The following is a 57,147-nucleotide window of genomic DNA, read 5'->3' as shown; positions in this document are numbered from 1 at the left end:
GAGAAGAACCTTTATCGTGATCTTTAACCTCTGAATCAGGTATGAAGTGGAATAGAACACTCATCATCCTTCTGCTCGCCGCACTGGTACTGTTTGCCGGATGTGTCGGTGACGAGCCCGAGGTGGTGCCGCCGGAGACGCCACACACCCCTGGAACGCTCGTCATCTTTGATCAGTCAAATGACGGAGAGACGTACACCGTCCCTGTCGGAGCCGAGATACGGCTTCGCCTCCCAGAGAACCCGACGACCGGATACCTCTGGACACTTGCTACCCCTGATGGGATCACTGTGACCGGGGATGACTTCACGGCCCCGGAGACGGATCTTGTTGGCGCTGCCGGCATCCGCACCTGGGAGATGATCGCAGGAATCCCCGGCACCTTCACCATTGAAGGAGCGTATATGCGACCATGGGAGACGGATGCCGAGCCCGCCGAGACCTTCTCGCTGACGCTCGTCGTCGAGTGAACCGGGTTCAGATTCCTTTTACTCTTTTTTAAAGGGGAGGCATCTGCCGTCCCGCATCGTGATGCCATCGAGGATCCGCTCTTCCCCGTCACCCTCACGGACGATGGCAATGACATCAACATACTCCTTCAGGGGCCCGATAGCCACCTTTCTCCCGAGGACCTCCTGTACCTGAAAGATCCCGGCCGAGTTTGACATTATGATACGTATCTCCACAGGCCGTTCGCATCCCGGGCGGATCTCAACCGCCTCTATCGAGAGCGCCGAGACGGTATGGATGGTGATGTTCCCCGCATCAAAGGCCATCCTCCCCCTCCCCTTCGTCATATCCGAGGAGTCTCCGATGCAGACGATAGCGGCCTCCCTGGTCAGCGCAGGGGGTTCTGCATGATGAGTATAGATCGCTGAGAGGATGAAGGAGAGGATCTCCGCCCTTCTGCCCGCATCCGGATAGATCTCAGGGAGGAGACGGTTGAGGACCGGCAGCGCAACCGGGACGGAGATCTCCTGGTGTGCCTCACGATGGACCGCATTGCCAAAATCATGGCAGAGCATTGCAGAGAGGACGACGACAGCCGCATCATCGGGATCTCCCGCTCCCGACTCGACGACATCGGGCTGAACCCCTGCATCGATGAGGAGGCTGAGGATCGTGAGCGCCGATGCGGTCGCAATCTTAGCATGGACCTCCCCATGATCATTCATCCCGAGCCGCCGGACGGTGAAGAAGTTCGCCATCCTCCAGTAGGCGGCGACCTCCTCATCGCTGGTGAGGAGATCCCAGATCCTTCCCGCCTTCGGATAGGGCGCAAGGATCATCTCCACCGTCCGGACGGCATCGGCCTCCATATCGGCATATGATGCCGGCATCTCCATCCGGAGGCTTCTGATCGCCTCCGGAGTCTCCGGATTCTTCTCACTATCCATGGTAGGAGATAATGGCTTTCCAGAGTATACCATTTTTCCGGGTATGGAAAGGTACATCAACCTTAGGCATCCATCAATCAGACTATGAGTCAGCAGGAACGCCTGACCAGATCAGCGACAAACAAACTCCTTGGCGGGGTCTGTGGCGGCATTGCAGAGTATTTCGGATGGGATCCATCCCTTGTCCGGCTGGGATGGGTAATAGGAACCCTCTTCACCAGCGGGGGAGGGCTCATCGTCTATATCCTCGCGTTATTCATCATGCCCTCCGGGGATGACCCGAAAGAGACAGGGGTCTATTCCGGGGAGTAGGGATGATAAGGTCGAGGGGAGCAGGAATACACCCCTCACTGCTCCATCATCTCTTTTGCCCGCCGGATCTCCTCCCGCAGTTCTATTGCATGCTCAAAGTCGAGTGATTCGGCGGCGGCACGCATCTCTGCTTCAAGCTGGATGATGACGTTTGGAAGCTCAGCCTTCGGTAGGTGAGCCAGATCATCGAGATCGACCTCCTTCTCCCGGATCGGCTTTCGGATCGTCGCAGGGATGATCCCATGCTCATCATTGAAAGCGATCTGGATCCTTCGTCTCCTCTCGGTCTCGGCGACGGCCCGCCGGATTGAGTCGGTCATCCGGTCGGCATAGAGGACGACATGTGAGTTGACGTTCCGTGCCGCTCGCCCAATCGTCTGGATAAGGCTCTTTTCATTCCTGAGGAACCCTTCCTTATCGGCATCAAGTATCCCGACGAACCCGACCTCAGGAATATCAAGCCCTTCACGAAGCAGATTGATCCCCACAAGGACATCAAAAGTCCCGAGCCGGAGCTGCCGGATGATCTCGGTCCGTTCGAGCGTCTGTATCTCGGAGTGGAGGTACCGGGTTTTGATCCCCTGTTCTACAAAATAGTCGGTCAGCTCTTCGGCGAGCCGCTTGGTGAGGGTGGTGACGAGGCACCGGTCACCCTGATCAATGGTTTTTCGAATCTCGGCAAGGAGATCCTGTGTCTGCCCTTCAATCGGCCGGATCTCCACAACCGGATCGACGAGGCCCGTCGGCCGGATGATCTGCTCGACAACCTGATCGGCATGCTCCCCCTCATACCCGCCGGGGGTCGCCGAGACGAAGATGACCTTCTTCATATATGCCTCGAACTCATGGAACTTCAGGGGCCGGTTGTCAAAGGCGCTTGGCAACCGGAATCCGTACTCCACGAGACTCTTCTTCCGTGAGTAGTCGCCATTATACATCCCCCTGACCTGGGGGAGGGTCTGGTGGCTCTCATCGATGATCATCAGGAAGTCATCCCCGAAGTAATCAAGGAGACAGTACGGCTGTTCACCCGCATTTCGCCCATCAAAGTGGCGGGAGTAGTTCTCGATCCCTTTGCAGCTCCCGGTCTCCTCGATCATCTCGATATCAAAGAGGGTACGCTGCCGCAGCCGGTGCGCCTCGATCATCCCAAGGGTCGGGAGGACCTCTTCAAGCTCCGCCCTGATCGATGTGATTGCCCGTTTCTTCTCCTCTTCAGGGATGACGAAGTGACGGGCGGGATAGACATGGAAGTACTCCATCGTCTTGAGCCTTCTGCCTCCGGTCTTCTCAATCTCCGATATCCGGTCTATCTCATCCCCGAAGAGCTCGATCCTGATGATATCATTGTAGTACCCCGGGATGATCTCGATGGTGTCGCCCCGGACACGGAATCTCCCGGGTGCAAGTTCTGTATCATTGCGTTCAAACTGGATCTCAACAAGCCGGCCGATGAGATCACTCCTCGCGATCCGCTCCCCGCACCGGAGCTCAAAGCCGAGGTTTCCGAAATGCTCGGGATTTCCAAGACCATAGATGCAGGAGACGGACGAGACAATGATGGTATCAGGCCGGGAGAGGAGTGAGGCGGTTGCCGAGAGGCGCATCTGCTCGATCTTTGCATTGATATCCGCATCTTTTTCAATATACTGATCCTTCTGCGGCAGATAGCTCTCAGGCTGATAATAATCATAATACGAGACGAAGTACTCCACCCGGTTCTCAGGGAAGAAATCCTGAAACTCATTGTATAACTGGGCAGCGAGGGTTTTGTTATGGGCAAGGACGAGGGTCGGCTTCTGGATACGGTTGATCACATTAGCGATGGTGAAGGTCTTTCCGGAGCCGGTGACCCCAAGGAGGGTCTGCTTCGTCATCCCTGATTCAAAGCCTTCCGTCAGCCCACGGATCGCAGCGGGTTGGGAGCCGCGTGGGGAGAAGTCTGCCCGGAGTGTGAACCTCATGGTATAATCTTCTTCTTTCGCTTCAGCCTGTTATAGGTGATGGCGAAACGGTGTGCCTCATCCCGGATCTCCTGAAGGAGGAGGGATGCGGGATCATCGTGCGGTACCGGGATCGGATAGGGAATATTTGGAAGATAGATCTCCTCCTCCCGCTTGGCAAGGGCCGCTACCGGGATGGTAAGGTCAAGCTTGCGCAATGCTGCATATGCCGCCGCAAGCTGTGCCTTCCCCCCATCAACGAGGATGAGATCGGGAAGATCACGCTCCTCATCAATGAGCCGCCTGTACCGCCGGGAGACGATCTCCCGGATCGCAGCGGGGTCATCGATCCCCATAACCGTCTTGATCGAGTACCGCCGGTACTGCCTCTTATCAGGCCGGCCGTTCGTAAACCGCACCATCGACCCGACGGTGGCGGTTCCTGCAAGATGGGAGATGTCGAAACATTCGATGATGGCGGGGGGTTTCGGTAGTTTCAGGGCTTTTTTAAGGGCATGTACCCGCTCTTCCCCGGCAAACCAGGTGAGATCGACATTTTTTGCAGCTATCTCAAGGAGATCCCGTTTCTGCCCCTGCTTCGGAACCGTCACAGCGACGCTCTTTCCTCGGAGGCGTGCCAGGTACCCGCTGATGGCGTCATCGACGGCAGCCGGGATGATCACCTCCTCCGGAACCTCATGGTCACTGTAGTACTGGACGATGAATTCGGAGAGGAAATCGGGGGATTCCGGGAACCGGAACTCCTCCTTATCTACAAGAGTCCCGTTTCTCTGGTGGAAGAGGAGGAGGAAGACCTCACCCCCGCTTATCCGGTAGTTGATGAGATCCCCTTCATGCTCCCGTTTCGGTCTCATCATCCGGCGCCCTGAGAGATGGGTCAGTGCAGTGATCGTCTCCCGGAGCCTGATTGCACCCTCAAAGTCACAGGCAACGGATCGCTCCTTCATCTCCTCCTCAAGCCGGGTGATCAGCCCCTTCACCCTCCCCTTCAGGACCTCGACCGCCTGGTCAACCCTCTCTCCATATGCCTCTTCGGTGATCGCGCCGATGCATGGTGCCGGGCATGTCCCGATATGGTACCGGAGACAGGCACGCTTCGGGAGACGCCGGCAGGATCTGAGCCCGAAGATCTTCTTTGCCGCGGCAAGGAGGCGATCCCGTTCCCTTCCGGAGACGAAAGGGCCGAAGTAGGTCCCTTTCGCCCCGGTCTTTCGTGCGATCCCGATCCTCGGGAAGGGATCATCGGAGAGGTGGATGAAGGCGTAGCTCTTTGCATCCTTGAGATCGATGTTGTACTTCGGCTGGTGCTGCTTGATGAGGGTATTTTCGAGGATGAGCGCCTCGGTCTCATCCCTGGTTGCGATGAAATCGACCGAGGCGATAGATTCGACGAGGACGGCGGTCTTGGGATCGAGGTCCCGCTTCTGGAAATAACTCTGCACCCTCTTCCTGAGGTTCTTCGCCTTGCCGATATAGATGACCGAACCCCCGTCATCTGAGAAGAGGTAGGATCCGGGCTCTTCCGGGATATGCGAGTAGTCGATCATCGTCCAAGGAGTGGCCGGAGGAACCGGCCTGTGTGGCTTTCGGGTACGTTCACAATCTCTTCCGGCCTTCCTTCAGCGATGATCTCACCGCCTGCATCCCCGCCTTCAGGACCGAGATCGATGATATAATCCGCAGATTTGATGACATCGAGGTTATGCTCGATGACGACGACGGTGTTCCCTTTTCCGACGAGATCATCGAGGACCGCGATCAGCTTGCGGACATCATGGAAATGTAGGCCGGTTGTGGGCTCATCAAGGAGATAGAGGGTCCGGCCCGTCGACCGCTTCGCCAGTTCGCGGGTGATCTTGATCCGTTGCGCCTCACCTCCGGAGAGCGTGGTTGCACTCTGCCCAAGCGTAATGTATCCAAGTCCCACCCGGCAGAGGGTCTCAAGTTTCTGCCGGATTGAAGGGACATTCTCAAAGAGCTCCCGCGCCTCCTCGACACTCATAGCAAGGACATCGGCGATCGTCTTCCCACGATACCGGACCTCAAGGGTCTCCCGGTTGTACCGGGCACCTTTGCACTCCTCACACTCAACAAAGACATCGGGGAGGAAGTGCATCTCGATCTTGATGGTCCCGTCACCCTGGCATGCCTCGCACCTGCCGCCCCTGACGTTAAAGGAGAACCTGCCGGGTGCGTACCCCCGCACCTTCGCCTCCTTCGTCTCAGCGAAGATCTTTCTGATCTCATCAAAGACCTTCGTATAGGTCGCCGGGTTTGACCGGGGCGTCCGCCCGATGGGGCTCTGGTCGATGACGATCACCTTGTCGATATCCCGATCCGTGGTGAGAGTATCGTATGCTCCGGTACTCTGCCGCTGCCGATAGACCCGGTTCATCAATGCAGGGTAGAGGGTCTCATAGATGAGAGTGGATTTGCCTGAGCCGGAGACCCCGGTGACGACGGTGAAGAGGCCAAACGGGATCCTGACATCGATGCCCTTCAGATTATGTTCACGGCACCCGGTGATGGTGATGCATGCCTCCTGCTTCCTCCTCTCCTTGGGAACCGGGATATGCAGGGTGCCGGAGAGGTACTGGCCGGTGAGCGAATCGGGATCGGCTGCGATCTCAGCAGGTGTTCCGGTAGCTACGATCCCGCCCCCATGGATCCCTGCCCCCGGCCCCATATCAACGACATAATCCGCCTGACGGATGGTATCCTCATCGTGTTCGACGACGATGAGAGTGTTTCCGAGATCGCGGAGGTGCTGCAGGGTCTCGATGAGCCGGTGATTATCCCGCTGATGGAGGCCGATGGATGGCTCGTCAAGGACATAGAGGACACCCATCAGGTTTGATCCGATCTGTGTGGCGAGCCTGATCCGCTGGGCCTCCCCACCGGAGAGGCTGCCGGCATTTCGTGAGAGGGTGAGATATCCAAGGCCGACACGATGGAGGAAGAGGAGGCGGGATCGGATCTCCTTGACGACCTGCCGCGCGATATCCTCCTCCCTACTGGTCAGGGAGAGTGTTTCAAAGAAGGAAAGGGCATCGGCTACCGAGAGATCGGTGAGATCCGCGATGGAGTGATCACCGATTGTGACGGCAAGAACCTCCCTCTTCAGCCGTGCTCCATTACAGGCAGAACAGGGGGTGGTACGCATAAACTTCTCAAGCTCCTCTCTCCGGAACTCGGATTTTGTATCCCGGTACAGCCGTTCCGCCTGGGGGATGAGCCCCTCCCAGACCCCTTTATGCGACCACTCCGCATCCCCTTTCTTCATCTTCATCGAGAATTTGATCTCGCTGTCGGATCCGTACATCAGGGTATGGAACTGCTTTTCGGTCAGGTTCTCTATCGGGGTGAAGATGTCATATCCCCCGTCTTTGGCAACCGAGGCCAGATACTGCATCCGGTACCCGTCAAGAAAGTTCCTGTAGAGTGCAACAGCACCGTCAGCGATGCTCTTCGTCCGATCAGGGATGATCAGATCGGGATCGAACCGCATCCGGACACCAAGACCGCTGCAGGTTTCACAAGCACCAAACGGGCTGTTGAAGGAGAAGAACCTGGGCTGAAGCTCCTCGAAAGAGAAGCCACAGACCGGGCATGCAAGCTCGGAGGAGAAGGTCTCCTCATGGCCGTCCTCGAAGATGACGATGACGAGGCCGCCGGATCGCTTCACAGCCACCTCGCACGCCTCGGCAAGGCGGGAGCGCTCAGCAGGGTCGAGCCGGTCGATGACGATCTCGATATCATGCTTCACATACCGTTCAAGCGGTATCTCCTCATCGGTCCGGTGGATGGTGCCATCAACCCGGACACGTGAGAAGCCTTCTGCATCGAGATCCTTAAAGAGCTGGCCATACGTCCCTTTCTTCTGCCTGATGACCGGGGCGAGGATGGTCACCATCCCTGAGGCTTTCCCGATCTCATCGGCTATCTGCTGAGGGGATCGCGACTCGATCCTGACACCGTGATCCGGGCAGAAAGGAACGCCGATCCGGGCATAGAGAAGGCGGAGATAGTCATAAATTTCGGTGACGGTTCCGACGGTACTGCGTGGATTCTTCGATGTCGTCTTCTGCTCAATCGATATGGCCGGGGAGAGGCCTTCGATGGCATCGACATCCGGCTTGTTCATCAGGCCAAGGAACTGCCGGGCGTACGCTGAGAGCGACTCGACATACCGCCGCTGGCCTTCCGCATAGATTGTATCAAACGCAAGCGTGGACTTCCCTGATCCCGAGACGCCGGTGAGGACAATGAGGCGATCCCGGGGGAGGGTGAGGTCGATATTCTTCAGGTTATGTTCACGTGCACCCCGGATGATCAGATCTTTCATCAATGGAATACAGGTGGATCATAGGGGGTATTAGGTATAGAGATCGTGTCAATCGTCAGATACGTATGTAGTGTAAGGGGAGGGGGGTACCCTCTTCTTACCTGATTGGCGATAGTCAGAAGGAGCAGAGGGATAGCCCTCTGTGGGATTGACAAAAATGAAAAAGAGGTCCTAAAAAAGTCACTTCAGCGGGTTGGAACGAAGGCTTCTGTGCCCACTTTTGCATAGACCCCACAGACAGGGCAGACATACTCCTTTGGTAGATCTTCAAACGCTGTGCCAGCTTTTATCCCGTTCTTCGGCTCACCCCGGGCGGGATCATAGAGATATCCACAGGCGACGCAGCGATAGAGATCTGATTCCATCGCGACAAAGGCACTCTTGCCGATTTTTGCATACACCGCACAGACGGGACAGACATAATCATCAGTCAGATCTTCAAAAGCCGTACCAGGCTGGATTCCGTTCTTGGGTTCACCCCTGGATGGGTAGTAAATATATCCGCATTCAACACACCGGTAGTTCTTCATCTTTGTCATATGTTCACCTTGGATCACTTCGTTGGAGCAAGGGCGGTGCACCTGCCCAACCATAGTTTCATAATTGGTGGTCAGTTATTTATATATAATGTTAATAATAATATTTGATTAATTGAATTGGAAGAACGCAAAAAGTATTATCATCTTATCTCTACCGGTAATGGCGCCGGATAAACTCCCGCACCTTCTCCGACTCGATCCACCCATGATCAAGCTGATCAAGATACCCCCGGATCAGAGCCGCCTGTTCATGGATCTTTCCAAGATACGTCTGATCACAGAATTCTGCATAGCCGATGAGTGCCCCAAGGGGATTTCGGATATGATCTCCAAGGATGGCAAACTGCTCGATATTCTCTTCAATCTGCAGAAGTGCCCTCTTCTGTATATCTTCGCTCCTTCTCCTCTCCGAAATATCCCGTGCAATAGAGAGGATGGCAACCTGATCACCCAGTACTATCCGATGGGCATTGATCTCGACAGGGAACCGCGACCCATTCGATCTGACATGCTCGGTCTCAAACCTGAGATGATCCCTGATGAGGAGCTGTTTCACAATGCCAAGCACCTCACCGACCCTCTCCGGGGGGACGATATCAGCAGGCGAACGTCGAAGGAGTTCCTCACGGCTATATCCAAGGCGCCCATAAGCGATCTCATTCGCCTCGATGAACTCCTCAGGATAGCCCTCCGGGGTCAGCCGGTAGACGACTACAGCATCATTACCGCCATGAAAGAGGAGCCGGTACCTTTCTTCACGCTCCCTGAGCACCCCTTCAGCCCGTTTCCATCGGGTGATCCTCCGGAAGATCCAGATCAGGTGTTCATCTGTGGTCCTCTTCATCGAGAGCTCGACCCATTCCTCCCCGCCATCCGGACGGACGAGATGGATCTCCAGGTTCCTGACTGGACTCCCATTCTGAATCGCCAGGATGATCTTGTCTTTCAGATCATCTCTTTCTGTGGCCAATGGGATGGGCAGAGAGGGGATGAAGGAGGCAAGATCACCGGGTAACTCCCAATCCCCCCGTATGAGTCTCCTGAACGCAGGGTTCGCCGATAGGATCGTGCCGTCCCGTGTTGTGATCAGGATACCATCATCGAGCTGATGAAGATACTGATGTCCGGTCATAATATGGAAGTACATTTCTTTCTGACAATTTATAAATTAAATCCTCAATCGGAAGATTCAAAGGGAGGAGAGATAAGGAGTATCTATGAAAATTCTTGCGATCAACGGAAGCCCGCGTGGAGAGGAGAGTGCAACCCGACGTCTTCTTCAGGGCGCCTGTGAGGGAGTGCTGGCTGAAGGGGCAGAAAAGGTTACGTTTGATATCTGTGACCTTGATATCGGGTACTGCACGGGCTGCGGAAGCTGTTACCGGACAGGCCACTGTTTTCAGAGTGACGACTTTGAGGTACTCTACCACCATCTCCTTACATCAGACGGGGTTATCCTCTCCTCTCCGGTGTATATCAACTCGGTGACCGCCCAGTTGAAGACCTTCTTTGATCGGCTCGCCGATGCGATTCATACCCAGCGGCTCAGCGGAACGTATGGATGTAGTATCTCAACAGCAGGTGGAGCCAATGCCGAGGGAGTTGCAGAGTACCAAAACAGCGTCATCAGAGTGCTTGGCGGGACGACAACCGGCTCGCTCGGGGTGAATATTTGTGGAGATCCGATGGCAGTGGAGCGTGCGATCCCGGATGCAAAGGAGCTCGGATCCGATCTTGTCAGGGCCATCCGAGAGAAGAGGCAGTATCCCGATCAGGAGGAGGAGCACCGGGTGATGCGGGAGAGGATGATCGAACTCGTCTCCTTCAATAAAGATCTCTGGATCTCCGAGTATGAGTACTGGCGGGATCAGGGTGATCTCCCGCGCTCATAAAGCCCGCGTATCCGCCTGATGATGCTCTCCGTATGAGATCCGTTCCAGTAGAGCCGGGAGCACCCCGGGCACCAGAGGAAGGTAAATAGATCAGAGGGTTTTGGGGCATAGGATGCCCCCGCTATCTCATCAGCCGCCGCCTCCCGCAGAAGCGTGTTACAGACCGAGCACCGGATCAGACGGACATCGAGGCTGATGAGCCCTTTCTCATGCAGGAGCCGGATCTGATCAGGGAGATCAATATCCGCAATATAGATCCCCCGCTCGCCGGCACGAGATGCAAGGTCACGATCACGGGTGAGGAGGAGCCGCCCCTCTTCCTCTGCCTTCTTGAGCAGGTGATTGTCCTCCCCCGGATCACCTTCGGGGAGGAGGGCTGCACTCTCGCTGTCATATCCGAGGAACCGGAGGTACCGGGTGAGGGGACCGAGCATCCGGTCAACGAGGAACATCGGTTCATCAGTCATGATCGTATCATCGGTATCTTCCGGTTGCAGGTTGTGCACCGGTCACCTTCAAGGCCGGTAATCTCTATTCTGTATCCCATCCTCCTGATGAGGATATCAGAGCATGACGGACACCGGGTATCCTCATAGGGGGATCCCGGAATGTTACCGAGATACGGATACTCCAGTCCAAGCTCCCGTGCACGATGATATATCTCTTCAAGCCGCTTCACCGGGGTTGCGGCGGGAACACTCATCCGGTACGCCGGGCGATACCGGGTGAAGTGCATCGGCGTCTCGGGCCCAAGGTTCTCGATCACCCACCGGATCATTGCGTCGATCTCCCTGGGATCGTCGTTCTGGCCGGGGATGATCAGTGTCACCGTCTCGATATGCATTCCGAGTTCGTGTGCGCGGGCTGTGGCATCCAGAACCGGCTGGAGATGACCACCGCAGACCGAATGGTAGAACCCGTCATTGAAAGCCTTGAGATCCACCCGGAATGCCGAGAGCATGGGCGAGAGCTCATTGAGCGCCTCCTCGGTGATGTACCCGTTCGTCACATAGATCGTCTTCAGCCCGTTCTTTCGTGCGATGACTCCCATATCGAGGGCATATTCATGCCAGATCGTCGGCTCGTTATAGGTCCAGGTGATACTCGCGGCACCGGAGCCCGTCGCCCGTCGGACCCCTTCCTCCGGAGAGAGGCTCCGAAGGGGGAGATCAGTAATCTTTGCCTGTGATATCTCCCAGTTCTGGCAGTGACGGCACCTGAAATTGCAGCCGATCCCGCCGAGAGAGTAGGTAGTCGTTCCGGGAAGGAAGTGAAAGAGCGGCTTCTTCTCGATGGGATCGAGGGCTTCTGAGGCTATGCGGCCGTATGTCAGTGGTATGAGCCGTCCACCCCGGTTCTCCCTGACCCCGCAGATGCCGCGATGGTCGTCCTGTATCAGGCATCCATGCGGGCAGAGACGGCATCTGACTGCGTCATCCTCCCGATGCCATAATCGTGCCTCTGCCAGAGCTGGCGGATCATCCCCTCTCATCATACATCTCCTTTCGGATACCGGGGCATTATAAGTGATCCATGATGAAATTATTACGGTATAATGAAGAAGGTAGTTATCTCGGTCGGCGGATCGGTTCTTGTTCCCTCACTTGAATCTCATCAGCTCAAAGAATGGGCATCGACGCTCAAGGAACTTGCACAGGACTATCATCTCTTCTGCGTCTGTGGAGGCGGCGGTGAGGCCCGGCGCTATATCTCGGTCTGCCGGGATATCGGCCTTGATGAGGCGACATCAGATGAACTGGGTATCATGGTGACCCGGATAAACGCCTTCCTTCTCATCGCCGCACTCGGCGACAGTGCGTATCCGACGGTCGCCACATCGTACAGGGAGGCGAAGGAGGCCGCACTTCATGGCAGGATCGTCGTGATGGGCGGCATCACACCCGGACAGACGACTGATGCCGTCTCAGCGGTCCTTGCAGAGGAGGTCGCTGCCGATCTCCTCATCAATGCCACAGCAGTCGATGCGATCTATTCGGCAGATCCGAAGAAGGATCCCAATGCTGAGCGATTCTCCCTGATCACCCCGTCTGATCTCATCGGGATCATCATGAAGGAGCGGATGGGGGCCGGATCCAATATGATCGTCGATCTCGTCGCCGCCAAGATCGTTGAGCGGAGTGGAATCCCGTTTGCGGTTATGGATGGGAGGAGGCCGGAGAATATTATTGCCGCGCTCCGGACCGGTGAGTTCCATGGCACACTTGTTGCCGGGCAGTCCGGAGAGGTTCTGCCGCTTTGAGCGGCAGAAAAACCGATAGCTTATTTAAGACTGACTTGCAACTTTATTAGGTCACGGGGTAGTAGGGTAGCCTGGTCCATCCTAGAGCGTTTGGGACGCTTTGACCGCAGTTCGAATCTGCGCTACCCCATTTTGAGATGGATTCGACAACCGCTCTTCTGATATATCATCGACTTTTCGTAATCTATCCCCATACAGAGACACATTTTCTCGGATTCACCAATGCTTTTGAGTGCCTCATCCTGACGATCCTCTCTGCCCAGACGACGGATGCGACCGTGAACCGGATTGCACCCGCACTCTTTGAACGATACCCGACGGCAGAGGATCTGGCAGCCGCTGATACCGCCGAGCTTGAAGAGATCATCAGGCCGACCGGCTTCTACCATGCAAAAGGGAAGAATATCATCGGGGCTGCTGCGGCACTCATCGCACGGTATGACGGTGCGGTCCCGGATCAGATGGAGGAACTCGTCACCCTCCCCGGCGTCGGCCGCAAGACCGCCAATATTGTTCTTCATCATGCATTTGGGATCAATGCCGGTGTCGCCGTCGATACCCATGTCCGCCGCCTTTCACAGCGGATCGGTCTTTCAGAGACTGCTGATCCTGAGAAGATCGAACGGGACCTGATGACCCTCTATCCGCAGGATCTCTGGGGGGAGATCACCTATCTCCTGATCAGGCATGGGAGGGAGGTCTGTTCCGCCAGGAAACCTGCCTGCCCGACCTGCGTGATACAGGATCTCTGTGCCTATATCCGTTCAGAAAAATGAGATGAACATATAGAAGGAGTATGAGACGATGGCCGCTGCCGGGACGGTGATGATCCATGCGGCGACGATCTCCCTGACAACCCCCCATCGCACAGCCGATGCCCCCTGGGTCGCCCCGACACCCATGATGGACCCGGTAATTGCATGTGTTGTGGATACCGGGATGCCCAGGGACGACATTGCAGAGAGGACCAGGCCGCCGGATGTGGAAGCGGAGAATCCCTGATATGGTACGATCTTTGTGATCTTATGTGCCATCTTATCGATGACCCTGACGCCACCAAGGAGTGTTCCAAGTGATATGGCACCGCAGGAGGCGATGATCACCCAGAGCGGAACCTCAAATGTACTGATATAGCCGGCAGAGAGAAGAATGGCGGTGATGATACCCATAGCGTTCTGTGCATCATTGGCACCATGCCCAATGGCATGGAGTGCTGTGGCACCGATCTGAAGTTTCTTGAAGATATAGTTCATCCGTTCCGGTGTACCTGCCCGAGAGAGGAAGCGCATGATCATCCCTGCCATCGTGTATGCAGCGAGAAATCCAAGCACGGGCGAGATGATGATGAAGATTGCCACGGCGAATATCCCGCGTATCTCGATAAGACCCAGAAACATTGAGGCCGGTATTGCAGCAGCAAATCCAATCAGTCCACCCATCACCAGATACATCGGGTTTCGATCACCGATGAGATAGGAGAGAGAGCCAAAAATGATAGCCCCACCTATCACTCCTATCAGACCGTAGCTGATGAAATCTGCGATAACATCACTTGTTGGAAGAATGAGGGCAACAAATCCTCCGGCTCCAATGCCGGCCCCCATGATGCCACCGATGAGCGAGTGGCTTGCTGAGACTGGGATCCCGACATGGGAGCAGAAGTAGAGCCACGAGACCGAACCGACCAGTCCGATCAGGATCAGCGAAGGCGTGAGGATTGAACTGTCAACAATTCCTTCTCCAACAGTTTTGGCAACAGCAGTCGTAAAGAGGAGCGGACCTATCAGAATAAAGACTGCTGCAAGCCCGATGGCTTTAATCGGGGTGAGTACTTTTGTTGCAATGGTGGTTGCAACGATATTTGCCGCATCATTGAGCCCATTGACGAAGTTAAAGAGAAGGGCCAGTGTAATGCCCGCAATGATAAGGATCTCCATACCAGCTCACGAATGACGGATGGCTATATCTGCAAGGACATTCGCCGCATCCTCACACTTATCGGTGGCAAGCTCAAGGTTCTCATAGATATCCTTGAGTTTGAGGATACGGACTGCATCTGTGCCACAGAAGAGATCCTTGATCGCATGGGCGAGGACATCGTCGGCGAGGTTCTCAAGCCGGTTGATCTCAATGCACTTCTGTTCAAGTAGTTTCGGATCCCGTATCCGACGAATCTCCCGCACAGCGACAGCAACCTCCGCGGCAGAGAGATAGATCAGTTTGGCAAACTCCTGCATGTATTCGTCTGTCTCTTCGATTCCGTAATTGAGCATCAGCCGCGCCGTCCCATCAATATAATCGAGAATATCATCAAGCGCGGTTGTCAGTCTGGATATCTCCCCCGGTTCGAGGGGTGTGATGAAGCTCCGGTTCAGTTCGGCATAGGCACGGTGGGCTAATGCGTCCCCCTGGTGCTCGAGATTTTTGATCTCCTTCACCTTCACCTCGACATCGGTATAATCATTGACGAGCTCAACGAGGAGACGCCCAGCCTCGGTTGTTGTATCTGCGAGTTGCTCGAAGATATCAAAAAATATATAGTCGTTTGGAATAATCCAGTCTCGTAAGCCCACAAGACACCACTCTTACAAGGTAATTGAAAGATAAAAAGGTCTTGATTTGTTCATGATTCTTCCCCACCAGAGATATTCGTTTTGTGTGAGAGACATCATGAAAGACCCTTCCATTCACATTCCACGGGACTTTGCCCGGCAGCCGATAAACTCACGGATCATATGTGCTGCAACAGCCGCCGTCTGCCCCTGATCATCGGGGAGGACCTCGACGTAATCGAACCCGACCGCCTGTGGTGCCAGTGCCCTGATGACGGACCGGACATCCCGGGGCGTCATGCCGAAGGGATCAGGCGTTCCAAGACCGGGTGTGAGGCAGGAGTCGATGGCATCCGCATCGATCGAGAGATAGAGGCTCTCTTCACCGATGAGTTCCCTGATCCGTCTGATAATCGAGTCGATCCCCTCGTCATGCACCTGGTCGGCTGTGAAGAGGTGATGGGATCGTGCACGCTGAAACTCCTCGCGTGAGCCGCTCCGCCCGCCGATGATGATAATACCCTGGAGACCCAGCTCCTCGACACGGGCGGTGACGCAGTCATGGTTATAGCGTGACCCCCGGTACTCATCCTGGAAGTCGAGATGGGCATCGCAGACGACATACCATGCCGGCCTTGCCGCGCGAACAGCACCGATTGTGATGGAGTGTTCCCCGCCGAGCATCACCGGGCATTTTCCGTCACCAAGGATCATCGATACAGTGTCCGCGACCTGGCCTGCGACCTCTTCCGGATCACATTCGGGATAGAGATCACCGAGATCGACGAAGGGGATATCGGTCAGCTCAAGATCGTACATCGGCATGTAGGGCTCGAAATTGTACGATAGCGCACGGATCGCATTTGGAGCTGCCCGTGTCCCTGCCTTGAATGATGTCGTTGCATCATACGGAACACCAAAGATGACATACGCTGCCTCGTCGTAGGAGGCTTCGGCATCAGCAAAAAGAGAGTTTGAAAAAGACTGCATATTCAGATGTCTAACTTTCTCTTGCCAAGAGACTCGATGTACGGAATTTCCTTTCCAGGCTCGATATGTGAGAGCTGGGCATCATCAAGGGTCAGTTCGAAGTTTGTGAACTCCTTCATGTCCATGAACTGAACCGTGTTTGCTGCAATAGTGATCACCTGTGCACTCTTCCGCTCGACGATAGGTGCATAAATCTTCTGGGAGACAGGCGAGACGACTGATCGCTTCATGCCGTCAAAGATACCGACAACATCAAGCCGTGCCTTTGCAGATCCATGTTTTCCAGGCTTTGAGATAGAGATGCTCTGAATTTTGCATGGTTCATCATCAACGACAACATACCGACCCTCTCTCAGCTTCCCAACTTCAGTCTGTTCTTTCATAGTAATCTTTCTCGCAGGAGTAATTTATTGAATCAGGAGAACATAAACACACCGCAGGATGATCGAGACTCCCTTTCTCCATGCGTGCCAGCGAATCGGCGGGTTTGTAGCCGATGAAATAGATGATATTGTTGGTACGAAGCGTGGAGGGGCGATAATCCGGATGGGTGCGGACCAGACCCCGACTGAGCTGATCGATCTGATCGCCGAAGAATCAGTCATCAGCAGATTGCGCGAAGCCGGGATCTGTTCAGAGGTGATCAGTGAAGAGTCCGGCCGAATTCCCCTGACTGGTGCAAAGGGCACGATCTATCTCGATCCCATCGATGGCACCTATAATGCCGTTGCCGGCATCCCTTTCTACGCACTATCACTTGCCTATGCTGAGGATGGAATCATCACCGAAGGGTTTGTCAAGGATCTCGCTTCAGGTGAGGAGTTCTATGCCGCCCTGGGTGGAGGTGCATACCGGAATGGGACACCGATTACAGTCTCAGGCATCTCACAGCTCGAGGAGAGCGCGATGAGCCTGTACGGCAGGAAGTTCGATCCCGAACGCGCAATGCAGCTTGGCAGGAAGATACGGCGATGGCGGCTCCTCGGGGCATCGGCACTTGAACTCTGTTACGTCGCCTGCGGCCGGATCGATGGGTTTGTCGATCTTCGAAATACGCTTCGGAATATCGATGCCGTCGCCGGAATGCTCATCTGCAGTGAGGCAGGAGGGATCGTCTCCGGTCTGGATGGAACCCCGGTCAGCTTTCCTGAGGATGTCTCGGTCGGGAGATGTCTGATTGCGACGAATGCGGTGATTCACCGGAAAGTGATCGAGTACCTGAGGTGACTGATGCGGTATATTATTGCCCCCCGGATTGACCGGGATGATACCCTTGCATATGCAAAACATCTTGGTGAGGAGCTGATCAGGGCAGGTCATACCGTCTTCTTTGAGGAGGGATCTGCTGCAATCTTCGGATCGGCCGGTGTCTCGATCAGTGATGCGAAGGATATTGCTGACCTGATCGTTGCGGTCGGCGGTGATGGAACCGTCCTTCGTACGGTAGCACAGATGAAGAGGCAGATCCCGATCATCGGGGTAAACCGGGGGGAGGTCGGGTTCCTGGCCGATCTCGAACCGGAGAATGCACTTGCCTTCCTCAAAGACCTGAGGCCAGACTTTCCCGTAGAGGAGAGGATGCGTCTCTCCCTCCAGATCGATGGCAAAGAGATGGGGGAGGCGCTCAATGAGGCGCTCATCGTCACCACCCGCCCTGCGAAGATGCTCCGCTTCTCTATCGTCATCGACGGCATCGTGGCAGAGACATTCCGTGCGGACGGAATGATCATCGGAACCCCGACCGGCTCGACGGCATATGCGATGAGTGCCGGCGGGCCGATTGTCGATCCCGGAATAGAGGGCGTCCTGATCGTTCCCCTGGCCCCCTATATGCTCTCATCCCGCCCCCATCTCATCTCAACCGGGAGGGATTTTGAGATCCGGCTCGACAGCGACAAGCCCGCCCATCTTGTCATCGATGGTGTAGAGATCTGTTCACTCGGACTCTACGCCTCCATCACCGTCCGGAGTGCGGAGGAGCCGGCCCTCTTCATCAGTTCGGGACGGAACTTCTTTGAGAAGGTTGATCAGAAGCTGCGGCGTCTCTGATGATCAGTTTTATCATTGTATCGATGAATCTCTATCATCTATGGATGAGATGAGAACGGATCTGAATTATGCTGAGATAGCAGCTGTTTTGAAGAGAGAGCTGGGGATGGAGGGATCCCCGGTTGCCATTAAGCTCGCCGGATCGAAGGAGCAGATTCCTCCGGGAATCGAAGAGATCGGTGATGAAACCAAGCACTGTATGATGGTCACCATGGCCAGGAAGGAGGGGAGATGCTTCTATGCAACCGCTGAAAAACATCAGTGTATGGGTGGTGCCTGGGCGCTTGGCCTTCGTGAACGGACGCCATCGCTTCGATCAGGCGAATTTTACTTCAGGCTTGGCAAGTACGAGAGCTGGGCCGCCTGTCGCCGCACCATCGACCGCATTCCGCACCTCCCCTCCGGGGAGACATGGGCGACACTCTATTCCCCGCTTGAAACAACCCCCTTCTCCCCGCATGTCGTCCTGATCGTGGCAGAGCCCAGAGCGATGCTGAAAGCCGCCCAGAGTCTCCTGTACCGGATGGGCGGGCGGTTGTATCCGGAGATGTCAGGGATTCAGTCGGTCTGCTCTGACGCGACCGCAACCGTCTATCTCAGCGGGGAGCCGAATATCTCACTAGGATGCGATGGATCAAGGAAGTTTTCAGGAATTGATGACAGCGAGATGGTGATGGGCATTCCGGGTGAGCTGCTTGCCGAGATCGCAGCAGCACTGCCGATTGTTACCGGGGCAGCCGGATCGAAGAAATAACTCTTTTTTTGATCTCCGAATCATTATATCACCTGCAGACGAGTACGTACACATAGGTGTGATAACGTGCGGGTCTCGATGAAACTTGAGCTGAAGGATACACCGGGGCAGCTCCTCGGCGCATTAAAGCCGATCTCTGATATCGGGGGGAACATCATCACGATCATCCATCAGCGGGATGGGACCTCGGCTGAGAATACGCTCATCGTTGATATCACCATCGAGCTTCCGGAGCATAAGCTCGAATCCTTAATTGCCACACTTCAGGAACGCGGTTGTGGCGTCGTCCGTATCGGAAAGGAGAGGCTCCACCAGAAGCGATCCCTGATCATGATCGGACACCTGATGCATACCGATCTGACTGATACTGTTGATCATATCGACAAAACCGGATTTGCGGAGGTCTCTGAACTCCATATGGTGATGCCGGCGATCAATGAACCGTCCACGGCAAAGATCACCATACGGGCAGAGTCTCCCGAGGATATGCGCCGTGCCATCTCGATCCTGCATGAGGTCACCGCAAGAAAAGAGATTCTGGTCCTTGAGCCTCTGGAGGGTATGGAATGAGGGTTGCTATCATAGGATTCGGGGCAGTCGGTCAGGGGGTTGCCGGGGTGCTTGCCGATCCATCCCATGGGTTCACCCTGACAGCGGTTGCGGACTCGCGATCTGCGATCATCAATGGAGAGGGGCTCAACCCCGAAGAGATCCTGGCTAAGAAGAGGGAGACCGGCATCTGTGGTATCAAAGGGAAGAGCGCCGCGGATATCCTTGCATCCGGTGCATTTGATATTCTTGTCGAGGCCTCACCGACGAATGCCAATGGCGGAGAGCCGGCAACATCGCTCATCAGATCCGTTCTCTTCTCCGGCAGGCATGTCGTCACCTCCAATAAAGGGCCGATCGCCGCTGCGTATCATGAGCTCAAAGCGATTGCCGATGAACAGAGGGTTGGTCTTGGATACGAGGCGACGGTCGCCGGAGCGGTTCCGGTGATCAACGGGATTCGCAATGGTCTTGCCGGAAACACTATCCGGTCGCTCTATGGGATCTTAAACGGCACCTGCAACTACATCCTGACCCGGATGCGCGACGAAGGGCTCACCTATCAGCAGGCACTTCAGGAGGCCCGGGATCTCGGGTATGCAGAGGCGGATCCGACCTATGATGTCAAAGGAATCGATGCAGCCATCAAACTGGTCATCCTGGCAAATACCCTCCTTGGGATGAAGGTCACCCTCTCTGATGTCGATATCTCGGGTATCGATCTCGTCACTGTTGAGGCCCTCAATCTTGCCGAGGATGAGGGATCGACGGTCCGGCTCATCGGTGAGATCATCCCGGAACGAAAGATCATCCGGGTCTCACCCCGTGTCCTTGCCCTCGACCACCCCCTTGTGGTGGATGGAACGCTCAATGCAATACAGGTCTGCACAGATATGGCAGGGCACGTGACCTTCATCGGCAGGGGAGCAGGGGCCCAGCCGACCGCAAGTGCGATCCTCGCCGATCTCATCGCAATCAGGAATTATTATGGCGGGCGTTCTTGAGAAGAGAAATAAAATCCTCTCATTCATGCGCCGGCTCACCCTGGACAGGGGATCCTTTACCATCGCAGAAATTGCGCAGCAGATCGATATCCCCCGAAGTACTGCACAGGACTGGATTAACCGGCTCATCGAGGATGAGTGCATCATCATCTCCTCGCCGGGCAAGGGGAGGGAACCCACACGGTATATCGCTCGTACTGCCCTCCCCCAGACGATCTGTAAACGGATCTTCTCGACCTGCGACGGCGACCTCGTCGAGATCTATCATGAATGTATGAGCAGCGGATGCGCCGCCTTCTGTAAACACCATCATGGGCGTGCCGGTGGTGTCCTGACCGATGTAAGGCGGGACGGGACGCTCCTGCGTGAGATGGGGCATATCGGATCTGTCGATGCAGAGGTCGGGATCACGCCCCTTCCTGCAGTCGGTGTCGTCGCAATCCGACGGGAGGGTGATCAGATCATTCAGACGATCCGATCCTTCGGCGGGCCGGCTTACTCCCTCACCGAGATGATGTCACGTGCTGAGGGGGTGCTCTCTGTGGAGACACGCCGCAACGGAACCATCGTTGAGGGAGATGTCCACACTAAGGCACTGCAGCGGATTCTCATCGGGATCGATGATACCGACTCCAGGGGGGATGGTGCAACATTTGCCCTTGCTTATGCCCTTCTCCAGCGGCTCGGAAGGTGCGAGGGGGTGATGCCGATCTCCCATAAGGTTGCGATGCTCTATCCGGGAATCGATGAAAAGACTGCCGGAAACTCGTGCAGCCTCATCGAGCTGGCAGCAGAGGAGGGTGCGATCCCCGGGATCGTGAAGCAGGCGATTGCATTCGTCGCCGGGGAGTCTGCTTCAGCCGAGTGGGGGATTGCCATCAGGAGAGGGCTGGCCCCGCATGAAGGGCTGCGTGGGTTTGGTGAGCGTGTGCGGCGGGAGCCGGTACCTGTCGGGGATGCAGAATCCCTGGCAATGGAGGCCGGTATCCAGCTCATCGGGGGACGCGGGGTGATCGGGGCGCTTGCTGCAGTCTCGCTCCAGGGATGCGCCGATGAGATCCTCTTAAACCCGGATCACCCGTTCAGTCCGTAATTCCAGTCCCGCTCCATGGCATCATTGAGCATCGAGACGATTGCTCCGACAAGGACCTCTTTCATCTTCATTCCTTTCTCCCGGCTCCCCTTCGTCGGGTCCCCTGTTGCCCCGCAGTCGGTCAGTTCTGAGAAGCACCACTTCAGTTCCCCAAACGCCGGGAGATCCGGAACCCTGCCCTCTGCATGTTCCGGCTGGCAGAGCTCCTCGAAGAGGGCAAGGCCGATGGACATCTCGCCTTCGCCACCATGACCGAGGCCTCCCCAGACCTCGAAGAAGCCGTCAGGGAGAAGGGGGGCAAGACTCTCCCACCATGCACCGAGTGCGATGATCCGCATCTCCGGGTGCCTGACCTTGACGGTCCGTGCCGCCACCTCAATCGGTGCGATGTTGCCGTCATGGCCATTGAGGATGAAGACCCTCCTGATCCCTTCCCGATGTAGCGACTCAAGAATATCGGTGATGATCGTGATCTCAGTCTGAAAGCTCAGGGAGATGGTGAACGGAAACTCCCGGTAATGCTCTGAGACACCATAGGGGACGACCGGGAGGACGGCGGCACCGGGGATCTCTGCTGCAACCGCATCTGCGAGGGCGGCCGCAGTGAGGGCATCGGTTCCGAAGGGGAGATGGCCGCCATGGCTCTCGAGTGAGCCGAGCGGGAGGATCACCATCCGGAAAGGGTCGGCGGTATAGTCGGCTGCAGTCAGATGCTGGATGAGACGGGGATTCTTCTCCATAGATTCTGAAAGGATGCTCTCGTTGATCAATGTATTGAAATGTTCTTAAAAGACTGTTAATAGGGATTCTTTCTTATACCCTCGACCCAAATTTCATGGGATATGACAGGAGCAGCAATTGGAGACTCTGTCAGGGTCCACTACACCGGAACACTTGAAGATGGCGAGGTCTTTGACTCCTCGCTTGACCGTGAGCCGATTGAGTTTACTATCGGGGCAGGCCAGGTCATTCCGGGTTTTGATGAGAATCTTGAGGGAATGGAGCCGGGCGAGTCGAAGCGGATCGAGATCCCGCCGGACCGTGCCTATGGCGAGAGGAACGATGAGATCATCTTCCCGGTCCCAAAAGACCAGTTCCCCCCCGATGTCACCCCGAATCTTGGTGACCGCTTCCAGGTGCAGGTTGGAGAGGATCAGGTCATCGAGGTGACGATCAGTGAGATCGGTGATGAGACCATCACCCTTGATGCAAACCATCCTCTTGCAGGAAAGACCCTCGTCTTTGAACTGACGCTGGTCGAGATCCTCTGAGTATTCAGAAAACACCTTTTTTTTGGGTTCTCCCGGTTGAATCTATAAGTGCCTGAACGGTACTGAAGGCTTTTCTTATGGAGAAGAAGACGCCGTCCACCCCCCCTTCGGGACCTGCATCTCAAATCTCGCACCTCTGCCATAGATGCCGGCCTCACGAAGCGTTATGCCGGTGATGGAGAGGATCTCAACGGCAAGGAAGAGCCCAAATCCGGTATTCTTCCCAAACCCTCTCTCAAAGATGAGTTCTTTCTGATCATCCGGAATACCGGGTCCGTCATCCTCCCAGATAACAAGGAGGTCACCATCCCGTTCCTCACATCGGATCTCAACACCCGTTGCACCATCCGCGTAGCGGATGCTGTTGTCCAGGAGGTTTGCAAAGACCTTCTCAAGCATCGGATCCGCAAAGATTGAGAGATTGGAGCAATGATTCCGGATTGGAATCCGCGTTTTTTCAATTATCCCAATCATTGCGGAGAGAGGGAGCCAGAGCGGCTTTCTCATACCGACATCTTCGTATTGGCCGGTAAACGCAATCTGATCCTGAATGATACCCGAGGCACGCTTTACTTCATCGAGATAGTGCCTCTGTTGTGGATGGTCACTCAGCTCCTCTGCCAGTATAAGGTATCCCTGGAGTGCCATAATCCTGTTCTGAATGTCATGGCGGGTGACCTGTGAGAGGATCTGGAGTTTTTTGTGTGCCGCATGGAGTGCTTCTTCTGCGGCTTTGACCCCGGTGATATCCGACATGGTGACAAAGACCTGGTATGGTGTCGTCTCACCCTCCCTGAACTGGGGAGTGGCATTGACAAGCAGCCAGACGAGATCATCCCTCTCCGGATTAAAGACACCGAGAACGGTGTCTCTGACGGCTGTGCCATTTCGGAGGGCGATCATTGAGGGATGCTGATCCGGGGGGAGAGGGTCACCATTCTCCGAGACAACCTTCCAGCGAGGATCATAGGAGTCGCTGCCCATGAATTGTTCCCTGGTGATTCCAAAGAGTCTCAATGCTGCCGAATTCATATCAACCGGAGTTCCATCAGACTGCTGATAGAAGACTCCCACTGTCATCATCTCAAATAAGGTCCTGAACTTCTCCTCACTCTCCCGGAGTGCCGCTTCGGCCCGCTTCCGCTCGGTGATATCAATGAACGAGCCCATCATGGCGACGGGACGGTCTGATGCATCCCTGACAATGCTTGCGGAGAGCTGGATATCGATTGGTGAGCCATCCTTTCGCCGCCCTTGTAACTCTCCGGACCATGTACCATCCCGCTTCTCTGTGGCGATGACATCCTCCGCCGCCTTCTCCGACATCCAGAAGGAGGTGGCAGATCGGCCAATCACCTCGGCATGGCTGTCATATCCCCAGAGAGAGAGAAATGCGGGGTTGACATAGGTGAGAATGCCATTGAGATCTGTGATGGCGATGCCGTTGTTGGATGATTCGATGGCAGCATCCTTCAGAAGGAATGACTGCTCTGCCTCTCTTCGCCGTGTGGTGTCAAACCCCATCCCGGTAAAATACTTTATGCCACGGAGTGTCAATGGGCAGGCGGTGAAGTACATGGGAATGGTTGTGCCATCCTTTCTCTGCAGGTCGGCCTCTGCATCCCCAAAGCCCTCCTCCATCGTTCTCCGTACACCCTCCAGTACGGCAGCCTGGCTTGTGGCATCCCCTGAAAACCAGTCCATGAGATTCATCTGCGATAGCTCCTCTGGAGAATACCCGGTCATCCGCTCGTGATTTGTATTCCAGCGGATCAGGTGCCCTTCAGTATCATAGAGGTAGAGCATCCCGGGGACACTGGAGAAGATCGCATCCAGGAGTGCCTTCTCATCCGCAAGCGCCTCCTCTGATCGCTTTCTCTCGGTTATGTCCTGGCCCTGGGCGATGGTTGCGATGATCCGCGTACCATCATTGCTCCTGATACTTGCCGAGTTCCAGAGGATGGTTCTGATCCCACCAGTCCGGTTCAGGATCGGAATTTCGATGGCATCCCAGGTTTCACCGGTTGTTGCACCTTCGATGAGCTGCATTGCAGCAGCCCGTGAATCAGACGGGAAGAGGATCTCAGGTGAAGATCCTATCGCGTCCTCCGGGGCGATACCGGTCAGGTCTGCGAGTGCATCATTGAACCTGGTGATCCTGCATCCCTGATCCCAGACGATGATCGGGGCATTTGCATGCGTAATGAGATTCTCAAGGTACTCGTTGGACTCTGTAAGCCTGTCGCGAATCGTAATGATCTCCTCAAGCTGCGAACGCACCTCCTCTTCTGCTGCTGCAAGCTCCTCGTTCTTCCTCCTCAGCTCATCCTCAGCGAGTTTGCGTTCCGTGGTAATCTCGGTATAGACGATCAGCCCGCCGATGGAACCATCTGAATCATACCAGGGGCGGCACTCCCAGCGTGTCCAGTCTGTCCTTCCATCGCTCCGTGGGAAGGGATCGTCATCTGCACTGAAGACACCCTCGCCGGCAAGCACCTTTCGATGGATCTCCCGCCATTTTACAGGGAGATCCGGAAAGACCTCATAATGATGCCTGCCGATGACACTGGCTTCCGTCACCCCGTAGATATCCAGGTATTGCTGGCTTACGAAGATGTAGCGCAGATCCCGATCATGGACCGCAACGGCGGCATTATTGTGCTCGATGATGTAGTGCATCAGATCGTGGGAGTGGGCAAGCCTCTCCTCGGCCCGTCTCCTGGATATGGCATACAGAATCTTATTGGAGAGCTCGGCAAACTGCGCCTTCGGGTTGCCTCCTTTCTGGAGATAGAAATCAGCACCGCCGTTCAGCGCCTCGATCACGACCTCCTCCCGCCCCTTTCCGGTGAAGATGATGAAGGGTGTTTCATCCCCTGCTGAGCGGAGATGCCTGAGGAAGGTGATGCCGTCCATTCCTCCGGGCATCTGATAATCGGAGACGATGGCGTCGAATGAATGATCGGCCAGGTGACGAAGTGCGTCTTCTCCACTCAGTGCAGTGGTTACGCTGAAACCACCGCTCTTTTCAAGATATATTTTACCGATTTCAAGGAGGGCGGGCTCGTCATCGACATAGAGGAGGGAGGCCTGCACCTGATCGGTCCCGGAGGGATGCATGGTTAATCATTATCATATGAAATGATAACATTTTCATCCAAAAAGTGCCATGCTGGAACGCGAAGTCTTCCGGGAGTGAGGAAAAAAGGGGTTTAGAAGTCGGTCATGATCCTGAACTGATCGATCTCTTCGGAGTCGATCTCTTCGAGGAACTCTTCTGCCGCATGCTGGATGTTCTTGCTTGCGGTGATCGCACGGCCGACGACGAGGATATCCGCACCTGCAGCAAGTGCCTTCTTTGCAACATTCACACGGATGCCGCCTGCAGTTGCGACGAGGACCTTCCCGCCGGCAGCCTCCTTGATCTTCGGGATGTCTCCCCAGGAGTACTCGCTTCCTTCGGCATCGATTGCCCGGTGCATCTCAACGACATGGGGGAGTGCATTCTTCTTTGCGAGTGCCTCAACAAGTGCAACCGGCGACTCGACATTGAGCATATCGATGACGGCATAGATCCCGGTCTTGCGGGCTTCGAGGACAGCCTTCTCAATGGTTGAGATCGGTGCAAGGCCTGAGATGACGACTGCGTCTGCGGATGCGTTTGCGCACATCCTCGTCTCAAGGTTTCCGGTGTCGAGGGTCTTGAGATCCGCGATGATGAAGGCATCAGGCCGGAGCTTTCTGATCTCGCCTATGATGGAGAGGCCGAACTGCTTGATGAGCGGGGTGCCCGCCTCGATGATGAGGTGGTCGTTCTTTGGGAGCTCGCGTAAGACCCGTTCCATATGGTTCATGTCCACGAGATCCATGGCGACCTGGAGGTACGGCGGGTTCCAGAGGCGGTGAACCTTGAATCCCATGACACCGTGCGCTGCACGGTCCTTCTCATGGAGGATCGTCGCCTCGTCAGGGAACTGTTCAAATGCGCGCGATAAAGAGAGCTTCATCGCACCATAGTTGAACCGGTAGATCTTATTGTAATCTTCTGCATCGGGTGCAAGATAGACACTTGCGATGATGACGATATCATCGATATTGATCCCGTTGAAGAGGCCTTCCTCGAGGCTGTCGGCCACGGCTTTGGCGACTGCTGCCTGGACGGGGCCGAACATCTCCTTCACCTGTTCGCCCTTCTTCATGGTGACCTTCGGGATGATCACCGTTGCCGGCTTTGTCAGGAGGTTCGGCCTGATGACCGCAAGGAGAGGGGTGTGACCCGCCGAGAGCTGCGAGAGAGCATTTGCAAATGCCGTTCCGACGGGGCCGTTCTTATCTCCGACAAGGAGGTCGATGTGCGCAAGTTCCGGCCCATCGCCAACTAAGGCTTCACCTATTGAATACATAACAAAATTCCTGCCTTGGACATATGTATGGATCGTACATCTATAAATCAGAAGTAGTCATTCAGAAGAAAAGGTGGGGTCGGTGAGATTTGAACTCACGATCGACGGGTCTCTCCGACAAGCGTATGGGCGGTGACATAAGCGTCAGCGCTCCAACGGGTCATCATCTCATCAAATCAGCAGACCCGATTGTTCATCATACGCCAAGACCGCTGGAGCCCGTCGCCATACCGGACTAGGCCACGACCCCGATCCTGTCATATACGTTATTACTTTATCCTGATTTAAAGATTCCGAACTACAAATTCGATATCTTTTTTCTCCTGTACTCAGTACGATAAAAGGAATGGAGCAAGGCAGCTATACATGCGGGGTCTCGGAGACCCCCCTTACAGGCGAGACCGTTGGGGAGATGCTCAATCGTATCGCCTCCAAATACCCGGATAACGACGCGCTCGTCTCGGTGCACCAGGGGCTCCGGTACAGCTACCGGGAGTTTCTGGCTGAGGTGGATCTCTTTGCACGCGGCCTGATGGCGCTTGGGGTGGAGCGCGGCAACCGTGTCGCGATCTGGGCACTTAATTACGCCGAATGGGTGATCGTCCAGTTCGCCACCGCAAAGATCGGCGCCATCATGGTGAATATCAATCCCGCATACCGGACCTATGAGTTTGAGTATGCGATGAAGCAGGCGGAGGTCCAGACCCTCATCATCCAGGGGCGGTTTAAGACATCGGATTATGTCGGGATGTTCTATGAAGCCTGCCCGGAGGCCTTTGAGTCCCGTGCAGGGAGGCTCAAGTCAGACAAATTCCCCTTCCTCAGGAATGTCATCTTCATGGGCGATGTCCCCTATAACGGGATGTACCGGTGGGATGAGGTCCAGGAGCTGGCAGAGGGGATCACCCCCGGCGAACTGGCTGATCGTGAGGCACTCCTTGAGTTTGATGATCCGATCAATATCCAGTACACCTCCGGGACGACCGGGTATCCAAAGGGGGTCGTCCTCTCCCATCACAGTATTGTCAATAACGGCTACATCATCGGTGAGGGGATGCGGTTTACCGAGAAGGACCGTCTCTGTATCCCGGTCCCCTTCTACCACTGCTTCGGGATGGTCCTCTCCAATCTCGCCTGCGTGACGCATGGATCGACGATGATCATCCCCTCCCCGGTCTTCAACCCTGAGGCGGTCCTCCAGACCATTCAGGATGAGAAGTGCACAGCGGTTCATGGCGTGCCGACGATGTTTATCGCCGAGCTGTCGCTCCCGAACTTCCATTACTTCAAGCTTGACACCCTCAGAACCGGGATCATGGCCGGGTCGCCCTGCCCGATTGAGGTGATGAAAGAGGTGAATACCCGGATGCATATGTCCGATATCATCATCGTCTATGGCCAGACCGAGCTCGCCCCCGGCGTCACGATGTCAACGGTGGATGATCCGCTTGAACGCCGGGTCTCGACCGTCGGCAGGGCGATGCCGCATACCGAGCTGAAGATCATCGATCCCAAAACAGGGAAGATCGTCCCACGCGGTGAGCGGGGGGAGATCTGTGCACGCGGGTACATGGTGATGAAGTGCTACTACAATAACCCGAGTGCAACCCATTCGACGATCGATGCAAACCGCTGGAGCCATACCGGTGATCTCGGTGTGATGGATGAAGAGGGGTACATCCGGATCGTCGGCAGGCTGAAGGAGATGGTGATCCGTGGGGGGGAGAATATCTATCCCCGTGAGATCGAGGAGTTCCTCCACCATCATCCTGCAATCGCCGATGTGTACATCATCGGGGTTCCGGATATCAAATATGGCGAGGAGCTGATGGCCTGGGTGAAGGTGGAGAGTGGAAAGACCGTCACCGAGGAGGATATACGCCAGTTCTGTAAGGGAAAGATCGCCCATTACAAGGTGCCGAAGTACTTCAAGTTCGTTGACAGCTTCCCGATGACCATCTCCGGGAAGATCCAGAAGTTCAAGATGCGGCAGGTGGCGGTTGAGGAGCTCGGTCTTCAGGATGCCGAGAAGGTGGAGACCGCCTGAGGGAAGGGTTCTTCACTTCCTCCCTCACATCTCCTGCTATGGGCTATGATTGTGTACTGATAGATTCCCATACGAAAGATGCACTCCTCGACGGGATCAACCAGTCGATCCTCTACGAGGTCCGTGCCGAGATCTATGGCTGTTGTGTCAAACTGATGACTGATTCCCGGCCGGTCAGGGATCGCTTCGCTGAGAACTTCTTCTTTGCATCCCAGTCGATTAGATCGCACGGGCGGCTGTACGTCCTGCATGATGCTACCTTTCCGGAGAATGCCGTACGGTATGATCCCGTCTCTAAGACCGTCTTCCTCTTCAACATGACCTATTACGGCTGGGTCAAGTCGATAGCCCTCGGCCTCTGCGGTGATATCCTGGAGGATGGGCACGGAATCGCCTCCTGCCATGGGGCCTGTCTCGACCGGAACGGGGAGGGGTTTGCGATCATCGGGATGTCGGGTGCGGGGAAGACGACCCAGACCTATGGCTTCCTCCTCGATCCGGCTATCCGGGTGATCGCGGATGACTGGTTCTTCTTCCGGATCTTTCCTGATGCCGCTCTCGCCTATTCTTCGGAGAAGAACTTCTACATCCGGGCGGATCTTGCCGCGGCGTGGCCCGAGTTTGAGCCCCTGATGACCCGCGCCGACTTCGACGAGGAAGGAAGGGCGATAGTGGATCTTCGCTATGCCATCGGGAAGGGGAGGATCTTCCCGCTGACGACCCTTCGCCGCATCCTGATCCTGACCATCGACGGGGAGAGGGCATACCGGCACGTCACCACCGATGAGGCGCTCTCCATCCTTGAAGAGAACCGGTACTTCAATCCGCATCTGCTGGTAAAGAATGACTACAAGGCAGGGATCCGACGGGAGTATTACCGGGAGCTGCTTGACAGGGTGGAGATCCTGACCGTCGCCAGGTGCGAAACACCAGGGGAGACGCAGGAGTTGTTGCGGTCGATTATCAGAGGAGAGAAGAAGTAATAATAAAACTTATATAAAATAAATGCATTGGAGAGATGAAGATTCCCGGGAGGAATCAGAGAGTACATTGATCCCCTCCGTGTAAATGTATGGAATGAGTGAGTTGATGACACCATGAGAACAGGCATCTCCCTCTTATATCTCCTTCTCCTTCTTGGAATCTTCATCAGCCCGGTACAAGCCGAATCCATCGAGATCGTCCGTTTCACCTTTGTACCGGATTCTGTTATGATCGAGCCGGGAACGACGGTCACCTGGACGAATATGGATATCGCGGTTCATTCGGTGACGAGCGACGATGGTCTCTTCGATTCAGGATCTCTTGTGCAGGGCCATTCGTTTGCGTACACCTTCACCGAGCCGGGAAGATATGCGTACTTCTCCACCCCCCACCCCTATATGACCGGAGAGGTCATTGTTGCGGGTGACGATGCGATCCCTCCTGCAGATGCAGAGGATACGAACGGACCATTCGGATTTGCGCTGCTCATCGCCATTATCGGGATTGCCGCCATTGCGTTTCTTATAATGCGAAGAGACTGATCTGGTCTGTCTTTTAAAAAAAGGATTATTCCACATTCCTTCGTCCAACGAGTGCGGATGCCGCCTTCCCTGCTCTTTCAAGGATCTCGTCCTCTCCTGGAATATGGCGGTCATGCATGAGGATAGCGCCATCACAGATGACCGTCTTTACAACAGTGCCGTTGCAGGAATAGACGAGGTTTGATGATCCGTTATGGAACGGTGTCTGGCAGATAGCATCCCTGTCGACAAGGATGATATCGGCTGCATACCCGGGGGCGATGACTCCTCCGCCGGTCCTGAGGGCCTCGGCGCCGGCTTTTGTTCCGATCTCCAGGGCTTCGGCGGCCGGGAGGATGGTCGGGTCGCGGGTGGCAAACTTCTGGAGGAGGGCTGCCATCTTCATCTCCTCAAAGAGGTCGAGGTTATTGTTTGAGGCGCAGCCGTCGGTTCCGAGGGTGACGGGGGCGGCGGCATTCCTGAGATCACCGTACGGGATCGCCCGGCCGCCCGCGAGCTTCATGTTGCTTGCCGGGTTGTGGGATGCCGCGGTCTGCCGTTCACCAAGGAGCCTGCATTCATCGGTGTCGAGCCAGCAGCAGTGGGCGGCGACGGTCCTGCTGGTGAGGATGCCGTGCGCATCGAGGTACGCAGCCGGCCGGAGGCCGTGGGTAGCGATACAGTCATTGACCTCCTGTTCGGTCTCGGAGAGGTGGATGTGAATGCCGCAGTCATGCTCCTCTGAGTACTCCGCACACCACCGGAGACCGTCCGGGGAGACGGTGTAGAGGGCATGAGGGCCGAGGGCGAAGGAGAGCTTTGGGTTGTTTCGTGCCCTGATGTTTTCATGAAATGCAATGGATGCCTTGATCTCGGCTTCCCGCTTCTCTTCATTGAAGAGATCGATGAAGCCGTGGGAGAGGCATGCCCGGATCCCGGCCTCCTCCACCGCATCGGCGGCCCGATCCATGAAGAAGTACATGTCATTGAAGGCGATGGTCCCTGTCCTGATCATCTCAAGGCAGGCGAGCCGTGTTCCCCAGTAGACATCGTCTCCGGTGAGATGGGCTTCGAGCGGCCAGATCTTCTCTGAGAGCCATTCAAAGAGGACCATGTCGTCTGCATACCCCCGGAGCAGGCTCATGGCGGCATGGGTGTGAGTATTGACGAGGCCGGGCATGACGAGATCGCCTGCTGCGTCGATGGTCATCTCCGCATCCCTCTCTTTCGTGTCACCGACGGATCTGATGATCCCGTCCTCAATATGAATGTCGGTCTTTCTTCCGTCCAGAGTGGCGTTTCGAATCAGGATGGATGAACGCTGGTTGTATGGTATCTCCTGGTCTGTCATGCAAGTTCCTCAACAATCTTCTGAAGTATGATGCTTGTGCGCCTGCTTCCTGCCTTTGCGGCGGCAAGAATCGTCTCATAACTGATCGATTCGTCACCGATCCCGTTTGCATAGTTATCGACATTGCAGATGGCGGCAAACCGTATGCCGAGTTCACTGGCAAGTGTCGCCTCGCTTGCCACCGTCATCCCGACCATATCAGCGACCTCTGCGAGTGCCCGGACCTCTGCGGCGGTCTCAAATCTCGGGCCCGTCGTCTGGACATAGGTTCCCCCGATCTGTGCATCCTCATGGATGTCCCCGAGGGTGATGATAAGATCATGGTCAAGGCCGGGCATGACATGAGTGATCGTCCCGTCATGGAATGTCGGGATCGCCCCCCAGCTGATGAAGTCCTGCGGGACGAGGAGGGAGCCGGGATGGTACTTCACCCTGAGTGATCCGACCGATCCGAATGCGATGATCCGGTCGACACCTTTCATCTTCAATGCCGCAAGGTGTGCCTTGTGGTTGATCCGATGAGGCGGCCGGGAGTACTGGTGGCGTGGCACCAGGCAGATCTCCCCGCTATGGACGACCGCTCTTCCGTATGGTGTTGCGACGACCTCCTCCTTCAGCGGGGGGAGATCTGCAAAGAGGAGGCTTGTTCCTCCGATGATGCCTAGCATAGCCTGCACTCCGTGGCTGATCTGACTGCCATTGAAAGAACTGTCTGTTCTCAGGATTATTGAAGGAGACGGTTTTTCCCGGAGCGGGTATGGATACCAGAAGATACTTGAAACCGGAGACCAAACACGGGAGAGAACCCTTTACGATGATAAGCAGGATATAAAGGTTGAATCAGTACGCCCTGTGGTTCACAGATCCTTTTTCGAATCCCTGCACGTGTTGTGTCATCGTTGTTCGGGTTGCTTCTGATCACCTGGTATGGAGATGCCGTCCGTTGATGATGGGGTATCCCTTCGCCCTGGTGGTCGATTCAAAAATGTGGAGATGACGAGATGAAAAGAGAATTGATGATATGTATGATGGGTCTCTTCCTGCTCTTCACCGCGTGCTTTGCGGGATGTGTCGGGGAAAGCCCTGAAGGAATCGATGATCCGATGGTAATCGGGGATCCGGGATCATCTGAACTGCCAGATCAGGAAATGAACGAAGATGACGGATTTCAGGAGGCCCGACCCCATCTGGAGCAGCAGTTGCGTATGGAGGCTGAGCAGCAGCTGATCCAGGCACATCTCACAGATCTTACCGAACAGGCGGATATCCGAATTGATGATGCCGCAGTCGATGGAGGTGCTGATGATTCGGTTGTTGCTGTTGTGAATGGGGAGGAGATCACCAGAAGTACGATGGTCCAGGCAAAAGAGCAGGATATGCAGCAGCTCATGATGATGGGGATGGATTTTGAAGGAGATGATGGTGAAGAGATGCTCGAAATGCTCCGTCACCAGGCAGTCAACAATCTTATTTCAACCACCCTCATCACCCAGAAGGCAGCTGAGCAGGGGATTATTGCTCATGAAGAGGATATTGATGCCGAGTATGACAATCTGGCGATGCAGTTTGGAGGTGAGGATATGCTGAAAGAACAGCTGAGCCAGGCTGGTATGACGGTTCAGGATCTCAGGAGTGAGATTTTGGAGTACCTTCCACTGGATATGTATGTCCAGGCATACCTGGATGAACACCTTGATGATGATATGGTGACGTTTTCCGAGGATGAGTTGCGTGCCCTGTATGAACAGCAGCAATCTGGCTTTCCTCTGATTGAGGAGTAAAACGGATCTTCACCATTCCTCCCGTTATTTTTCCTTGTCGGCTTTTCTGGTTGCGATAGGGTACCCGGAACCGCAGGACACTTCTGCGAAGATTTATATTCTTCTTACCATATATCGGAGCGTATGCCTCAGACGAGATCGATAGAGGAGGTTTTTATTGCCCGTGAGACGATGGAGGGGGCGGGTGTCCGGCTTCACCGGGCCTTCGGTCATGCCCAGATACCACGTTTTGACCCGTTCCTCATGTTTGATGACTTCCGGGGCGATGATCCGGGGGATTATCTCGCCGGGTTCCCCTGGCATCCGCACCGGGGGATTGAGACGGTGACCTATATGCTGGAGGGGAGGGTCGAGCATGGCGACAGCATGGGCCATGCCGGGAGCGTCCCTGCCGGAGGGATCCAGTGGATGACCGCCGGCTCCGGTATCATTCACCAGGAGATGCCAAAGCCGGTCAACGGGCGGATGGGGGGCTTCCAGCTCTGGGTGAATCTTCCACGGAGCCATAAGATGATGAAGCCACGGTACCAGGAGATTTTGGCGACTGAAATCCCCCTGGTGACGCTGCCGGGGGGTGCTGCCGTCCGGGTCATCTGCGGCACGGTCGGCGGGGTCGCCGGTCCGGTCCGGGATCTGATGGCCGACCCGGAGTACCTTGATGTGACGCTTGAGCCGGGGGCGGCCTTTTCCCATCAGGTGGCTCCCGGCTATATGGCGGGTGCGTATGTTTTTGCAGGGTCGGGGAGATTTGATCCACAGAGGGGGGAAGAACATGGAAACAGGAGGATGATCCTCTTTGGCTCTGCCGGGGACAGGGTGGATGTCGCTGCCGGTGACGCGGGGGTCCGGTTCCTCTTCTTCTCCGGGAGGCCCCTCCGTGAGCCGATAGCCTGGGGCGGGCCGATTGTGATGAATACGGATGCGGAACTGAGGCAGGCGTTTGCGGAGTACCGGGACGGGACGTTTATCAGGAGTTGATGCATATCCTAATTCGTGTGAAACAATCCCCGAGCAGAGGGGACTGTCTCGCGGCAGGAGCACCATGATGACCGGAGATAGTGATTCGATCTCAATAGAGCGATGCACGACCCATGAAACCGAGGCATTTCTGGATCTGTACGTGGATCTCTTTTATGAACGTGAACCATTGACGGGATGCATCGGCTTTACGAAGGAGCAGATGGCCTTCGTCGCCAGGAATCTGTATGCAGGATCAAATAATCTCCTGTCGCAGGGTCTCTGCTGGATTGCACGGGATCGTACGGAAGAGAACCGGGGCGTTGGGATTATCGCCTGTGACGATCCGGTTGCGGCAGGCGAGCTCCGGATACCGGAGGGCATCAGTGAGATGGATGCCGAGAAGATTATGGTCGCGATGGGTCTCCTCGAGGAGATCGGCCGCCCCATGAAGGAGAGGCTCGCCCAGGGGGAAGGTACCTGCCTGCACGTGGCTGCGGTCGGGGTTGCACCGGAGTATGAAGGTGCAGGCATTGCGACACGCCTTCTCCAGACGGCGCTTTCGGAGGCGGGGAGCCGTGGCTTCCGGTATGTATTTGCGGAATGCACCAGCCCGGCATCCCGCAGGCTTCATGAGAAGGCCGGGTTTACATGTCTCCATCGTGTGTCTGTGAGCTCGTTCACCCAGAATGGCAGAACCCCGATGCCGGACTGTGATCTGGATATCGACCTGATGGTGAAGAGTCTCGGTGAGGGGGTCATTACAGGAGCTGAGACCGTTTCCAGGTGAACCACTGGCATTGTGGCAGAGGGTACCCTTTATGATCATTCCCTCCTGTCCATGAATAGTTCATAATGGTGTGGCGTTCCTCATTGCTCCGAAGCCTTATCAAGCGATAATCTATCCGATAGTGATTTAAAGAGTATTATTCATTTTTCCGTAAAATACTAATTTCGTAGAAATTAGTAGTTATTGGTTTTTCAGACCAACCTGTATGCACGGATTCTATTTTCGGCATCCCGCTTCTGCCGGGTCTACCGTGGCCTAAAGATCTTGAGCATCGGAGGTATCGCCGTTGCAACAAAGATAAGGGCATACCAGTACCACCTGAGCCGGAGTACCGGGGCGTAAAGCTTTGCAATCATCAGGGTGAAGCCCATGACGCTGATCTTGACGAGTGCCATATCCTTCCATCCGAGTATCTTCATCCGGGAGTCCATCCATCCAAAGAAGTCCATCATCATCTCCTCCGCCGCCACCAGGTGCAGCAGTCCCCCCTCTTCCGGGTGTGTTGATAAAGGTTTGGTGGAGGGGGGGAGTATGCACTCCTGCCGGGTCGTAAATCTGTCAGGTGGCTCCTGCTGAAGGGGATTGGATAATATAGCAGGGCATCCTGAAGGGCAGGTACGCCATGCGTGACCGGCCGGATATCACAGATGAGTCGGTGATGATGAAGTGGATGGCCCTTGAGTTTGGGAGGATGAACAAGGGGATCGTCACCAGCCGCAGAACCCTCGCTGAACTGCTTGCCGAAGTGGCACCGACTGCCGCGACGAAGGGGGGCGGGGAGCACCGCTTCGACCGCAGGGTCCTTGCCGCCCTCGGGGAGAAGCTCCCTCCCGAGATGCACCGCCGGCTCCGGCTTCCAATCCTCTTTCGCCAGGATATGACCGTCGCGAGCGGTGTCTATCTCACTGACGAGGCGGCGGTGACCGCCCTGCAGATGCTGGGTGAGCTCGGGCCGCTCTACCGGATGGAGAAGGGGCGGCTCTGGATCTCGCGCCCGATTGCATACGCGATCCTGCTGAAGTACCCGACCGCGGTCCAGATGATGATCTTCTGAGGGAGAGCGGTGTTCGGAGAAAAGGGTTCGGGGAGAGGTGTGTGGAAACGGTATCCCGAGAGGGGTGTCTGGAGAACAAGTGCGGAGAGCGAAGGCAGGAGGGGGCGCCGTCACGCTTCGCAATCTATGTATCGGTTGCATACATTGGTACTCTCATGAGCCGGTTTGGGAGCCTTGATCCGGAGTTGATACAGAGCGGCGGGTGTACTGATGTCTACTTCCCGCGATGCGAGTCGGTGCTTGAGCGTGCCGGGGTGAACCCGTCTGTCGTGATGGAGGTCTCGGTTGCCTCGCTGCCGCTTGGGTTTGGTATCCTGGCCGGCCTCGATGCGGTCCTCGATCTCTTTGCCGGGATGCCGGTCTCGGTCTCTGCGATGCCGGAAGGCTCGATCTTCTTCCCTGATGAGCCGGTGATGGTGATCTCCGGGAAGTACCGTGATTTCGGACGGTTCGAGACGGCCCTCCTCGGCTTCCTCTGCCATGCCTCCGGGATCGCGACCGCCGCCGCCCATGTCGTCTCGGTTGCCGGGGGGCGGCCGATCTACTCCTTCGGCTCACGACGGCAGCACCCGGCGATAGCTCCCATGATCGAGCGGTCCGCCTGGATCGGGGGCGTTGCAGCGGTGAGCAACACCGCCGCCCCGGAGGATATCCCGCTCGCCGGGACGATGCCCCACGCCTTCGTCCTCTCCTTCGACACCCCGGAGGCGGCGTGGGCGGCATATGCAGAGCATGCCGATCCCGAGGTCCCCCGGATCATGCTCTGCGACACGCTATCGGATGAGAAGGCCGAGGCCCTTGCCGCCGCCCGGATCGGCTGTGCAGCGGTCCGGCTCGACACCCCCCGGTCCCGGCGTGGCGATATCCGGTCGATCATCGGCGAAGTCCGGTGGGAGCTTGACACCCACGGCTACCGCGACGTCCAAATCTTCCTCTCCGGCGGCGTCACCGCAGCCGACGTCGCCGCCCTCCGCGATCTCGTCGATGCCTTCGGGGTCGGCGGCGCCATCGCCAATGCGCCCGTCATCGACTTCTCCGCCGACATCATCGAGAAAGACGGCATCCCCATCGCCAAACGGGGCCGCCGCAGCGGGCAAAAGCAGGTCTGGCGGCTCCCCGGCGGCCACAGGATCACCCTCCCCGCAGGCAGACAGCCCCCCGAGGCCGGGGCAGAGACAGAGAGAGAAACAGGGGCCGTCCCCCTCCTCCAGCCCTGCATCCAGGACGGCCGGATCATCACCGGAACAACCGCCGACGCCGCCCGCCGCCGGGCAGACGAAGAGATGCAGCTCTACGGGGGCGGCGGCCCGCATTTGAGAGGGTAGATGGCGGCTCGGTAGGGGTGTGTTCTCAGTGCCACAGGTGCTGGCACCCCGGTTTCCGGGAGTACGATAAACAATCTATTTATGCGACGCCAGCGAATAGAGTAAGGTCAGTGAGCATTATTGTCACTGGTTATCAGTGTGTATCACTGGGCCGATAGATCAGGGGTAGATCGCTACCTTGGCATGGTAGAGGCCGCGGGTTCAATTCCCGCTCGGTCCATGGATTTTCTGAAGGTTTGTTGTGGGAGCGGAGCGTAATGAGTATGAATAATTCTTCACTCTTCTGACAATGGGATTGAAATCCCCCATTTTATTCAAACAATTGGTCTATTTGATACTATCTCAAAATTGTCATAGCTAAATACCATTTAATTCCAGCAGCAAGGGTGCCTATTATAATTTGACCAATGATATGAGCAAGAGACGATGGCGGTAAAGAGCTATAAATAAAATACTCGATAAATGCTTGTAAATAGTCTTTTGATAACAAATATGGAAGTGTTTTGAAGATAGTTATTAGAAAACCCCCATAAATGTACATTGAAACAGCTCCGACTACAGTAAGAGGAGTGTACAATATATATTTGATTAATCCAGTTTCATAACCCATATTTGAGATTAATTTTACCATATGATAAATCCATTTAATTTAGCTCTACATTGTCATTTTAACCCATCATAATTCTACCCATCTCCGATCCCCTTCCCACCAACCGCCCCGAGAACGCCTACTCAACAATTGACTGCCGGAGCTGCTCGGTGCGTTCTTTTGTAGCTTTGACGCGGGCTTCGATCCGATCTGCATAATCGAAGAGGGCATCGACACGGCGGACGATTTCTTCTTGTTCGGGGGGGGAGCTATCAGCTCCATCGTCCCCGATATCTACAATAACTGAGCACAATAGAACAAATCCGATTCAGATACTCTTTCAATTCCCCCCTCACTTTTTGAATCACCGCATCAAATCCGAAGCCTTAATCCTGCCTCAAAAGAAGAGATCACCTATCCACTGATTACGACGGTCTCACCATGGCACTCAAAAAGACCCAACTCTATAGCTCACTCTGGCAGAGCTGCGATGAACTCCGTGGCGGGATGGATGCCTCGCAGTACAAGGATTACATCCTCACCCTCCTCTTCATGAAATATGTCACCGATAAGAGCGAGCGTGATCCAAATTCGGTGATCGAAGTCCCCGAAGGCGGCGGCTTCTCCGATATGGTCCGGCTGAAAGGAGACAAGGAGATCGGGGATCGGATCAACAAGATCATCAGCAGGCTTGCAGAGGCAAACGATCTCAAGGGTGTCATCGATCTCGCTGACTTCAATGACGAGTCCAGACTCGGCACCGGCAAGGAGATGCAGGACCGGCTCTCGAAGCTGATCGCCATCTTTGATTCGCTTGACTTCAGTGCGAATGGCCCCGAAGGAGACGATCTCCTTGGAGATGCCTACGAATACCTGATGCGTAACTTCGCAACCGAGTCCGGCAAGAGCAAAGGGCAGTTCTATACTCCGGCCGAGGTCTCCAGGATCATTGCGAAGGTGGTCGGGATCGGTCCCAATACCCGCCAGGATCAGACGATCTATGATCCCACCTGCGGTTCCGGCTCACTGCTCCTGAAGGCGGCAGAAGAAGCACCCCGTGGCATCTCGATCTATGGGCAGGAGATGGACAATGCCACCTGGTCGCTTGCCCGGATGAATATGTTCCTCCACAATTACCCGACCCATGTTATCTGGCGGGGGAACACCCTCTCCTCTCCGCACTTCAAAGACGACGACGGCGGCCTGAAGACCTTCGACTTTGCCGTCGCCAATCCGCCATTTTCATCAAAGGCATGGACGAGCGGCCTTGATCCTGAGCATGATCTATTTGGCCGCTTCGATCCCGGTGTACCGCCGTCAAAGAATGGTGATTATGCCTTCCTCCTCCACCTGATAAAATCCCTCAAAAGCACAGGGAAGGGGGCGATCATCCTCCCGCATGGCGTCCTCTTCCGGGGGAACAAGGAGGGTGATATCCGGAGAAACCTCATCAAACGGGGGTACATCAAAGGGATCATCGGTCTGCCTGCCAATCTCTTCTATGGAACCGGCATCCCTGCCTGCATCATCGTCGTGGATAAGGAGAATGCCCATGTCCGGACCGGCATCTTCATGATCGATGCATCAAAGGGGTATGCCAAGGATGGAAACAAGAATCGGCTCCGGTCGCAGGATATCCATAAGATCGTGGATGTCTTCAACCATCAGATCGACCTTCCCGGCTACTCCCGGATGGTCCCGGTTGCCGAGATTGCCGATCCGGCAAATGACTACAACCTGAATATCCCCCGGTACATCGATTCCAGTGATCCGGAAGATCTCCATGATCTCGATGCCCATATGAACGGGGGCATCCCGGATCGTGATATCGATGCCCTGGAGGAGTACTGGGCCGTCTTCCCGACGCTCCGGCATGAGCTATTCAAAGGCAATGGCCGGCCCGGGTACTCGGAGCCGAAGGTCGAAGCCCGTGAGGTCAGGGGGGTGATCCTCGCCCATCCCGAGTTTAAAGCATATGCATCCCGGATTGCGGGGATCTTCAGGGAATGGCGATCCGCCCATGAGCCTCTGCTGAGCGGGCTTTCATCTGAACATAAGACGAAAGAGGTGATCCATACCCTCTCCGAGGATCTCCTGAAGCGGTATGCCAACCTTCCGCTCCTGAGCAGGTACGATGTCTATCAGCGCTTGATGGACTACTGGGCAGAAGTGATGCAGGATGATGCCGGGATGATCATCGCCGATGGCTGGGTCGAGGCGGCCCGCCCCCGTGGGATCATCGAGGATAAGGAGCGGAAGATTAAGGAGACCCCGGATCTGGTCGTCAACCGGAAGAAGTACAAGATGGATCTGGTTCCCCCCTCTCTCATCATCTCCCGGTACTGTGCAGATGAGCAGGAGGGAATCGACCGTCTCCGAATGGAGCAGGAGAATGCCGCCCGCGAGCTTGAGGAGTTCATCGAGGAGCATACCGGCGAGGAGGGGCTCCTTGAGGATGCAAAGAGTGAGGCAGGGAAGATGACAAAAGGCGATCTCAGCAAAAGGCTCAAAGAGATCGGCCGCGATCCCGAGTATGCCGACGAGCGGGACGCCCTCACCCGCTGCCTCTCCCTGACGGATGCAGATTCAGAGGCGGCGAAGGCGGTCAAGACCGCCCAGGCGACGCTTGATGCAGCGGTGCTTGCCATGTACCCGAAGCTCAACGAGGATGCGATCAAGGCACTCGTCATTAACGACAAGTGGTTCGCCTCCATCTGCTCGGCAATCGAAGGCGAAGTCCAGCAGGCAACCCAGCGGCTCGCCACCCGGGTGAAGGAGCTGGACGAGCGGTATGCCGATCCAATGCCGAAGCTTGAGGATGAGGTGGAGGAGTACGCGGCGAAGGTCGAGGAGCATCTGAAGAGGATGGGGGTTGAGTGGGAGTGAGGATGGAGAGAGATGCGATACCGCCATGGAATAGCGATGGGGTGATACCGCCGGTTAATATGCATGATCCGATATCTCACGACCGATCGCCGTATTCAATTTCTTTAACGGATATCATCCTTCGCTTTGGAATCACACCTCGTCGGCAGGCCATCCTGAAAGGGCTCCTGGAGTTCCGTTCTGCATTATATACAGTGGGTATTATCAAGGGTTTTCAGTGGATCGATGGGAGTTTCCTTGAGGATATTGAGAGGATAGAAGAGCGGGATCCAGAGGATATTGATCTGGTCACCTTCTTTCATATTCCTGATGGAGTGACCGAAGAGGGCATTATCGGTTCTGCACCCGGACTCTTCAACCATGAAAGCCTGAAAAGCAAATATCATGTTGATGCATATTTTGTCCGGTTGAACGCGGGTGCACCAGAAATACTGGTTGATTCGGCTGCATACTGGTATAGCCTCTGGTCTCACCGAAGGGATGGTCAATGGAAAGGTTTTTTACAGATTGATCTGTCCAATAATGATGATACGGTTGCTCAGAGAAATCTGGATGAGTTAATGGGTGGAGGAGATTCGGTATGACAACTATTCAGCAGTATGATTATTTACAGGCGGAGCTGTCCACTCTTAATAAAATGCTCACGATGCTTCCCGAATCCAGCTTAATCGAACGTATGAGCCTTGAAGCCCGAAGAAACAATGTAGAGAAAGCTCTTGCGTCACTGGAAGGTCCTGTTCGTCAGCCGGCCCGGTTCAGTCTGACGTTTCGTGGAGCTCCAATATTTGGCAATCACGGAGTTCAAGCTGATTTTGGAGGATTTGCTCTAAAAAAATTTGCTGATGCCGTCCGGGCAATTGGTACAAGTCAGACCGAAACTCTTGGATCACGCGGGGCACTTCCAAATCGTGAGGAATATAAACTGTTGATAACCGGGATTGCCAGAGGTTCATTTGGATTTGTTATTGAGGAACCATCAGAGAATTACAAGCTGACAAAGGAGTTTTCTCCCCTTGAATCAGCAATCCATACAACAATGAGTATCCTCAAAGCATCTGTTGAGACTGATGAAGAGTTAAATGAAGCTCTCTCTGAATCTGATCCGAGGGCAATCAAAGAGCTTCATGACTTTGTCAGGTACCTTGCTGATAACGAGGCAGTATGCACTCTGCAGTCCGGCAGGGATTCATTCAGCTTTTCTGATGTTGGTCAGATTCGCCAGAGTGAGAAGCGACTCAGTGAGGATAATATCCGTGAAGAAGATGTGACCTTCACAGGTGTTTTTCTTGGATATCTCCCGAATAAACGAATATTTGAATTCCGTAAGGGTGATTCTGACGAGGTCATTTCAGGAAGGGTTGATTCTTCAATTGAGGATGCCGGGAAGATCAATCGACAGCTGGATCAACGGGTGATCATTCATCTTCTGGAGAGGAGTGTTGGAATGAGTAAACACCATACATACACACTTACCGGATTTGAGTTTATGGATGGGGTGGAATAATGACGATGGACCGGGATTTTTTTGATTCGCTACAGACGACTCTTCTCAGTGCGAGGCTGTTTTACTTTGGATATCCCGCTTTTTAAAATTGCTACACACTGTGTAGCACATTGAGATGGAGCTATATTCGATTGATTAGGCGAAACGATGAGGTTGAAGCACGGTATGTGCTTGATATTAAATAATGGAATGAAGGATGCATAGTCTGCGATCAGCCGTCGGGAACCATCACGTATTGTTTCAGCAAAGCCAGAAAGAATGGTTGCGTGGGTGTGAGAATGTTTAGAGCAGGTGGGATATGTTCGAAGCTGAACTCCGAACATATGAGAGAGAGCTTCGAACATTTGGTTTCAAGCTCCGAACATTTGAGAGAGAGGTTCGAACATTTGGTTTTAAGCTCCGAACATTTGACAGGGAGCTTCGAACATTTGTCTTTGAACTCCGAACATTTCCATTCGGAAGTTTATGTGTGCGCACATACCTGCTCAGGTGATTTATGTTCGCGCACATAAATTCGCACATAAATCTGTATGAGGGGTGTGTCACATGAATAGAAGAGGCAGCAAAAAGACCCATATTAAATCATGAATGCTCATATCTCATCATAGGAAGTCGTTTGAAAATGCGTGACCCCGAACAGATTCCGGATATAACCGCAGATATGCGTTCATATAATCTGATCTCCGGCTGGCATACGGAGCAATCGGTTTTGGGGATGTGGTGTTCAGATGGCTGGCTGGGCGAAACAGGAGAAGTGACACCGGCGGTGGCACAATTGCGAGGGACACCTGATATGGTTTATTCGGTAATCGACCAACATACTCTGGTCGGAGGGGGAGCGGATGACTGAGCAGGGTGCTGTACCTTCTGGCTATAAGCGGACGGAGATCGGGGTGATACCGGAGGATTGGAAAATTCACCCTCTTGGGGATTTATTCTCTCTAAAAAATGGATTCGCATTTAGTAGTAAATACTTCTCATATTCAGGTCCTATTATCCTTACACCTGGTAATTTCAGGCTTGATGGCGGTTTATATTTTGAGGAGCGAAATACTAAGCGTTTTTCTGGAGTTTATAGTTCTGAAATGATTTTTCGTGTTGGTGATTTGTTGATTGTAATGACTGATTTAACTCCAGGGTGCAATCTTCTTGGTAAACCCGCTTTTATTCTATCAGAGGAAATAATTTTACATAATCAGCGTATTGGAAAAGTTATAATAAAAAATAAGGGCCTTGTTAAATCGTACCTATTTTATTTTTTACTCTCCCGACTTTATCTGGATGTTATTAAGGAGCGGGCAATAGGCACAACAGTACGGCACACATCGAACAAAAGTATTTATAGTGTTCTTATTCCAACTCCACCCCTCCCTGAACAACACGCCATCGCCGCCGCCCTCTCCGATGTCGATGGACTGATCGGGGCGCTGGATGCCCTCATCACCAAGAAGCGGGATATGAAGCAGGCCGCCATGCAGCAGCTTCTGACCGGGAGGACGAGGCTGCCGGGGTTTGAGGGGGAGTGGGTTACAGTAAAAGTTGGAGCTATAGGGACCTTTTCAAAGGGCAGGGGAATTAAAAGGGATGATGTGTCTGATAATGGCTTAGCTTGTATCAGATATGGGGAGTTGTATACGACATATAAAAATTACATTACTTCTCCTGTTTCAAGGATCTCACCTTCCGTTGCCTCAGATGCTTTGCCGATTAAAACCGGGGACTTACTTTTTGCTGGCTCTGGAGAGACTGCTGAAGACATTGGTCAATGTGCTGCTTATCTTGGAACTGAGCAAGCATATGCTGGTGGAGATATTATTGTTCTCAACCCGGAGGGTCAGAATTCAATATACCTTGGTCATCTCATGAATCATGAAAGTGTGACAATGCAAAAAGCACGCATGGCTCAAGGAGATGCTATAGTTCACATAAGTACACGAAGTCTATCTCAAATTGAGGTTGAGCTACCTTCAATAGATGAGCAATTAGCAATAAGTAAGCTTCTTCTTGACATGGACGCCGAGATCGCCGCCCTTGAACGCCGCCGGGATAAGTCCAAGGAGATTAAGCAGGGGATGATGCAGCAGCTCCTGACCGGGAAGGTGCGGCTGGTCGCCCCGGAAGAGATTGGTGACCATAATAACATGGTGCAAGCATGAGCAGTTTTGATAGTACAAAAGCTTCACTCAGCTCTATTTTGAGTGATATCTGTGCAGGGAAGATCCAGTTGCCGGATTTTCAGCGAGGATGGGTATGGGATGACGATCATATCCAGGATCTTTTAGTGAGTATCAGCCGCTCCTTCCCGGTGGGTGCGGTGATGTTTCTTGAGACCGGTGGAGAAGTGCGTTTTCAGACACGGCCTGTTGAAGGGCTTGAAAAGAAATTGAATGGAGGGGTGCAGCCGGAGAAGCTTATCCTTGATGGTCAGCAGCGCCTTACCACCCTGACGCAGGCACTCTCTCTCACAGAACCCGTCGATACCCGGACATCCAAGGATAAGAAGATTAAACGGCATTATTATTTCGACATCAAAAAAGCTGTGGATGCCCCCTATGATCTGGCTGACGCTATTATTGCAGTGGATGAGAAGAAGCAGCTCCGAACCAATTTCGGCCGTGATGTGATGCTGGATCTCTCCACACAGGAACTTGAGTGCAAACAGCTCTGTTTTCCCTGTGATCAGGTGATGAACTCCGATCAGTGGGAGTACACATTGCATAAAGTGGCACCGGAACATTTTGGCATCTATATGACGTTTCGCAATGAAATCCTCAACTCATTCAGAACGTATCAGTTGCCGGTAATTCAGCTGACAAAAGCAACCTCAAAAGAAGCTGTCTGTCTTGTTTTTGAAAAGGTGAACACCGGCGGTGTCAAACTGTCTGTGTTTGAACTCGTTACGGCAAGTTATGCGGCAGATGGCTACAATCTTCGTGATGACTGGTTTGGATCATCTATCCGCAATGTGGAATCCCGACAAAAACGGATTGCCGCAGATCCATTGCTGACAGAATTGGAAGCACCCGAGTTTTTACAGACTGTAACCCTCCTCCATACGCATGAGTTGAGATTGTCCGATATTGAGGCAGGAAAAATCGATAAACAGGTACGCCCGGTAAGTGCAAAACGGGTCGATGTATTAAAACTCCCTCTGAGCGCCTGGCAGAAATATGCTGATGCTGTAGAAAAGGGTTTTCAGCTCGCAGGGAGGTTTCTGCGAAAGGAGTTTTTCTACCACCGCCGTGAACTCCCCTATAGTACCCAGCTTGTGCCTCTGGCGGCAGTCATGGCTCAACTTGGTGATCGCTGGCTTGAGCCGCGGATCTATGATAAACTCTCCCGGTGGTTCTGGTGTGGTGTATTAGGCGAACTCTATGGCGGTGCGGTTGAAACCCGCATGGCAAATGATTACGAAGAGCTGCTGGCCTGGTTTGAAGATGATGCAGCAATACCACGCACAGTCCGCGATGCAACCTTCCATCCGGATCGGTTCAATACACTCCGCTCCCGTCTGAGTGCCGCATATAAAGGGCTTAATGTACTGTTCTTACGGCAGGGTGCGCAGGACTGGTTCTGGAAAGCCGGAATCAAAGAGCTGGATGCCGACGATATCAGACTTGACATTCATCACATCTTCCCGCAGGCATGGTGCCAGCAACAAGGAATTCCAAAGGAACAATACGATTGTATCCTAAACAAGACGCCGATATCCTTCAAGGCAAACCGCAAGATCGGTGGAGATCCGCCTTCAAGCTATCTTCAACGTATCCAGAATGAGAAACAGGTGCAACTCAGAGATGAGGATATGGACACATTGCTTGCCAGCCACGCACTTAACCCGACGCTCTTACGAAATGATGATTTTAAAGCTTTCCTCGAAGATCGTCGCGTCAGGTTAAGCAGACTCATAGAGGGGGTCACTGGCAAATCCGTGAGCCAGATTGCCGAGGGTGGCGAGTACGAATACAGGGATGATCTGGAAGTAACCATGGGGTGAATCTTGCTTTGATATCCGAGGACGCTTACAATATGTCCGGGATGGCAGGTCTGATGCTCTCGTTCCATGCGAATCCTTCGCACCTGCAAGCAGCTGGTTTGGGTGAGGATAGAACTACCCCAATCACTGTCCCAATCACTACCCCAAAAAGTACCCTGAAAAGTACCCAGAAAAGTACCCAATTAAAATTGCTCTCCGTAACACTGGATAAGCCCGATATACCAGATCAAGACCTGGCAGATGCACACCCATGACCGAGACAGAATCCATCGAGTACAAACAGTCCTGGCGGGACGAATACCTCAAATGGATCTGCGGATTTGCCAATGCTCAGGGCGGCAGGCTCTATATCGGCATGGATGATGCCGGTCTCTGGGTGGAGTTTCCATACAGAATGGAGGATAGATCGGGGGGTACTAGGGAAGAAAACAGGAAAGAAACTAGGGAAGAAACCAGGGTGATAGCGAGGGAAGAAACCGGAGAGCAGATCATCACTCTGATAAAGGCGGATTCGTCTATCACCATGAAAGAAATGGCAAAGAGGCTTGGAATCAGTCAAAAAGGTATCGAGTGGTAGATTCAGCAGCTGAAGAAGACGGTGGGGTTACAACGCATCGGTCCAGACAGAGGCGGCCACTGGGAGATCATAGAAGGGAATGACGATCAGGTCGAATAGACGGCCGGATGCGGATTCCAGAAGAGATACCACCTTCCGGTCTCTCCTCTCCATTGGGAATCATTTATAAACTCCTGGGGTGATGAAGATCTACGGGGATTTAAAAGGATGCTCAATTCCGTGGAACTGAAGAACTTCGGCCCGATCACCCATCTAAACTGGCAGGATATCGGTTCAATAAACCTTATAATCGGTGGGAACGGGAGTGGCAAGACCTTCCTCCTCAAGGCATTGTACTCAGCCGTAAAGACGATGGAAGAGTATCGGCGTGGGGATGACCAGCGATTGGCATCTGAGATCCTTGCTGAGAAGCTCTACTGGACCTTTCAGGCAGAAAAAATAGGTGATCTCGTCACCAAAGGGGTGTCTGATCCACTCTCCTGCTCAATCACCCTCAACCAGGAGATCTTCAGGTACTGCTTTGGAAAGGATGCGACGAAGAAGTTCCAGAAGATCTCCGAGATACGAGAATCACGAACGAGCAATTCGATCTTCCTTCCTGCCAAAGAGGTCCTCTCCATCCATCATATTATCCTCAAATCACGTGAGCAGGATCAGGTCTTCGGATTTGATGATACATACCTTGACCTTGCCCGTGCACTCAGCAGATCAACCCGATCCGGCAGAAATTACCCGGAGTTTGCAACATCCAGAAAGAGCCTCAAAGATCTCATCGGAGGAAGGCTTGAGTATGACGAAAACGACGCCAGATGGGTCTTTCAAAAGGGGAAACAGAAATTCTTAATCGGTGTTACATCAGAAGGAGTCAAGAAGATCGCCATCCTCGATACACTCCTTGGCAACCGGTACCTGGATACGGAATCGATCATCTTCATCGATGAACCTGAGGCTGCCCTTCACCCGGTTGCAGTCTCAGAATTCCTTGAGATCATCTCGATCCTTGCCAGCAGAGGAATTCAGTTATTCCTTGCCAGCCATTCATACTTTGTTCTGAAGAAACTCGCCCTGATAGCCCAGAGGAATGAGGTTCCAATACGGATCATCGCCGAAGAAGACGGTGAGTGGCAGTCTGCGAATCTGATAGATGGTCTGCCTGAGAATAAAATCATAGATGAATCAATCCGGCTTTATGAAGAAGAGGTGAAGCTCGCATTCCGCTAAATTCAGTTTTCATTGAGGAATCAGGGATGCAGTTTGGACCCTTTCCTGAGGAACATTGTTTCTGTATCGATCGAAGCAGTCTCTACCAAAGAATACAGAAAGAGGTGAAGATGGCAGATTTCCTGCTTCTCAAGGAGAGGAGGGATTTTGCACCTGTTGTTTGGGTTGTTGAGGCAAAATCAAGCAATCCACATACTGAGGCAAATCTATCCGGTCTCAATAACTATATCTCAGAAATCGGAGAGAAGCTTGAGAATGCGGTGAATCTCTGGCTTGCATTAGGATTGGGACGTCATGGTTTGGCAAAGAATGAACTGCCCGCACCTCTTCGGGATCCCGATCTCTCTGCCATCGGGTTCCGACTGGTTCTTGTCATCAGGGACTGCGAGAATGCAGATCTCCCACAGCTTCAGGATGCTCTGCTTCAGAGACTTCGACGAACTATCCGTCTCTGGGCGATGGGAGCCAATGTGGTTGTTGTAATGAATGAAAAGATGGCTAGAAAGCATGGGTTGATCAGGCTATCATGATCCCAATCCGCATCTTCATAAGCAGCGTGCAGGAGGAGTTTGCCGAAGAGCGGGCCGCCCTCCGTGACTATCTTCGGGGGGATGCCCTGATGCGGCGGTTCTTTGAGGTCTTCCTCTTTGAAGATCTGCCCGCAGCTGACCGCCGCCCCGATACCACCTACCTGGAAGAGGTGGGGCGGTCTGACTTATATGTCGGCCTCTTTGGTGAAGAGTATGGCAATGAAGATGCAGAAGGGATCTCAGCCACAGAGCATGAGTTTGATTTTGCATCATCAGAAGGGAAATACCGTCTGATCTATCTGAAGGGAGCCAGCGATGCAGTTCGCCATCCAAAGATGCAGGCTCTCATCGGCAAGGCGCAGGCGGGACTTATCCGAAAGCGGTTCAATACATCTGCGGAGCTGGTTGCCGGTCTTTATGCGGCACTTGTCGAATATCTGGAAGAGAAACAGCTGATCCGCTTCTGTCCCTTCGATGCTGCTCCCTGCAAAAAAGCCACACCCGATGATCTTGACCACGAACGGATCGCATGGTTCCTGAGAACTGCGAGGCGTGCCCGACAGTTCCCACTTCCAGAAGATGCCTCTCATCTGGAAGTTCTTGAACACCTGAAACTGATCGACAATGGGTATCTGACAAACGCATCTATTCTCCTCTTTGCCAGAAAGCCGCAGGACTTTCTCCTTACTTCTGAAGTGAAATGCGCCCACTTCCATGGAACCGAGGTCGCAAAACCGATCCCTTCCTACCAGGTGTACAAAGGTACAGTCTTTGAACTCGTTGATCAGGCGGTTGACTTCGTCTTAAGCAAGATCAATCTCTGGGTTGGCACCCGTGCAGAAGGTCCGCAGGCCCCGGTCCGCTATGAGATCCCAAAAGAGGTGGTCACAGAGGCGATCGTAAATGCAGTTGCCCACCGGGACTATACGAGCAACGGGAGTGTGCAGGTGATGCTCTTTGCTGACCGGCTGGAAGTCTGGAATCCCGGAAGACTCCCGCCAACCCTGACGCTTGAGAGGCTGCGGGTTGCTCATGGGTCGGTGCCGGGCAACCCGCTCCTCGCCGAACCGATGTACCTGACCCGGTATATCGAACGGATGGGAACAGGGACGCGGGACATGATCAGGCGGTGCGTGGATGCCGGACTACCAGAGCCTGAATTTGAGGTCACTGACGGATTCATGATCACGATAAGGCGTAGTAAAAGCGATGGAATCACTCCATCGAAGAAGGCAGATCAAGTCACGGACCAAGTCACGGACCAAGTCACGGACCAAGTCAGAAAGATACTGTCACTCTGTGAAGAGGAGATATCCCGGCAGGATCTTCAGAAACGTCTGAAACTGAAAGGGATCGTTAATTTCCGAAGATTGTATCTCAAACCCGCAACTGATGCCGGCCTCGTAGAGATGACAATCCCGGAGAAACCCAGAAGCCGATTGCAGAAATACCGCCTGACGAAGAAGGGCCGGGATCTGCTGGCTGCAATAAAGAATGAGGAATGAATGGATGACGGGCGTCGGCGAACGTGAGATACGGGCACAGGGACGGGTGATCGGCTTCTTTCGGGATACACTCGGCTACACCTGCCTCGGTAACTGGCATGACAAAGAGAGAAACGGCAGTATCGAGGAGACCCTGCTCCGGAACCGGCTCTCCCGGCAGGGGCATGAGGATCGGATCATCGAAAAAGTCCTCTATGAACTCGGGAGAGCTGCGACTGTCGGGGGTGTTCGTTCCCTCTATGATGCAAACCGGGAATTCTACAGCCTTCTCAGGTACGGCGTGAAGGTACGTCCTGCAATCGGGGAGCCGCATATCACCGTCTGGCCGATTGACTGGCAGAACCCTGGGAGGAACGACTTTGCCATCGCAGAAGAGGTCACCATATTCGGGGAGAATACCAAGCGGCCGGATATCGTCCTTTATGTCAATGGCATCGCCCTTGCAGTACTGGAACTGAAACGCTCCACCGTCTCGGTGACGGAAGGTATCCGGCAGAGCCTTGACAACCAGAAGAAGGTCTTCATCCGGCCGTTTTTTGCAACCATTCAGCTGGTGATGGCAGGCAATGAGACCGAAGGGGTCCGGTATGGCACCATCGAAACCCCGGAGAAGTACTATCTTCGGTGGAAAGAGGCCGATGCACACCCGGATGCAGCCGACAATCCTCTCCTCCGGGAACTTGGCCAGCTCTGCAGGAAGGAGCGCCTCCTTGAGCTGATCCATGATTTTATCGTCTTTGATGCCGGGACCAAAAAGACCTGCCGCCACAACCAGTACTTCGGGGTAAAAGCCGCACAGGAGCGGGTAAGGCAGCGTGAAGGCGGGATCATCTGGCATACCCAGGGGAGCGGGAAGAGCCTGACGATGGTCTGGCTTGCCAAATGGATCAGGGAGCATATCAAAGGTTCCCGGGTTCTCCTGGTCACTGACCGGATTGAACTGGATGAGCAGATCGAGAAGGTCTTCACCGGGGTCAGCGAGGCGATCTATCGGGCAAAGAGCGGATCAGATCTCGTCAACGTCCTCAATACAAACGAAGAATGGCTGATCTGCTCCCTGATTCATAAGTTCGGACGGGGTGAGGAACTCACAGAACAGGATGTCGATCAGTACATCAGGGATATCCATGCACATCTCCCCAAAAATTTCCGTGCCAAAGGCGAGATCTTCGTCTTCATCGATGAGTGCCACCGGACACAGTCGGGTCTGCTCCATGAGGCGGTGAAGGCCCTCCTCCCGGATACGATGATGATCGGGTTCACCGGCACGCCCCTTTTAAAGAAGGACAAGAAGAAGAGCATTGAGATCTTCGGGCCCTATATTCATACCTACAAGTATGATGAGGCGGTCCATGATGGCGTGGTCCTCGATCTCCGGTATGAGGCACGGGATATCGACCAGAACATCACCTCCCAGGTAAAGATCGACCAGTGGTTCGAGGCAAAAACAGCAGGTCTCACCGATTTCGCACAGGCAGAACTTAAAAAACGCTGGGGCACGATGAAGAAGGTCCTCAGCTCACAGGATCGGCTCCAAAAGATCGTCGCTGACATTCTCCTCGATATGGAGATGAGGGACCGGCTGAGAAGCGGCCATGGAAACGCGATGCTTGTTTCGGGGAGCATCTATTCTGCCTGCCGGTTCTTTGAGATGTTTCAGAAGACCGATCTCAAAGGGAGATCTGCGATCATCACCTCATACAAGCCCTCACCTGCGGATATCAAGGGCGAGGAGACAGGGGAAGGGCTGACCGAGAAGCTGCGGCAGTATGATATCTATCGAACGATGCTCGCCGAATACTTCGATGAGCCAGAAGATACGGCGATGTATAAAGCCGAGATCTTTGAGAAAGAGGTGAAGAGGCGGTTCATCGATGAGCCGGGGCAGATGAAGCTCTTAATTGTCGTTGATAAACTGCTGACCGGCTTTGACGCACCGCCTGCAACCTACCTCTATATCGACAAGCAGATGCGGGATCATGGCCTCTTCCAGGCGATCTGCCGGGTGAACCGGCTGGATGGGGACGATAAGGAGTACGGCCATATCATCGACTATAAAGATCTCTTCAGGTCTCTTGAACGCTCGATCAAAGACTATACCGGAGGGGCCTTCGAGGATTTCGATGAAAATGATGTCAGGGGTCTCCTGAAAGACCGGCTTCTGAAAGGGCGTGAACGCCTGGAAGAGATTCGTGAGGCGATCAAGGCACTCTGCGAACCAGTTGAGCCGCCCCGTGCGAGCCGGGACTATATCCGGTACTTCTGTGGTTCAAGCGATGATCCCCTTGCCCTGAAACGAACCGAGCCCCTCCGTGTCGATCTCTATAAGCGGGCCGGAACATTTCTCCGGAGATATGCCGACATCGCAGGAGAGATGCGTGAGGCCGGCTATACCGATCAGGAGGCACGGGTGATCAGGGGTGAGGTCGCCCACTTCGAGAAGCTCCGTGAGGAGATCATGCGGGCAAGTGGCGACTATATCGATCTGAAACGCTATGAACCGATGATGCGCCATCTCCTTGATACCTATATCCGGGCAGAGGAGAGTGAGGTCATCTCGGCATTCGATGATCTGACGCTCGTCCAGTTGATCAATATCCGTGGAGAAGCGGCGATCGAGGCGCTTCCGGAAGATATCAGGAGGGATCATGAGGCGGTCGCAGAGACGATCGAGAACAATGTCCGGAAGATCATCCTCGATGAGATGCCGGTCAATCCGAAGTACTATGAGAAGATGTCCGAGCTCCTGGACTCTCTGATCCATGAACGGAAGCAGCATGCACTGGATTACCGGGCATACCTGGGAAAGATCGTCGAGCTGGCACGGAATGTGAGCCAGCCTGAAAAAGAGGTATCCTACCCTTCCGCACTCACCACCCCGGCACTCCGGTCACTCTATGATAACCTTGTAACAGGTGAGAACCAGGCGTTGGCCGAGCTTGCTCCGTATGGTGATCGGAGGGCTGAAAACCCGCGTGCAGAGATGGCAATCGCCCTTGATACCGCCATCAGGGAGACGAAAAAGGCGGGATGGCGGGGGAACAAATTCAAGGAACGGGAAGTGCTGGGTGCCATCCGACAGGTCCTTGGCGATCATGAACCGCTGATCGGGCGAATCTTTGAGATAGTGAAGAATCAGCGTGACTACTGAGAAGCATCGGATTGAGGTCTCAGGCATTACCGTTGAGATCACCAGGAAGAAGATTAAGAACCTTCACCTCGGGGTCTATCCACCTGAAGGTCGCGTACGGGTCTCCGCCCCGCTCTTCCTTGATGACGACGCGATACGGCTTGCCATTATCTCCCGGCTGAAATGGATCAGAAAACAGCAGAAGAAGTTTCTCGACCAGGATCGCCAGTCCCAACGGGAGATGATCACAGGCGAGACCCATTTCTTCCAGGGGAGGCGGTACCGGCTGGATCTCATTGAAGCAGATCTCCCTCCCCGGGTATGCCTGCGGGGAACGACCACAATGGAGTTGAGGGTCCGCCCCGGAACCGGCCGTGAGAAGCGGGAGGAGATCCTCTATGCCTGGTACCGGAAGCAGCTCAAAGAGCAGATACCTCCACTCATCGCCAAATGGGAAGAGAACACCGGTCTCCGTGTGTCAGAGTGGGGTGTCAGGAGGATGAAGACCCGCTGGGGAACCTGCAATACTGATGCCCGCCGAATCTGGATAAACCTGGAGCTGGTGAAGCGCTATCCCCTCTGCCTTGAGTATATCATCCTCCATGAGATGGTCCATCTCATCGAACGGCGGCATAATGAACGGTTCAGGGAATTGATGGACGGCTTCATGCCGGGATGGCGCCGGTACAAGGAAGGGCTGAAGGAGATTCCACTGACAGAGGAGTACTGGGAGGAATGATTCCTGTCAATGGCCGATAGTATTTCTATTGCCTCCTGTAATTATCACGCTGGTTTTTTCACGATGCGCCCCACAACCCGGTTATCTGCCCTTTCTGCGCATATTTCTGGATCTCTGGCGGACTTCATATTATTTGCCGCTACCGGATTGTAGATTCGCATCAGGTTCTTGTCACTGTCGGACATTGGAATCATCTCTTATTCATCTGGACCGAGTTCTGCTCTCTAATTTTATGTAATATTGTACCCCCGGCTGCATACCGCTCTGTCTGGGCGAGGACATTCTGCGGCCCGAGCGTCAGCCGCTTCGCCTCGACGATGCCGAGGATCTCGCCATCGAGAGCGAGGGCGTAGTCGGCAGGACCGTTTTTCGTCGGATACTCTTCAATGGCAGACCGGGTGTACTGGTCGAGGGGTATCCCCTCCCTGTATGGCACCACATCCCACCCGGCAGCATGTAAGAGGGGATCGATCAGCTGCTTGCGGGTCTGGTGTTCGGTGAGATCCATGGGGTGTGTCCTCCGGGGGAGCGGTTGTGAAAACAGTTTGATTTATTGGCTTTATGTTAATTAGGAATGGCTGGTGTGATAAAGATCGTGAAAATGGGTTGGGAGGAGGAAGGAGTGGTTAATCACAGATACCTGAGTGGATTACTCGAAAGCAACAAAAGGATTCTTTAAAAGCAATCTCAATTTCATCGATTCCCCCTCGTTCAATTCGCCTTTTCAATTCTTTGAATTAACAGAGAGCTCAATAGTTTAGCAGGACTATAACCCCTCAAAGATACCAATTTTTGACGGGTTATAACCCATCGAAAACATATCTTTATGCAGGGATATAACCAATCAAAATATCATGCCTTCCCCCCCTCCACACTCCGACTCCTCCGGGAACCCCGGCTCTCATAGATCTCCGGGCTCCCCTCCACCCTTGGGCATTCCTCCGCTCCTCGATATCCTTGTCGCTCAAAATCCGTGGTGGAGCGGGCGGGACTTCTCAGCTCTGGCGGGTATCTGCCGTGAACGCTACTTCAAAAAGATTCGGGCCTATCACGACTCCGGGGAGATCGTGGTCCTGAACGGGGTGCGGCGCTCAGGCAAGACCACCCTCCTCATGCAGATGGTTCAGGACATGATCAATGAAAGGGGTGTAGATCCACGTTCGATCCTCTTTGTCAATTGTGATGAGCCTGCGATCACACAGCTTGAGAATCCGCTTGATCAGGTACTCGATACCTATAGGAGAGAGGTATACAGCAGAGAGGGTGCGACCCTCGTCTTTGATGAGATTCAGACAATCCCCGGATGGGAGCGGTGGATCAAGGCTGTCTATGATCGGAAACAGTTCAGGCTGGCTATATCGGGCTCCTCCTCCTATCTCCTCGACTCACAGGTCTCACAGCTGATCAGTGGCAGATACCTCTCTCTCCAGGTCTATCCACTTGATTTCTCAGAGTATCTCCTCTTTCACGGAATTGACGGGATAGCCGATCCTGTCCTGCTCGCCAGTAAAAAATATGAGATTTTGGAGCTTTTCCATAGATATCTCTATGAAGGTGGTTTTCCGCAGACAGCCCTTCGGAAGAACGATTCGGTCAGGGAGGATCAGCTCAGGGCGTACTATGACAGTATCGTCTACCGTGATATCATCCGGGAGAATGATGTGAGAAACCAGCGGGCATTGGGTGATCTTCTGGCGTACCTGATGACGAATTTCACATCACCATACTCGTACCGAAAACTGGTTGATCTCCTCGGTGTTGATCCGGAGACGATCAAGGAATATATACGATATGCAGAGATGGCACAGATCCTCTTTGAGGTTCAGTACTTCAGCTACTCGCTGAATGTGCAGGCACGAAACAACAAGAAAATCTATTGTATCGATAACGGACTCAGAAACGCAGTCTCTTTCTCATTTTCGAAAGATGCCGGGCGATGTGCCGAGAATCTCGTCTATATAGAATTGCGGAGGCGTGGGTATACACCCTATTACTGGAATAGGACTTACGCATAACCCTCCGAAAAAAATTTAGAGCGCATACTTTGGATCCTTTAGGTAGTCGGCGATAGCATTAGACTGGATCTCCCATTTTGCCTGATAGATTGTGATGTCTTGCTGTTGATTTACAGCCTCTAACCGGATATATGCCCGAATCGAGCAATTAATGTGATTTTTCTGCCCAGCTGCCTTTCGAACTTTACAATCTTCTACGCAACATAGCTCTTTCAGAGCACGATGGTAGTTTTCAATAGACCAGCATATCGCCTGGAGGTTTTTCCTGTC

54 protein-coding genes, 3 tRNA genes and 1 pseudogene (1 of these 58 only partly in view) are annotated in these 57,147 nt (G+C 54.2%); 35 read left to right on the top strand and 23 right to left on the bottom strand.

What is annotated here, in order from left to right; all coding sequences use genetic code 11:
* Together msvR and J2T58_RS08725 are read left to right on the top strand one after the other, a co-directional pair.
* On the top strand, positions 1 to 27 hold the final stretch of the coding sequence (msvR, locus tag J2T58_RS08730) for a transcriptional factor MsvR (RefSeq protein WP_253488919.1). 756 nt of this gene lie to the left of the window's left edge; only the last 27 of its 783 coding nucleotides appear in the window; its start codon lies beyond the left edge, outside the window; the stop codon is at positions 25 to 27.
* A gap of 14 nt (positions 28 to 41) precedes the next feature.
* Positions 42 to 470, top strand: a complete 429-nt coding sequence (locus tag J2T58_RS08725; RefSeq protein ID WP_253488917.1) for a protease inhibitor I42 family protein — start codon at positions 42 to 44, stop codon at positions 468 to 470.
* A gap of 18 nt (positions 471 to 488) precedes the next feature.
* On the opposite strand, the gene J2T58_RS08720 is transcribed toward J2T58_RS08725, so the two are convergent.
* Complete coding sequence (locus J2T58_RS08720) at positions 489 to 1,397, bottom strand: hypothetical protein (RefSeq protein ID WP_253488915.1); 909 nt, start codon at positions 1,395 to 1,397, stop codon at positions 489 to 491.
* A gap of 84 nt (positions 1,398 to 1,481) precedes the next feature.
* Here J2T58_RS08720 and J2T58_RS08715 point away from each other — a divergent pair, with 84 nt between their 5' ends.
* The gene (locus J2T58_RS08715; protein ID WP_253488913.1) at positions 1,482 to 1,709 is read left to right on the top strand and encodes a PspC domain-containing protein; all 228 of its coding nucleotides are present in this window, start codon (positions 1,482 to 1,484) and stop codon (positions 1,707 to 1,709) included.
* A 35-nt stretch (positions 1,710 to 1,744) separates the two neighbouring features.
* Here J2T58_RS08715 and uvrB read toward each other — a convergent pair whose 3' ends face one another.
* The 5 genes from uvrB to J2T58_RS08685 form a co-directional block, all read right to left on the bottom strand.
* The gene (gene uvrB, locus J2T58_RS08710) at positions 1,745 to 3,673 is read right to left on the bottom strand and encodes an excinuclease ABC subunit UvrB (RefSeq protein ID WP_253488911.1); all 1,929 of its coding nucleotides are present in this window, start codon (positions 3,671 to 3,673) and stop codon (positions 1,745 to 1,747) included.
* Complete coding sequence (uvrC, locus tag J2T58_RS08705) at positions 3,670 to 5,220, bottom strand: excinuclease ABC subunit UvrC (protein ID WP_253488909.1); 1,551 nt, start codon at positions 5,218 to 5,220, stop codon at positions 3,670 to 3,672. Before uvrC ends, uvrB begins: the two co-directional genes overlap by 4 nt.
* The gene (gene uvrA, locus J2T58_RS08700) at positions 5,217 to 8,018 is read right to left on the bottom strand and encodes an excinuclease ABC subunit UvrA (RefSeq protein ID WP_253488907.1); all 2,802 of its coding nucleotides are present in this window, start codon (positions 8,016 to 8,018) and stop codon (positions 5,217 to 5,219) included. Before uvrA ends, uvrC begins: the two co-directional genes overlap by 4 nt.
* A 185-nt stretch (positions 8,019 to 8,203) precedes the next feature.
* Entirely contained in the window at positions 8,204 to 8,557 is a 354-nt protein-coding gene (locus J2T58_RS11135) for a rubredoxin (protein ID WP_301287523.1), read from the bottom strand.
* Positions 8,558 to 8,708: 151 nt separating this feature from the next.
* Positions 8,709 to 9,689 carry a PAS domain S-box protein gene (locus J2T58_RS08685; protein ID WP_253488905.1) on the bottom strand — a complete coding sequence of 327 codons (981 nt, stop codon included), beginning with the start codon at positions 9,687 to 9,689 and terminating at the stop codon, positions 8,709 to 8,711.
* Positions 9,690 to 9,774: 85 nt separating this feature from the next.
* Between J2T58_RS08685 and J2T58_RS08680 the strand changes: the two genes are divergently transcribed.
* Positions 9,775 to 10,449 (top strand): flavodoxin family protein, encoded by a 675-nt coding sequence (locus J2T58_RS08680; protein ID WP_253488902.1) that lies wholly within the window; start codon positions 9,775 to 9,777, stop codon positions 10,447 to 10,449.
* Here J2T58_RS08680 and J2T58_RS08675 read toward each other — a convergent pair.
* Together J2T58_RS08675 and amrS are read right to left on the bottom strand one after the other, a co-directional pair.
* Positions 10,425 to 10,916: a Mut7-C RNAse domain-containing protein gene (locus tag J2T58_RS08675; RefSeq protein ID WP_253488899.1), complete on the bottom strand. Its 492-nt coding sequence runs from the start codon at positions 10,914 to 10,916 to the stop codon at positions 10,425 to 10,427. The two genes, J2T58_RS08680 and J2T58_RS08675, sit on opposite strands and share 25 nt — an antisense overlap.
* Entirely contained in the window at positions 10,913 to 11,944 is a 1,032-nt protein-coding gene (amrS, locus tag J2T58_RS08670) for an AmmeMemoRadiSam system radical SAM enzyme (RefSeq protein ID WP_253488897.1), read from the bottom strand. The genes J2T58_RS08675 and amrS overlap by 4 nt, the downstream gene beginning before the upstream one ends.
* Before the next feature lie 60 nt (positions 11,945 to 12,004).
* On the opposite strand from amrS, the gene pyrH reads away from it, so the two are divergent.
* The 3 genes from pyrH (at position 12,005) to nth (ending at position 13,485) form a co-directional block, all read left to right on the top strand.
* Positions 12,005 to 12,709 carry a UMP kinase gene (pyrH, locus tag J2T58_RS08665; RefSeq protein WP_253488895.1) on the top strand — a complete coding sequence of 235 codons (705 nt, stop codon included), beginning with the start codon at positions 12,005 to 12,007 and terminating at the stop codon, positions 12,707 to 12,709.
* A 55-nt stretch (positions 12,710 to 12,764) separates the two neighbouring features.
* A tRNA-Pro gene (locus J2T58_RS08660) sits at positions 12,765 to 12,839 on the top strand.
* Between the two features lie 7 nt (positions 12,840 to 12,846).
* Entirely contained in the window at positions 12,847 to 13,485 is a 639-nt protein-coding gene (nth, locus tag J2T58_RS08655; protein ID WP_253488893.1) for an endonuclease III, read from the top strand.
* Here nth and J2T58_RS08650 read toward each other — a convergent pair.
* The 4 genes from J2T58_RS08650 to J2T58_RS08635 all read right to left on the bottom strand — a co-directional run bounded on the left by J2T58_RS08650 (position 13,474) and on the right by J2T58_RS08635 (position 16,634).
* Entirely contained in the window at positions 13,474 to 14,646 is a 1,173-nt protein-coding gene (locus J2T58_RS08650; RefSeq protein WP_253488891.1) for an inorganic phosphate transporter, read from the bottom strand. The genes nth and J2T58_RS08650 overlap by 12 nt on opposite strands.
* Before the next feature lie 6 nt (positions 14,647 to 14,652).
* Positions 14,653 to 15,282 carry a DUF47 domain-containing protein gene (locus tag J2T58_RS08645; RefSeq protein WP_253488889.1) on the bottom strand — a complete coding sequence of 210 codons (630 nt, stop codon included), beginning with the start codon at positions 15,280 to 15,282 and terminating at the stop codon, positions 14,653 to 14,655.
* Between the two features lie 114 nt (positions 15,283 to 15,396).
* The gene (gene speB / locus J2T58_RS08640) at positions 15,397 to 16,251 is read right to left on the bottom strand and encodes an agmatinase (RefSeq protein WP_253488887.1); all 855 of its coding nucleotides are present in this window, start codon (positions 16,249 to 16,251) and stop codon (positions 15,397 to 15,399) included.
* 2 nt (positions 16,252 to 16,253) lie between these two features.
* Positions 16,254 to 16,634: a translation initiation factor IF-5A gene (locus J2T58_RS08635; RefSeq protein WP_253488884.1), complete on the bottom strand. Its 381-nt coding sequence runs from the start codon at positions 16,632 to 16,634 to the stop codon at positions 16,254 to 16,256.
* 58 nt (positions 16,635 to 16,692) lie between these two features.
* Here J2T58_RS08635 and J2T58_RS08630 point away from each other — a divergent pair, with 58 nt between their 5' ends.
* From J2T58_RS08630 to J2T58_RS08605, 6 genes are all read left to right on the top strand, one after another.
* A complete protein-coding gene (locus tag J2T58_RS08630) occupies positions 16,693 to 17,478 on the top strand; it encodes a bifunctional fructose-bisphosphatase/inositol-phosphate phosphatase (RefSeq protein ID WP_253488881.1) in 786 nt (261 codons plus the stop codon).
* Positions 17,479 to 17,481: 3 nt separating this feature from the next.
* The gene (locus tag J2T58_RS08625) at positions 17,482 to 18,300 is read left to right on the top strand and encodes an NAD(+)/NADH kinase (protein WP_253488878.1); all 819 of its coding nucleotides are present in this window, start codon (positions 17,482 to 17,484) and stop codon (positions 18,298 to 18,300) included.
* Between the two features lie 40 nt (positions 18,301 to 18,340).
* Positions 18,341 to 19,054, top strand: coding sequence for a DUF169 domain-containing protein (locus J2T58_RS08620; protein ID WP_253488875.1), 714 nt, complete (start codon positions 18,341 to 18,343; stop codon positions 19,052 to 19,054).
* Between the two features lie 78 nt (positions 19,055 to 19,132).
* On the top strand, positions 19,133 to 19,624 hold the full coding sequence (locus J2T58_RS08615) for an amino acid-binding protein (protein ID WP_253488873.1): 492 nt from the start codon (positions 19,133 to 19,135) through the stop codon (positions 19,622 to 19,624).
* Entirely contained in the window at positions 19,621 to 20,607 is a 987-nt protein-coding gene (locus J2T58_RS08610) for a homoserine dehydrogenase (protein WP_253488870.1), read from the top strand. The genes J2T58_RS08615 and J2T58_RS08610 overlap by 4 nt, the downstream gene beginning before the upstream one ends.
* Entirely contained in the window at positions 20,591 to 21,700 is a 1,110-nt protein-coding gene (locus J2T58_RS08605; protein WP_253488867.1) for a sugar-specific transcriptional regulator TrmB, read from the top strand. The genes J2T58_RS08610 and J2T58_RS08605 overlap by 17 nt, the downstream gene beginning before the upstream one ends.
* Here the strand turns inward: J2T58_RS08605 and J2T58_RS08600 are convergent.
* On the bottom strand, positions 21,682 to 22,440 hold the full coding sequence (locus tag J2T58_RS08600; protein WP_253488864.1) for a creatininase family protein: 759 nt from the start codon (positions 22,438 to 22,440) through the stop codon (positions 21,682 to 21,684). The genes J2T58_RS08605 and J2T58_RS08600 overlap by 19 nt on opposite strands.
* A gap of 102 nt (positions 22,441 to 22,542) precedes the next feature.
* On the opposite strand from J2T58_RS08600, the gene J2T58_RS08595 reads away from it, so the two are divergent.
* Entirely contained in the window at positions 22,543 to 22,971 is a 429-nt protein-coding gene (locus J2T58_RS08595) for an FKBP-type peptidyl-prolyl cis-trans isomerase (RefSeq protein WP_253488862.1), read from the top strand.
* Positions 22,972 to 23,046: 75 nt separating this feature from the next.
* Here J2T58_RS08595 and J2T58_RS08590 read toward each other — a convergent pair whose 3' ends face one another.
* The 3 genes from J2T58_RS08590 to J2T58_RS08580 all read right to left on the bottom strand — a co-directional run bounded on the left by J2T58_RS08590 (position 23,047) and on the right by J2T58_RS08580 (position 27,624).
* A complete protein-coding gene (locus J2T58_RS08590; RefSeq protein ID WP_253488860.1) occupies positions 23,047 to 26,091 on the bottom strand; it encodes a PAS domain S-box protein in 3,045 nt (1,014 codons plus the stop codon).
* 92 nt (positions 26,092 to 26,183) lie between these two features.
* The gene (locus tag J2T58_RS08585; protein ID WP_253488857.1) at positions 26,184 to 27,374 is read right to left on the bottom strand and encodes a bifunctional 5,6,7,8-tetrahydromethanopterin hydro-lyase/3-hexulose-6-phosphate synthase; all 1,191 of its coding nucleotides are present in this window, start codon (positions 27,372 to 27,374) and stop codon (positions 26,184 to 26,186) included.
* Positions 27,375 to 27,448: 74 nt separating this feature from the next.
* A tRNA-Trp gene (locus J2T58_RS08580) sits at positions 27,449 to 27,624 on the bottom strand.
* Positions 27,625 to 27,720: 96 nt separating this feature from the next.
* Between J2T58_RS08580 and J2T58_RS08575 the strand changes: the two genes are divergently transcribed.
* The 3 genes from J2T58_RS08575 (at position 27,721) to J2T58_RS08565 (ending at position 30,947) form a co-directional block, all read left to right on the top strand.
* Complete coding sequence (locus tag J2T58_RS08575) at positions 27,721 to 29,421, top strand: AMP-binding protein (RefSeq protein WP_253488855.1); 1,701 nt, start codon at positions 27,721 to 27,723, stop codon at positions 29,419 to 29,421.
* Between the two features lie 38 nt (positions 29,422 to 29,459).
* A complete protein-coding gene (locus tag J2T58_RS08570) occupies positions 29,460 to 30,404 on the top strand; it encodes a phosphoenolpyruvate carboxykinase (ATP) (protein ID WP_253488852.1) in 945 nt (314 codons plus the stop codon).
* Positions 30,405 to 30,518: 114 nt separating this feature from the next.
* Positions 30,519 to 30,947, top strand: coding sequence for a cupredoxin domain-containing protein (locus J2T58_RS08565; protein ID WP_253488849.1), 429 nt, complete (start codon positions 30,519 to 30,521; stop codon positions 30,945 to 30,947).
* Positions 30,948 to 30,972: 25 nt separating this feature from the next.
* On the opposite strand, the gene J2T58_RS08560 is transcribed toward J2T58_RS08565, so the two are convergent.
* Positions 30,973 to 32,277 (bottom strand): amidohydrolase, encoded by a 1,305-nt coding sequence (locus J2T58_RS08560; RefSeq protein WP_253488846.1) that lies wholly within the window; start codon positions 32,275 to 32,277, stop codon positions 30,973 to 30,975.
* Positions 32,274 to 32,945 (bottom strand): MTAP family purine nucleoside phosphorylase, encoded by a 672-nt coding sequence (locus J2T58_RS08555; RefSeq protein WP_253488843.1) that lies wholly within the window; start codon positions 32,943 to 32,945, stop codon positions 32,274 to 32,276. The genes J2T58_RS08560 and J2T58_RS08555 overlap by 4 nt, the downstream gene beginning before the upstream one ends.
* Positions 32,946 to 33,278: 333 nt before the next feature.
* Here J2T58_RS08555 and J2T58_RS08550 point away from each other — a divergent pair, with 333 nt between their 5' ends.
* From J2T58_RS08550 to J2T58_RS08540, 3 genes are all read left to right on the top strand, one after another.
* Positions 33,279 to 34,058 carry a SurA N-terminal domain-containing protein gene (locus J2T58_RS08550; RefSeq protein WP_253488840.1) on the top strand — a complete coding sequence of 260 codons (780 nt, stop codon included), beginning with the start codon at positions 33,279 to 33,281 and terminating at the stop codon, positions 34,056 to 34,058.
* Positions 34,059 to 34,181: 123 nt separating this feature from the next.
* Positions 34,182 to 35,036: a pirin family protein gene (locus J2T58_RS08545; protein WP_253488838.1), complete on the top strand. Its 855-nt coding sequence runs from the start codon at positions 34,182 to 34,184 to the stop codon at positions 35,034 to 35,036.
* 64 nt (positions 35,037 to 35,100) lie between these two features.
* Positions 35,101 to 35,805, top strand: a complete 705-nt coding sequence (locus J2T58_RS08540; protein ID WP_253488836.1) for a GNAT family N-acetyltransferase — start codon at positions 35,101 to 35,103, stop codon at positions 35,803 to 35,805.
* 245 nt (positions 35,806 to 36,050) lie between these two features.
* Here the strand turns inward: J2T58_RS08540 and J2T58_RS08535 are convergent, their stop codons facing one another.
* Positions 36,051 to 36,275 carry a hypothetical protein gene (locus tag J2T58_RS08535; protein WP_253488834.1) on the bottom strand — a complete coding sequence of 75 codons (225 nt, stop codon included), beginning with the start codon at positions 36,273 to 36,275 and terminating at the stop codon, positions 36,051 to 36,053.
* Between the two features lie 152 nt (positions 36,276 to 36,427).
* On the opposite strand from J2T58_RS08535, the gene J2T58_RS08530 reads away from it, so the two are divergent.
* The 3 genes from J2T58_RS08530 to J2T58_RS08520 all read left to right on the top strand — a co-directional run bounded on the left by J2T58_RS08530 (position 36,428) and on the right by J2T58_RS08520 (position 38,404).
* Positions 36,428 to 36,859 (top strand): DUF61 family protein, encoded by a 432-nt coding sequence (locus tag J2T58_RS08530; protein WP_253488832.1) that lies wholly within the window; start codon positions 36,428 to 36,430, stop codon positions 36,857 to 36,859.
* 41 nt (positions 36,860 to 36,900) lie between these two features.
* A complete protein-coding gene (locus tag J2T58_RS08525; RefSeq protein WP_366518461.1) occupies positions 36,901 to 38,184 on the top strand; it encodes a nicotinate phosphoribosyltransferase in 1,284 nt (427 codons plus the stop codon).
* A 148-nt stretch (positions 38,185 to 38,332) separates the two neighbouring features.
* Positions 38,333 to 38,404: transfer RNA gene (locus J2T58_RS08520), tRNA-Ala, on the top strand.
* Between the two features lie 117 nt (positions 38,405 to 38,521).
* Here the strand turns inward: J2T58_RS08520 and J2T58_RS08515 are convergent.
* A complete protein-coding gene (locus J2T58_RS08515; RefSeq protein WP_253488831.1) occupies positions 38,522 to 38,815 on the bottom strand; it encodes a hypothetical protein in 294 nt (97 codons plus the stop codon).
* A gap of 97 nt (positions 38,816 to 38,912) precedes the next feature.
* Positions 38,913 to 39,086, bottom strand: coding sequence for a restriction endonuclease subunit S domain-containing protein (locus J2T58_RS08510; protein ID WP_253488830.1), 174 nt, complete (start codon positions 39,084 to 39,086; stop codon positions 38,913 to 38,915).
* Between the two features lie 128 nt (positions 39,087 to 39,214).
* On the opposite strand from J2T58_RS08510, the gene J2T58_RS08505 reads away from it, so the two are divergent.
* The 11 genes from J2T58_RS08505 (at position 39,215) to J2T58_RS08455 (ending at position 54,862) form a co-directional block, all read left to right on the top strand.
* Positions 39,215 to 41,659, top strand: a complete 2,445-nt coding sequence (locus J2T58_RS08505) for a type I restriction-modification system subunit M (RefSeq protein ID WP_253488829.1) — start codon at positions 39,215 to 39,217, stop codon at positions 41,657 to 41,659.
* 2 nt (positions 41,660 to 41,661) lie between these two features.
* Positions 41,662 to 42,243 carry a DUF6932 family protein gene (locus J2T58_RS08500; RefSeq protein WP_253488827.1) on the top strand — a complete coding sequence of 194 codons (582 nt, stop codon included), beginning with the start codon at positions 41,662 to 41,664 and terminating at the stop codon, positions 42,241 to 42,243.
* Complete coding sequence (locus tag J2T58_RS08495) at positions 42,240 to 43,163, top strand: hypothetical protein (RefSeq protein WP_253488825.1); 924 nt, start codon at positions 42,240 to 42,242, stop codon at positions 43,161 to 43,163. Before J2T58_RS08500 ends, J2T58_RS08495 begins: the two co-directional genes overlap by 4 nt.
* Positions 43,164 to 44,005: 842 nt before the next feature.
* Positions 44,006 to 45,319, top strand: coding sequence for a restriction endonuclease subunit S (locus J2T58_RS08490; RefSeq protein WP_253488822.1), 1,314 nt, complete (start codon positions 44,006 to 44,008; stop codon positions 45,317 to 45,319).
* On the top strand, positions 45,316 to 47,160 hold the full coding sequence (locus J2T58_RS08485; protein ID WP_253488819.1) for a GmrSD restriction endonuclease domain-containing protein: 1,845 nt from the start codon (positions 45,316 to 45,318) through the stop codon (positions 47,158 to 47,160). Before J2T58_RS08490 ends, J2T58_RS08485 begins: the two co-directional genes overlap by 4 nt.
* Before the next feature lie 250 nt (positions 47,161 to 47,410).
* Complete coding sequence (locus J2T58_RS08480; protein WP_253488817.1) at positions 47,411 to 47,737, top strand: RNA-binding domain-containing protein; 327 nt, start codon at positions 47,411 to 47,413, stop codon at positions 47,735 to 47,737.
* A gap of 207 nt (positions 47,738 to 47,944) precedes the next feature.
* Entirely contained in the window at positions 47,945 to 48,958 is a 1,014-nt protein-coding gene (locus J2T58_RS08475; protein WP_253488815.1) for an ATP-binding protein, read from the top strand.
* A gap of 26 nt (positions 48,959 to 48,984) precedes the next feature.
* Positions 48,985 to 49,488 (top strand): hypothetical protein, encoded by a 504-nt coding sequence (locus J2T58_RS08470; RefSeq protein WP_253488813.1) that lies wholly within the window; start codon positions 48,985 to 48,987, stop codon positions 49,486 to 49,488.
* On the top strand, positions 49,485 to 50,993 hold the full coding sequence (locus J2T58_RS08465) for a DUF4062 domain-containing protein (protein WP_253488811.1): 1,509 nt from the start codon (positions 49,485 to 49,487) through the stop codon (positions 50,991 to 50,993). Before J2T58_RS08470 ends, J2T58_RS08465 begins: the two co-directional genes overlap by 4 nt.
* A gap of 4 nt (positions 50,994 to 50,997) precedes the next feature.
* On the top strand, positions 50,998 to 54,144 hold the full coding sequence (locus tag J2T58_RS08460) for a type I restriction endonuclease subunit R (protein WP_253488809.1): 3,147 nt from the start codon (positions 50,998 to 51,000) through the stop codon (positions 54,142 to 54,144).
* Complete coding sequence (locus tag J2T58_RS08455; RefSeq protein WP_253488807.1) at positions 54,134 to 54,862, top strand: M48 family metallopeptidase; 729 nt, start codon at positions 54,134 to 54,136, stop codon at positions 54,860 to 54,862. Before J2T58_RS08460 ends, J2T58_RS08455 begins: the two co-directional genes overlap by 11 nt.
* A 190-nt stretch (positions 54,863 to 55,052) precedes the next feature.
* Here J2T58_RS08455 and J2T58_RS08450 read toward each other — a convergent pair whose 3' ends face one another.
* Entirely contained in the window at positions 55,053 to 55,370 is a 318-nt protein-coding gene (locus J2T58_RS08450; RefSeq protein ID WP_253488805.1) for a hypothetical protein, read from the bottom strand.
* A 421-nt stretch (positions 55,371 to 55,791) separates the two neighbouring features.
* Here J2T58_RS08450 and J2T58_RS08445 point away from each other — a divergent pair, with 421 nt between their 5' ends.
* Positions 55,792 to 56,877, top strand: a complete 1,086-nt coding sequence (locus J2T58_RS08445; protein WP_253488802.1) for an ATP-binding protein — start codon at positions 55,792 to 55,794, stop codon at positions 56,875 to 56,877.
* Positions 56,878 to 56,892: 15 nt separating this feature from the next.
* Here J2T58_RS08445 and J2T58_RS11310 read toward each other — a convergent pair.
* Positions 56,893 to 57,147: pseudogene (locus tag J2T58_RS11310) on the bottom strand (IS701 family transposase); the annotation flags it as partial.

It is taken from the genome of Methanocalculus alkaliphilus (genome assembly GCF_024170505.1).
GTDB lineage: Archaea > Halobacteriota > Methanomicrobia > Methanomicrobiales > Methanocorpusculaceae > Methanocalculus > Methanocalculus alkaliphilus.
This window is presented reverse-complemented; position numbering and strand designations above follow the sequence as displayed.

Excerpts from the sequence above, each read along its gene's own strand:
- J2T58_RS08470 (WP_253488813.1), top strand. The coding sequence starts at position 48,985 with ATGCAGTTTGGACCCTTTCCTGAGGAACATTGTTTCTGTATCGATCGA.
- J2T58_RS08630 (WP_253488881.1), top strand. The coding sequence starts at position 16,693 with ATGATCGAGACTCCCTTTCTCCATGCGTGCCAGCGAATCGGCGGGTTT.
- nth (WP_253488893.1), top strand. The coding sequence starts at position 12,847 with ATGGATTCGACAACCGCTCTTCTGATATATCATCGACTTTTCGTAATC.
- J2T58_RS08590 (WP_253488860.1), bottom strand. The coding sequence starts at position 26,091 with ATGCATCCCTCCGGGACCGATCAGGTGCAGGCCTCCCTCCTCTATGTC.
- J2T58_RS08530 (WP_253488832.1), top strand. The coding sequence starts at position 36,428 with ATGCGTGACCGGCCGGATATCACAGATGAGTCGGTGATGATGAAGTGG.
- J2T58_RS08585 (WP_253488857.1), bottom strand. The coding sequence starts at position 27,374 with ATGTATTCAATAGGTGAAGCCTTAGTTGGCGATGGGCCGGAACTTGCG.
- J2T58_RS08610 (WP_253488870.1), top strand. The coding sequence starts at position 19,621 with ATGAGGGTTGCTATCATAGGATTCGGGGCAGTCGGTCAGGGGGTTGCC.
- J2T58_RS08600 (WP_253488864.1), bottom strand. The coding sequence starts at position 22,440 with ATGGAGAAGAATCCCCGTCTCATCCAGCATCTGACTGCAGCCGACTAT.
- J2T58_RS08540 (WP_253488836.1), top strand. The coding sequence starts at position 35,101 with ATGATGACCGGAGATAGTGATTCGATCTCAATAGAGCGATGCACGACC.
- uvrC (WP_253488909.1), bottom strand. The coding sequence starts at position 5,220 with ATGATCGACTACTCGCATATCCCGGAAGAGCCCGGATCCTACCTCTTC.
- J2T58_RS08475 (WP_253488815.1), top strand. The coding sequence starts at position 47,945 with ATGCTCAATTCCGTGGAACTGAAGAACTTCGGCCCGATCACCCATCTA.
- J2T58_RS08595 (WP_253488862.1), top strand. The coding sequence starts at position 22,543 with ATGACAGGAGCAGCAATTGGAGACTCTGTCAGGGTCCACTACACCGGA.
- J2T58_RS08675 (WP_253488899.1), bottom strand. The coding sequence starts at position 10,916 with ATGACTGATGAACCGATGTTCCTCGTTGACCGGATGCTCGGTCCCCTC.
- J2T58_RS08500 (WP_253488827.1), top strand. The coding sequence starts at position 41,662 with ATGGAGAGAGATGCGATACCGCCATGGAATAGCGATGGGGTGATACCG.
- J2T58_RS08565 (WP_253488849.1), top strand. The coding sequence starts at position 30,519 with ATGAGAACAGGCATCTCCCTCTTATATCTCCTTCTCCTTCTTGGAATC.
- uvrA (WP_253488907.1), bottom strand. The coding sequence starts at position 8,018 with ATGAAAGATCTGATCATCCGGGGTGCACGTGAACATAACCTGAAGAAT.
- J2T58_RS08615 (WP_253488873.1), top strand. The coding sequence starts at position 19,133 with ATGAAACTTGAGCTGAAGGATACACCGGGGCAGCTCCTCGGCGCATTA.
- J2T58_RS08450 (WP_253488805.1), bottom strand. The coding sequence starts at position 55,370 with ATGGATCTCACCGAACACCAGACCCGCAAGCAGCTGATCGATCCCCTC.
- J2T58_RS08685 (WP_253488905.1), bottom strand. The coding sequence starts at position 9,689 with ATGACCGGACATCAGTATCTTCATCAGCTCGATGATGGTATCCTGATC.
- J2T58_RS08515 (WP_253488831.1), bottom strand. The coding sequence starts at position 38,815 with ATGGTAAAATTAATCTCAAATATGGGTTATGAAACTGGATTAATCAAA.
- J2T58_RS08460 (WP_253488809.1), top strand. The coding sequence starts at position 50,998 with ATGACGGGCGTCGGCGAACGTGAGATACGGGCACAGGGACGGGTGATC.
- J2T58_RS08680 (WP_253488902.1), top strand. The coding sequence starts at position 9,775 with ATGAAAATTCTTGCGATCAACGGAAGCCCGCGTGGAGAGGAGAGTGCA.
- J2T58_RS08575 (WP_253488855.1), top strand. The coding sequence starts at position 27,721 with ATGGAGCAAGGCAGCTATACATGCGGGGTCTCGGAGACCCCCCTTACA.
- J2T58_RS08490 (WP_253488822.1), top strand. The coding sequence starts at position 44,006 with ATGACTGAGCAGGGTGCTGTACCTTCTGGCTATAAGCGGACGGAGATC.
- J2T58_RS08725 (WP_253488917.1), top strand. The coding sequence starts at position 42 with ATGAAGTGGAATAGAACACTCATCATCCTTCTGCTCGCCGCACTGGTA.
- J2T58_RS08650 (WP_253488891.1), bottom strand. The coding sequence starts at position 14,646 with ATGGAGATCCTTATCATTGCGGGCATTACACTGGCCCTTCTCTTTAAC.
- J2T58_RS08715 (WP_253488913.1), top strand. The coding sequence starts at position 1,482 with ATGAGTCAGCAGGAACGCCTGACCAGATCAGCGACAAACAAACTCCTT.
- J2T58_RS08720 (WP_253488915.1), bottom strand. The coding sequence starts at position 1,397 with ATGGATAGTGAGAAGAATCCGGAGACTCCGGAGGCGATCAGAAGCCTC.
- J2T58_RS08635 (WP_253488884.1), bottom strand. The coding sequence starts at position 16,634 with ATGAAAGAACAGACTGAAGTTGGGAAGCTGAGAGAGGGTCGGTATGTT.
- J2T58_RS08480 (WP_253488817.1), top strand. The coding sequence starts at position 47,411 with ATGACCGAGACAGAATCCATCGAGTACAAACAGTCCTGGCGGGACGAA.
- J2T58_RS08605 (WP_253488867.1), top strand. The coding sequence starts at position 20,591 with ATGGCGGGCGTTCTTGAGAAGAGAAATAAAATCCTCTCATTCATGCGC.
- J2T58_RS08555 (WP_253488843.1), bottom strand. The coding sequence starts at position 32,945 with ATGCTAGGCATCATCGGAGGAACAAGCCTCCTCTTTGCAGATCTCCCC.
- J2T58_RS08545 (WP_253488838.1), top strand. The coding sequence starts at position 34,182 with ATGCCTCAGACGAGATCGATAGAGGAGGTTTTTATTGCCCGTGAGACG.
- speB (WP_253488887.1), bottom strand. The coding sequence starts at position 16,251 with ATGCAGTCTTTTTCAAACTCTCTTTTTGCTGATGCCGAAGCCTCCTAC.
- J2T58_RS08495 (WP_253488825.1), top strand. The coding sequence starts at position 42,240 with ATGACAACTATTCAGCAGTATGATTATTTACAGGCGGAGCTGTCCACT.
- J2T58_RS08560 (WP_253488846.1), bottom strand. The coding sequence starts at position 32,277 with ATGACAGACCAGGAGATACCATACAACCAGCGTTCATCCATCCTGATT.
- J2T58_RS08550 (WP_253488840.1), top strand. The coding sequence starts at position 33,279 with ATGAAAAGAGAATTGATGATATGTATGATGGGTCTCTTCCTGCTCTTC.
- uvrB (WP_253488911.1), bottom strand. The coding sequence starts at position 3,673 with ATGAGGTTCACACTCCGGGCAGACTTCTCCCCACGCGGCTCCCAACCC.
- J2T58_RS08620 (WP_253488875.1), top strand. The coding sequence starts at position 18,341 with ATGGATGAGATGAGAACGGATCTGAATTATGCTGAGATAGCAGCTGTT.
- J2T58_RS08625 (WP_253488878.1), top strand. The coding sequence starts at position 17,482 with ATGCGGTATATTATTGCCCCCCGGATTGACCGGGATGATACCCTTGCA.
- J2T58_RS08465 (WP_253488811.1), top strand. The coding sequence starts at position 49,485 with ATGATCCCAATCCGCATCTTCATAAGCAGCGTGCAGGAGGAGTTTGCC.
- J2T58_RS08570 (WP_253488852.1), top strand. The coding sequence starts at position 29,460 with ATGGGCTATGATTGTGTACTGATAGATTCCCATACGAAAGATGCACTC.
- J2T58_RS08505 (WP_253488829.1), top strand. The coding sequence starts at position 39,215 with ATGGCACTCAAAAAGACCCAACTCTATAGCTCACTCTGGCAGAGCTGC.
- amrS (WP_253488897.1), bottom strand. The coding sequence starts at position 11,944 with ATGATGAGAGGGGATGATCCGCCAGCTCTGGCAGAGGCACGATTATGG.
- J2T58_RS08485 (WP_253488819.1), top strand. The coding sequence starts at position 45,316 with ATGAGCAGTTTTGATAGTACAAAAGCTTCACTCAGCTCTATTTTGAGT.
- pyrH (WP_253488895.1), top strand. The coding sequence starts at position 12,005 with ATGAAGAAGGTAGTTATCTCGGTCGGCGGATCGGTTCTTGTTCCCTCA.
- J2T58_RS11135 (WP_301287523.1), bottom strand. The coding sequence starts at position 8,557 with ATGACAAAGATGAAGAACTACCGGTGTGTTGAATGCGGATATATTTAC.